Here is a 56722-nt window from a genome sequence, read left to right on the forward strand (position 1 = left end):
CCGCGACCGCGTGCCCGGTGGACCGCACGCCCGCCGCGTCGGCCGTCCGCCGATCGTGCGCCACCGCCCGGGTGGTGCCCGCCTCGACCAGGGTCAGCGCCCCACGACCGGTGCCCTCCGCGTCGAACGGCAGTCCCGACGCACCGAGCGGGTCGTCCACCAGGGTCACCGCCCGGTCGAACTGGGCCGTACCCGGCTCGGCGAACGACTGCCGCTCGGCGTACCGCTTGCCGTTGAAGCCGTACCAGGAGAGGTTCTGCAACAGGTCCGCCACGGCGGCCGGCTCGAACACCACCTCGTAGCGCCCCGGTGGCAGCTCGACCGGGTCGGCCGCCGCCCGGGCCTTGGCCGCCGCCTGCGCGCCAAGCTCGGCGCCGTCGAGGTCGGAGAGCCGGTCGGCGCTGCGCCGGGCCACCCCGTCGGCGCCATCGCTGCGGGCGATGCCGTCCATCGCCGCCTCCGCCGAGCGGCCGGACGCCGTGTGCCCGGCCGAGTTGGCGTACGCCGACGAGCGGTGCGCGGTACGGCAGTAACCGGCCGTGCTGAGGCCCCCGGCGGCGGCCACGAAAGCGCCCACCCGGTCGGCCCGCTGATCCGGCTCGGCGTGCGCGGTGGCCTCGTCGACCGCCAGCGCGTTCGGCGTGGGCGTGGGCGGGGCCAGCCCCGGCCAGCCCGGGTCGGGCGGGCAGAGCCGCGCCGCCACCAGGGTGCGCTCGACCAGCGCGCTCAGCCCGTCGGCGGTGACCACGCTGCCGCTCCCGGCGGCGGTCCGACCGTCGACGTGCACCCGCAGCCGGACTCCGACCGTCGACTCGGCGACGTTCTGGTGGATGGCCGAGTTGGCGAACCGGGTCAGCGCCAGATCCGCCCGCGTCACCACCACCTCGGCCTGCGCCCCCGACCCACCGAGGCGACGCGCCAGCTCGATGACCTGGCCGGCCAGCTCCGGCTCACTCCTCGCGCTCACGCTGGGCCGCCTTTCGTTCGCGACTGCGGGGCTCGCAAACCCGGCTCACTCCTCGCGCTCACGCTGGGCCGCCTTTCGTTCGCGACTGCGGGGCTCGCAAACCCGGCTCACTCCTCGCGCTCACGCTGATACCCCCACTCGGACGTTGCGGAAGCGGGCCGGCGCGGCCGGGTGGCCGGTGTGCCCGATCTGGCCGGGCTGGCCCTTGCCGCAGTTGGGTGTGCCCCAGGAAACCGTCTCGCTCGACAGCATGTCCATCGAGCGCCAGAAGAGCGGGCCGATCCCGGTGTACGTGGGATTGCGCAGCATCCGCCCGCGCCGCCCCTTCTTGATCTCCCAGCCGATCTCGCAGCCGAACTGGAAGTTGAGCCGCTTGTCGTCGATCGACCAGGACCGGTTGAGGTCCATCAGCACGCCGTCGTCGGTCGCCGCGATGATCTCCTCAAGGGTGTGCGGGCCGGGTTCCAGGCCGACGTTCGTCATCCGCACCATCGGCAGCCGGGCCCACCCGTCGGCGCGTACGCTGCCGCCGTAGTCGAGGCTCGCCATGGCGGCGGAGTCCCGGCCGGCGAGCACCCCCACCCAGCGGCCGTCCCGGACGGCGTCCCGCTTGACCGCCGGGGAGCCCTCGTCGTCGAAGCCGAAGCTGCCCAACGCGCCGGGGATCGTCGGGTCGATGGTGATGTTCATCAGCTCGGAGCCGTAGCGCAACGAGCCGAGCTGCGCCAGATCCAACCAGGACGTGCCGGCGAACGCCGCCTCCCAGCCGAGGATGCGGTCCAACTCGATGGCGTGCCCGACCGACTCGTGGATCTGCAGGGCCAACTGCTCGCCGCCGAGGATCAGATCGGTCTCGCCGGCCGGGCAGACCGGCGCGGTGAGCAGCGCCCGGGACTCCTCGGCGATCTGCGCGGCGTGCGCGGCCAGGTCCAGCGACTCGACCAGCTCCCAGCCGGTGGTCCCGTACTGTCCCCGGTAGCTGGGCCAGGACCGACGCTGCGTCTCCCCGTCGCCGATCGAGGTGGCGGAGATGCCGCCGCCGCACTCGCGGATGCGCTGGTCGATCCGGTGGCCCTCGCTGGAGACGAACCACTTCGCGGTGTCCCAGATCTGGTACAGGCCCTCGGCCAGGTCCGCGCCGTGGTCGGCCATCGTGCGGGTCGCGCCGACCAGCAGGTCGCCCTTGTCCGAGAGGGGCACCCCGAGCGGGTCGATCTCGCAGCCGGAGGCCCAGCTCGCGGTGACCGCCTGCGCCGGGACCAGGTCGACAGGCGGGCCGGGAACCCGCGCGCTGGCCATGGCGGTCCGCGTCGCGAGCCGGCCGGCGTCGCGGGCGGCGGCGTCCGAGAGATCGGGTACGGCGTGGAAGCCCCAACTCGCACCGACGAGTGCCCGGACGCCGAGCCCGATGCTCTCGTCCTGGGTCAGCTCCTCCACGTCACCGTTGCGCGCGGTCATCGACTCGTAGCGACGGTGCATCACCCGCGCGTCGGCGTACCGTGCGCCCGCGTCGAGGGCGGCCTGGACGGCGGCGCTGGCCGCGTCGAACTCGGTCATGCGACCGACCCTAGGCCAGCCGACCGACACCCGTCAGGGGACGAGATCCTCCGGCCGGATCGTGGCCCTCACCGGCTCCGCCAACTCCTACACCTCGGCGGCCCTCGTCGTCGACCGCTCCACGTAGTGGGCGCCCGCCAGCTGGTGGAGGTTCACGGTCAGGCTCTCCTGCTCGACGAGCAGATACCACCCGACCCCGGCTGCGGCGTACAGGTGCGGCTTCAGCACCCGGTCGATGGTGGCGGCGGTGTGCGGTGCGCTGACCTCACCGACCAGTAGGACCGCGTCCGCCGGCACGCAGGCCGCCGTGAGATTTTGCTCCGCCACCACCACGAGGTCGGGGTTGGGGTTCAGCCGCAGGTTGATCACCGGGAGCAGACTGCGGTTCGCCGCTGCGCAGCCGGGTTCCAAGGCGGCCGCCAGGCCACCGACGATCACCTGGTGTCGAACGGATGGCGATGGCCCGATGAGCAGGCCACCGTCGAGGAGTTCGATCCGCTGGGCCGTCTCGCCGAGGGCGAGGTAGTCCGATTCGGTCCACGGCAGCGCGCGGCCAAGAATGCCGACTGGAGTCACCGGCCCAGCGCAGCTCATTCCGGATCGCCGAGGTCGCACCCGAAGTGCGAGCACGAGGTGCAATGCCGGCTCGGACGGTGTGGTCGCCACGGTTGCGCCAACAAGATCGCGCAATATCCAGGATCTAGTGGTATCGGCGCATCGGCGATGCCACTAGATCCTGGTTCGAGTGCGATCTTGGGGTCCGTGGCGCCGCAAGCTCCCCTCCCGGTCAGTCTGGGGGTGCTCGTCGTCAAGATCCGCGCAGTATCAGGGACGTTGCTGTCTCTGGCGCGTCGGAGGCAGCAGCATCGGGGGAGTTGCGGAGATCTCGGCGCGGGGCGCGGGGCGCGGGGCGCGGGGCGCGGGGCGCGGGGCGCGAGGTGAGGGGGTGTTCAGGCCGATGCCGACTCGTTACGCTCGGGCCCGCTGACAGGTACGGACTTTGTAGCTTATTTTCACCCTCAGGACTTTCATGTAAGTTCTCTTCGTCACTGAGGGAGGCGGCCGTGGACAGTTCGGATGCCTACCTGCGGGTGCGTGACCTGCGGGTCCGGTTCGACACCGAGGATGGCGTGGTGCGCGCGGTCGACGGGGTGTCGTTCGCCGTCGAGCGGGGCCGCACCCTCGGCATCGTGGGCGAGTCCGGCTCCGGCAAGAGCGTCACCTCGCTGGCCATCCTCGGCCTGCACGACCCGAAGCGGGCCACGATCAGCGGAGAGATCTCCGTCGGTGGGCGGCAGTTGGTCGGCCTGCCGGACGAGGAGGTACGCCGGCTGCGCGGCCGGGACATGGCGATGATCTTCCAGGATCCACTGTCGGCGCTGCACCCGTACTACACGGTGGGCCGGCAGATCGCCGAGGCGTACCGGGTGCACCACCCGAAGGCCAACCGGCGCGAGGCCCGCCAGCGGGCGGTGGACATGCTGGACCGGGTCGGCATCCCGCAGCCGGCCCGCCGGTTCGACCAGTATCCGCACGAGTTCTCCGGCGGCATGCGCCAGCGGGCGATGATTGCGATGTCCCTGGTCAACGACCCGGCGCTGCTGATCGCCGACGAGCCGACCACCGCGCTGGACGTCACCGTGCAGGCGCAGATCCTGGACCTGCTCGCTGACCTCCAGGCCGAGTTCCACTCCGCGATCATCCTGATCACCCACGACCTCGGCGTGGTCGGCCAGGTCGCCGACGACGTGTTGGTCATGTACGGGGGGCGTGCCGTCGAGCGGGGCAGCGTCGAGCAGGTGCTCCGGGCGCCGCAGCATCCGTACACCTGGGGGTTGCTCTCCAGCGTGCCGTCGCTGCACGGCGACGCGGACGCGGACCTGGTGCCGATCCCCGGCAACCCGCCCAGCCTGATCAACCTGCCGCCCGGCTGCGCGTTCCACCCTCGCTGCCGGTACGCGGACCGGGTCGGCAGCCGGTCGCGCAGTGAGGTGCCGGAGCTGCGGGCGGCCGGGGCCGACAGCCACCTGGTCGCCTGCCACCTGAGCGCCGAGGAGCGCGCCACCTTCTACGCCGAGGACGTCGCACGAGTGGGGGTGGCTGGGTGAGGGCGAGGAGCGCAGCGCAGCGGAGTATCGCAGTCCCGAACGGAGGACTGTGGAGATGACCGACGAACCACTGCTGCGGGTACGTGGGCTGACCAAGCACTTCCCGGTACGCCAGGGGCTGCGCGCCACCGGCCAGGTGCGGGCGGTCGACGGGCTCGACTTCGACGTGCGCCCCGGCGAGACACTCGGGCTGGTGGGAGAGTCGGGCTGCGGCAAGACCACCACTGGTCGGATGCTGGTGCGGCTGTTGGAGCCGACGAGCGGCAGCATCGAGTTCGCCGGGCGGGACATCACCCACGCCGGCCGCCGGGAGTTGCGCCCGCTGCGTCAGGAACTCCAGATCATCTTCCAGGACCCGTACGCCTCGTTGAACCCCCGGCACACCGTCGGCCGGATCGTGGCGATGCCGTTGCAGGTCAACGGGATCAAGCCGCCGGGTGGCGTGAAGGCCCGGGTGCGGGAGCTGCTGGAGCTGGTCGGGTTGAACCCGGAGCACTACAACAGGTATCCGCACGAGTTCTCCGGCGGCCAGCGTCAACGCATCGGCATCGCCCGGGCGCTGGCCCTGCGGCCCAAGCTGATCGTCGCCGACGAGCCGGTGAGCGCGCTGGACGTCTCGATCCAGGCGCAGGTGGTCAACCTGCTGCGTGACCTGCAACGGGAGCTGGGCCTGGCGTTCGTGTTCATCGCGCACGACCTGGCCGTGATCCGGCACTTCAGCCAGCGGGTCGCGGTCATGTACCTGGGTCGGATCGTGGAGATCGGTGACCGGGCGGACATCTACGAGCGCCCGCAGCACCCGTACACCCGGGCGTTGCTCTCGGCGATCCCGGACGTCACCCAGCTCGGCCCGGCGGGTCGGATCCGGCTGACCGGTGACGTGCCGACCCCGCTCGACCCGCCGTCGGGCTGCCGGTTCCGCACCCGCTGCTGGAAGGCGCAGGACGTCTGCGCCACCGAGGAGCCCGCGCTGGTCCCGCGCGACGGCGGCCGGCAGGCCACCGCGTGTCACTTCCCCGAAGGGGAACCGGCCAGCACGAGCCCCGAGACCGCCGGGTCGATCACCGAGGTCGTCGAGGAGGTGCCGTCGTGAGCCTGTCCCCGGTGGAGGGTGTGGCACTGGCCGAGATCGAGTCCGATCCGCACGCGAGTACGCCCGCCGCCAAGGGTGTGGTCGGGCGTTCGCCCGGTCAGCTCGCCTGGCTGCGACTGCGTCGCGACCGGACGGCCGTGGTCAGCGGCGTACTCCTGGTCTTCTTCCTGCTGTTGGGGTTGGCCGCCCCGCTGATCGAGATGGCCTACGGCGTCGGGCCGCGGGAGCAGTTCCAGAACCTGCTGGACGGCTTCGGCATGCCACTGGGCTACGCCGGCGGCGTCACCGGGGACCACTGGTTCGGCCTGGAGCCGAACCTGGGCCGGGACATCTTCATCCGGTTGATCTACGGGTTGCGGACGTCGCTGTTCATCGCGTTCGCGGCGGCGCTGATCACCGCGACGATCGGGATCGTGCTCGGCGCGCTCGCCGGCTACCTCGGCGGCTGGCTCGATGCGGTGATCAACTGGATCACCGACCTGACCCTGGCCATGCCGTTCCTGATCATCGCACTGGCCCTCACCCCCACCATCACGCTGCGATTCTACGGTGAGCGGGGGCAGGTGTCGTCCGCCTTCGGGATCGGCGTGCTGATCGCCGTGTTCGCCATCTTCGGCTGGACCAGCACGGCCCGGCTGGTCCGCGGGCAGGTGATCGCGCTGCGCGAGCGGGAGTTCGTGGAGGCGGCCCGGGCCAGCGGGGCCGGGCTGGGGCACATGCTGTTCCGGCAACTGCTGCCGAACATCTGGGCGCCGATCCTGGTGTCGTTCTCGCTGGCGGTGCCGCAGTTCATCACCAGTGAGGCCGCGCTGTCGTTCATCGGTGTCGGCCTCAGTGACGAGACCCCGAGTTTCGGCCGGATGATCTACGACAGTCTGGACTTCCTCCAGACCGACCCGGCCTACGTGTTCTTTCCGGGCATCATGATCTTCGCGCTGGTGTTCGCCTTCAACCTCTTCGGCGACGCGTTGCGGGACGCGCTCGACCCGAAGTCGTCCCGGTAGGGGTGGGCTCATGTCACGGTTTCTGATCAAGCGGCTGTTCTCCGCCACGCTGACCCTGTTCGCGGTGAGCGTGCTGACCTTCCTGATGTTCTTCGCGCTGCCGCGCGACCCGGTCAGCAGCATCTGCTCGAAGAACTGCAACCCGGAGCGGCTGGAGCGGGTCCGCGACGACCTGGGCCTGAACGATCCGCTGGTCAGCCAGTACGCCGGTTACATGAAGGGGATCGTCACCGGCCGGGACCTGGGCAGCGCCCAGGGCGGCCGGTGTGACGCGCCCTGTCTGGGCTGGTCGTACGTCACCAACGAGGCCGTCTCGGACACCATCGGCCGGGTGCTGCCGGTGACGCTGAGCATCGTCATCCCGGCGGCGATCCTCTGGCTGCTGCTGGGGGTGGGGCTGGGGATGGTCTCCGCGTTGCGGCGCGGCACCTGGCTGGACCGCCTGGCCATCGGCTTCTCGCTGACCGGCGCGTCGTTGCAGCTCTACTTCGTGGGCGCGGTGCTGCTGCTGGTCTTCGTCTACAACCTGCGGCTGCTGCCGGTGCCCAGCTACACCTCCCTCTTCGACAACCCGGCGAAGTGGGCCAGCGGGCTGGTGCTCGCCTGGGTGGCGCTGGCCTTCCTCTTCTCGGCCATCTACGCCCGGCTGTCGCGGGCGCAGATGTTGGAGACGCTGTCGGAGGACTTCGTCCGGACCGCGCGGGCCAAGGGCCTGGCCAAACCCACGGTGTACGGGAGGCACGCGCTGCGCGCGGCGATCACCCCGGTGGTGACCATCGCGGGGCTGGACGTGGGCGGGGCGCTGGGCGGCACGGTGATCACCGAGACGACGTTCGGCATCCAGGGGTTGGGGCGTACGGCGGTGGACGCGGTGCGCTCGGGTGACCTGCCCACCATCATGGCCACGGTGTTGATCGCGGCCGTCTTCGTGGTTTTGGCGAACGTGCTCGTGGACCTGCTCTACGCGGCCATCGACCCCCGGGTGCGGCTGCGCTGAACCGGCCGCTGACCCGGCCGCTGTCCAGGGCGTGGCTGCTGGCGAAATTTATCGACAACTGTTACACAACTCGTAGGTTTTCTTCCTTACGATCCTCGGGACGTCGGCGGTTCTCGCCCCGGCGAAACGCACGGCACATGGGTGAAGGGGGTATTCATGAGACCACGCGTGGTGGCCGCCGCAGGCGGCGCGATCGCTCTGGTGGTGGCATTGGGTGCGTGCTCGAAGAACACGGGCGAGGGCACCACTGTGGACACCGACCGGCAGCAGACCGGGGTCATCGCGACCGACCCCAAGGACTCGCAGGGGCCGGCCGCCGAGGTGAGCGGTGCGGCGAAGGGCGGCACCTTCACCATCATCCGGGAGTCGCCGATCTCCCACCTGGACCCGCAGCGGACGTACTCGTTCGCCGGCCTGATGACCAACCCGCTCTTCGCGCGCTATCTGACCACCTGGAAGGACGACGGCAAGGGCGGCCTGGTCCTGGTGGGCGACCTGGCCGAGACGCCGGGCAAGAACGTCAACAACGACTGCAAGGTCTGGGAATTCACGGTCAAGGACGGGGTGAAGTTCGAGGACGGCCGCCCGATCACCGCCAAGGAGATCGCGTACGGCATCGCCCGGTCCTTCGACCCGGACCTCTCCGGCGGCCCCACCTACATCCAGGAGTGGCTGGCCGACACCCCGCAGTTCGACACCAAGTGGGACTTCAAGAAGAACAAGACGTCGCTGCCGCCCGGCCTGAGCACTCCGGACGCCAGGACGCTGCGCTTCGAGTTCGCCAAGCCGCGCTGTGACCTGCCGTTCGCGGTCTCGCTGCCGACCACCGCGCCGCTGCCCGCCGACAAGGACACCGGCGTCGACCTGGACAAGCAGCCGTTCTCGTCCGGCCCGTACAAGGTCGCCAAGAACCAGGTGGGCGTGCAGATCACCCTGGACCGCAACCCCAACTGGGACGCGAAGACCGACCCGGTCCGGCACCAGTACCCGGACCAGTTCGTCTGGAGCTTCGGCCCCACCGCGGACGCCGCCAACAACCGGGTGATCGCCGACAACGGCGCCGACCAGAGCGCGCTCGCCTTCAACACGGTGCCCGCCTCGCTTGTCGCCAAGGTGGCCGGGGACGCCGCGCTCAAGTCGCGGACGATCCTGTCGCCGACCCCGAGCGCCAACCAGCTCGTGATCAACAACCAGCGGGTGACCGACCTGAAGGTCCGTCAGGCACTCAACTACGCCATCGACCGCGAGGGCTTCATCAAGGCGATGGGCGGCCAGACCGTCGCCGCGCCGCTCACCACGCTGATGCCGTCGGCCACCATCGGCTACAAGGCGTACGACGCGTACCCGGCGGGCGCCACCGGCAACGTGGACAAGGCCAAGGAACTGCTCGGCGGAAAGACGCCGGAGCTGGTCCTCGGCGTCGCCGACAACTCGACCGAGCAGCAGCAGGGCGCACAGCTCAAGGCCAACCTGGAGCGCGCCGGCTTCAAGATCACGCTGCGGAACATCTCGGACGACGCGAAGCTCGACGAGATCAAGAAGAAGGACAACCCCTGGGACCTGTACATCGGTAACTGGGCGGCGGACTGGCCGAGCGGGGCGTCGATCCTGCCGGTGCTCTACGACGGCCGCACCATCAAGGCCGAGGGCAACAGCAACCAGTCCTACTTCAACGACCCGACGATCAACGCCGAGATGGACCGCATCCAGGCCATGCCCGCCGCCGACCAGGGTCCCGAGTGGGCCAAGCTCGACGAGCGGATCATGAAGGAGCACGCACCGGTGGTGCCGCTCTTCGTCGACGTGGCCTACAACGTGCACGGCTCCAAGGCCGGCGGAATCTTCATCTCCAGCGTCTTCGGCTACCCGTCGTTCGTGAACGCGTACGTCACGCCGTAAGGCACACCGCAAGCCAGCAGGGTCCCCTCTCGACAGCGTCGTCGGGAGGGGACCCTGCTGTTCGCGCTGGACAGGTGCCGCCGGACCGCCGGCCTTAGCGGGGCCGACGGTCGCGGGGGGTGAGCGGCCGACCGGCCGCGTCCTGGACGGCGACTGACACCGAGTTCCTGCCAGCCCACTGCGGGCCGGGCGGTGCGGCCTGCACCACGAAGCGCCTGGACCCGTCGGAGCCGCGCACCTCGAGAGGCACCAGTTCGGCGGTGCGGAAGCGGGCCTGGACATCCCCGCCGTCCGCGGCCACCTCGGCTCGGGCGGCCGCGGCGGGGAGCATGCCGAAGATGATCGGGGCGGCGGCGCCGCGGAGCGTACGGACGCTGAGTTCGTAGTTCTGCAGAACTCCGGACTCGGTGCAGGTGCGTGCCACTGTCGCGCCGTCCTGACGCAGGTAGAGACACTCGCCCCAGGTGTTTTCCCGAACCTGGACCACCGACCAGTACACGCCGCCGGTCGTGCCTTCGGTGAGTAACCGAGGACCGGTGACGCCGGGCCGCCGCCCGTCCCAGCCCTCCCAGGTGAGGCCACCGACAACGGCCAGACCACCGAACACCACCACGGCAGCCACCACGGTACGAAGACGGCTAGTAGACAGGCAGATCACCGCCTTGCGCGTCGTGCAGCCGCAGCGACACGACCTCGACCCGATCGCCCGCATCGGGTACGTACACGGCGTAGACCCGGTAGGCGTCGTGACCCGACGCGATGGTGGTCGCCTCGCGTGGCGTCCCGTCGCCGAGGGTGATCTGGATCGACGCGGCGGCGGCCGGCACGATGCCGTAGAGGATCGCCTCCGGCAGTCGCCGGCCCAGACGTTCCGAATGGACCTGCTCGACCCGCCCACCGGCCAGCCAGCCGTCGCCGTCTGCCACCCGGGGCCAGGCGCAGTCCTTACCCGCCTCCCGCCAGTTGACGTACGGGTCGGAGAACGTCTCCCGCTCAAGTTTGCCGCAACGGACATCGAACGAGCCGGTGACCCGGAGCCGGTAGTTGTCGCCCTCGTCGAGGGTGAAGAAGGCAACGTTGCTCTTCCACCGGTCACCGATGGCGACATACGTCCAGCCGGAGCCCGCCAGCAGGACGAGAAGGACGATGAGACCCCGGCGTACGACCCGGCGCGGTGCGGCGGTCATCTGGCGCTCCTCGGTGGGCGTGACGCACTCACGGTAGCGCCGACGCGCCAGCGCCTCGGGGCGACGGGAATGCCTGCCCCGTCAGCTCGCGGTGCCCGGCCAGACCGTCACCCGAATCTTCCACCCACCGCTCATCGGCTCGACGAACTCGACGGCTGCGACATGCAGGTCGCCCTGCGTGCGAACGCAGTATCGGCTCCCTTTGACATATCGGGAGTTGCTCGTCGCGAAGCTGTTGAGCAGCGAGAGGCAGTGCTGCCGTTGCGGTGCGCCGGGCTGGCCCCAGGCCGCCAGACCGGACCAGGCCGGGTAGCTCGTCATCACGTTGCCGGCGTCGTAGATGTCGATGCTCGGGTCCGGGACCGTGGCGACCTTCGGCGGGTCCGCGTCGAGGTCGACGCCGTTGTTGGTGAACAGCAACTCGTACGGACCCGCGCCCGCGCCCTCCACCGGAGCGGCACGCGATGGCGTCGCCTGGGCACCGGCCGTTCCCGCCGAACTGGGCGCGGTGGAAGGCGTGGCGATGGTCCCGGTGGACGTCTGCTGACCGCCGTCCGCGCCGAAGCCGCCGATCTGGTGCCGCGCTGATCATCGCACGGGCGTGCCACCCGTCGATGCCTGTGGCCAACGCCTTCGACATGACGGACATCGACAGTCGTAGGATGCCCACCGTGGGATATTCGGTGTGGCCGTCAGGCCGTCTGCACCTACCGGAGTCGGACGACGCCGCCGCGGTCGCCGCCGCCAAAGCCGCCATGGCCGAACAGGCTGGTTGGTACAGACCCGATGAGTCCGCCTCGGACGACACGCTTGTCGACATAGGGTGCGAGGCCAGAGCCTCGATCGTCCGCGACGGCGACTGGATCGAATTCGATCATGACGACGAGGGTGACCCCAAGTGGTCGTACCAGGCCATTGCCTTCTACGTCGCGATCGCGCCGTTCGTTCGCTCCGGAACGGTCCACATCGAAGGCGAGGACGGCGCCCGCTGGTCCTACACCTACGCCGACGGGCAGGTCACCCAACAGGGGTGGAACGGTTGGGATGGATCCGTGGAACCGTTTGGCCAGTACGTCGAAACCCCACCCCCCGACCGCGGGTGACGTGGCCGCCAGCCGTCATGTTCCAGCCGTGCTCAGCTCCGTGGGGAGCCTGGTCGACCTGGCCGAAGACATCGCCAGCGTGCCTCGGCTCGACCGCCCTGATGAAGCAGGCCTCAGGGTGGTGCGGTGTTCTCCACCGGTGAGCGCGACTCGATCCGAGAGCGGTTACTCGACCTGGCCGACGAAGACCCGGCCGTCGTCGGGGCCGCCGTCACCGGTTCCCACGCCCTCGACGGCGGCGACCGGTGGTCGGACATCGACCTGGTGTTCGGCATCGAAGGACCGTTGCCATTCGCGATGCGCCGCTGGACCGACCTGCTCTACCGGGACTTCGCGGCGGTGCACCACTGGGACCTACCGTCCGGCTCGGTGGTATACCGGGTGTTCCTGCTTCCCGACCTGCTCGAAGTGGACATCGGGTTCGCCCCGGCCGCGGAGTTCGGCCCGCACGGCCCGGCCTGGCGTACCGTCTTCGGGCATTCCGCACCGCCGAAGGACGGCCAGCCCTCCTGCCCGCGAAACCTGGTCGGGCTGGGCTGGCACCACGCCCTGCACGCGTGGACGTGCATCCAACGACACCGTTGGTGGCAGGCCGAGCAGTGGATCGCCGCCCTACGCGGCCAGATCCTCGCCCTGGCCTGCCTGCGACTCGGTCACCCCGCGAGCCATGCGAAGAACGCCCACCTGCTTCCCCCGGAGGTGACCGCGCCGCTGAACGCCACCCTGGTACGCGCGCTCGACGAAGCCGAACTCACCCGTGCCCTCAGCGCGGCGACGGCGGCGCTGGTCGCGGAACTCGCGCTCGCCGACGGGGCTCTTGCGGCCCGACTCGCCGCCACCCTCGGCGACCTGCGCGACGATGCCAACCGGGTCGTGGATCCCCAGATCGACTGTTAGCGTCGCGGCATGTTCGCCACCGAGCGGGTCCGACTGCGCCCGCCCACGCCCGACGACGCGGCGGACATGTTCCGCCTCTACGGTGATCCCGAGTTGCACCTGATCACGGACGGCGAGCCGTTCCTGCCGCGCCACGTCGGCCAAATCCGGGCTCGGCTGGAGAAACAGGTCGACGAGCCACCCGACGGCGAGGCCGCGGTGCCGTTGCTGGCCGAAACCGTGGCCGACGGCACGTTCCTCGGTGGCGGCGCGCTGTGGGGGATCAACGCGTTCAACCAGTACGCCCACCTCGGCATCTCGCTGCTACCCGAGGCACGCGGCCAGGGGTACGGGACCGAAGTGATCAGGCTGCTCTGCCGGTACGGCTTCCGCAACCGCAACCTACGCCGGCTGGAACTGGAGACGGTGGCCAGCAACACGGCCATGCGGCGTACCGCGCAGACCTGCGGCTTCACGCACGAAGGCACCCAGCGGGAGCGCGAGTACGACGGCGACGGCTTCGTGGACATGGTGATCTACGGTCTGCTCCGGCGCGACTGGACGCCGTAGCCAGCCGACGCCGTCCAGTCGGGATCAGGCGGCCCAGGCGTCCGGGACGTCGGACGTGGATCAGGGCTGGGCTGCGCCCTCTGTGGTGTTGTGCTGCGGACGAAGCGCGGTCAGCAGACCGTCGAGTTGACCCCAGGCCCGCGCACTGGAGATGTGGTCGATGTAGTCGCGGGACTCGATGATGAGCCCGTCGCGGATGCGCAGCACGAAGACACACGGCACCGTGAACGCCTCGCCTGTCTCGACGACCCGCCCCTGGTAGGCGAACTCGGCGACGATCACCTCCGGGTCGGCGGTGTCATGAATCGTCACGTCGACCGGCTTACGGTCCAGCGTCCGGGCGACCGGAGGTGGCGCGGTGAAGTGCTCGTGCAGCTCACTGCGACTGCGCAGCGGAGGCGCGTTGAGCGGGTGGAACGGATGCGTGACGTGGGTCTGTTCGCCGTACAGGTCGGCCAGGTCCTCGTACGGACCGTCGCAGACACCATTGACCAGCCGAAGGAAGGTTTCGCGTGGGCTAGTCATGCTGGGCTTCTTTCGAATCGGAAGCTGTGACGTGGGGCATCCCGAGGACTGCGTCCGGATATGGCCGGCACCCCATCGACGGCACCCTACGACCTCAGCCCCTGCTTGACTGCCCCGAAGCGCTCTCGTCCGGCGAGGTGTTGTAACGGTCGAGCGTCGCCTTGGACGTGGAAGCAGCTTGGAAGGTCAGCTCCCACGGCCCGGTGTTGACGTCCATGTCCTTGCCGAAGCCGACCCATTTTCCGGCCATCCGTCGGCCGGTGGGCTCCCCCAGCAGTTGGATTGCGCCGTGGTACCGGGCTCCCCGGTAGTAGCCGGCGGGATCGGTCTGCTCCACCCAGGTCCCGGTCACCACGGCGCCGTCCACCGTGAGATCCATCGCCAGCGACGATGCCGCCGAGCCGGGCAGGCTGCGCACATTCAGTCGGTCCCCGTGCTGGAGCACGACCACGAAGTGCTGCCCGGCGAACGATTCTCCCCGGCCACTCGAGTGGAATTGGTAGCGGCTGAGCCAGACGCCCTCGTACGACCCGTGGACCGCGAGTGGCTTGGGCGTTGGCGTGGCCAGGTTGGACATGGGCGAGGTCAGGTCGTGGCCACCGCCCGACTCGCAGCGCTGGACCGGTTTCTTGTTGGCGTCGTTGGGTTCGCCGACGCGGCGGCTGGCGGATTGGAGCGCGTGGGCGAAGCCGGCCTGACCCAGGCGCATCCCGGTTCCCACCGCGCGAAGGGTGCTTTTCGCGGCGATCATGCCCGCCACAATATCGGTGTGTGACCACCGTGTGGCAATGAGTACGCGTCAGGTGTTGCGCCGTACTGCCGCCGTAGGCGACACCTCGACAGCATGCGGTCCGCGCGGATCCGTGTTGGCTCGATGTACCGTCCGTAGCAATGGTCCTCGGATCCGGCCTGCACGGTCCGGATAGTTGATTGGGGCGTCGTCGTGTCGCATGTCGATCCGCGCTTCGGTGCCCACCTTCGCGCGCTGCGCACCAATCAGGGGATGTCCCTACGGGCACTGGGGCAGCTCGCTCATCGGGGCAAGAGCCACCTGCACGACCTGGAGACCGGCGCGAAGGCCCCCACCCCGGAGACGGCCAGGCACCTCGACGACGTGCTGCGAGCCGGTGGGACACTCGTCCGCCTGGTGGACGAGCCTGTCGACCACGACACCGAGGCCGGGGAATTGCTGGCTCGGGTGCGGGTCAGCGATGTCAGTGGCGAGACGCTCGCTCGGATCGAGGCGGGTGTGGACGACCTGGCAAGCGCGTACGCGACGACGCTGCCGGTCGATCTGCTGCCGCTGGTGCGACGGCAGTTGGCCTACGTGGGGCGTCTGCTCGACGGTCGTGGGACGTTGGCGCAGCGGCGGCGGCTCGTGGTCGCCGGTGGTTGGCTGACGGTGCTGCGGGCGACGGTGCACATTGATCTGCTGCAACAGCCCGCAGCAGGCGCTCATCTGCGCACGGCGATGGCTCTTGCCGAGCATGCTGAGCATCCGGAGATCCAGGCGTGGTGTCTGGAGACGCAGGCGTGGGACTGGCTCACCCAGGGCGACTACCGGCGGGCGATGGACCTGTCGCGGCAGGCGCAGCGGGTGGCTCCTCGGGGTGGTTCGGCGTACATCCAGGCGACCGCCCAAGAGGCGCGGGTGTGGGCGCGGTTGGCTGATGTACGGCGGACGCGTGAGGCGCTGGACCGGCTGGAGCGGTTGACCGCGAACCTGCCGCTTCCGGAGCGGGCGGAGCACCACTACCGGTACGACCCGACGAAGGCGTTGGCGTACACGGCAACCACGCTGTCATGGGCGGGTGACCCGGCCGCCGAGCAGATGGCCCGGACCGCCCTGTCGGAATTGGACCCCCGCGGCGATGGCGGTGAGCGGCCACGGCGCTCTGCTTCCGCCCGTCTGGATCTCGCGATGGCGCTGTTGGCCACCGGTCAGCCGGACGAGGCCAGTGTCGTCGCCGCTGACGCGGTCCGGTCGGGGCGGGTGGTGTGCTCGAACTGGTGGCGGGCGAGGGAAGTGCTCCGGAAGGTCGAGCACACCGGGACGGCGGAGGCAGCAGCACTCCGCGAGGTGTACGAGGCGTACCGACCGGTGACTCGATAGCGGACGACAGGCGCGACCAGCGGACACCCGCAAGCTTTCTGTGACCGCCTGTTCACCGGATGCTGTCCGTGAGGGCAGGATCGGTACGAACAGGTCGCCAAAGTGAGACCACCTGCCCCTGCCAGCGGAGGTGGAAATGAGCGGCAAGGACGACACCGGTACGCCCAACACGGGCGAGCGGATCGACGCCGACGAACGGGAAGAGGCCAAACGCCGGTTGCTCGCGCAGGCCGAGGCGGAGCGGATCCCGGTGGAGGAGACGACCCGGGCGGTGCCGGATCGGCGGTGGCGTGGTGAGCCGTGATCCGGTGCCGATTGGCCGGCGGGTCGCGTACCTGCGGGTGCGGCGGAGGTTGTCGCAGCAGTCGTTCGCGGATCGGCTGGGGAAGTCGAAGAGCTGGGTGGACAAGGTCGAGCGTGGGGTCCGGTCCCTGGAACGGGTGTCGACCATCCGGGATGTCGCGGCGGTGCTGCGGGTCGACGTCGCGGCGCTGATCGGTCGTGATGTGCAGCCCGCCGGGGTGGCCGAGCATCGCGAGGGCGTCGCGCGGATACGGGCGGCGCTGTCCGCGTACCCGATGGCTTTTGGTCGCCCGACGGACCGGGAGGTGCTGTCGGCCGATCGGTTGGCGCGGGAGGTGCGGCAGGTGTGGATGACCTACCAGCACGCCCGGTATCCGCGTCTGGTCGAGTTGCTGCCCACGGTGGTGACTGAGGTGCACCGCGCCCACGTGCAGGACCCGGAGGTCGGGCGGGCGGCGCTGGTGGAGGTGTGTCGGGTGACGGCGGCGCTGCTGGTCAAGCTGGGCGAGGGGAGCCTGGCGTGGTTGGCCGCCGACCGGGCGATGTCCGCAGCCGCCGGTGACCGGGTGTTGTTGGGCTGCGCGGCGGTGCAGCTCGGTCAGGTGCTGCGGGCATCGGCGCGGGCAGGACCGGTGATGCTCGCCGCCGCTTCCCAGATCGCCGATGGCACGCCGGATGAGATGTCGCTGCGGGGTTCACTGCTCGTGCAGGCCGCGCTGATCGCGGCCCGGGCGGGTGACGACCGGGCGGCCGGTGACCTGCTGGACGAGGCCGCCGAGCTGGCCGCTCAGGTGGGCGACGGAAACGATCATTGCTGGACGGCGTTCGGGCCGACGGCCGTCGAGCTGGCCCGGGTCGCCGCCGCCGTGGAGTTGGGCGACGGGCCGCAGGCGGTCGCCCGGCACGAGGAGGCGACCGGGCGCGACGGGTGGCGGTGGCTGCCGATCGAGCACCGGGCGGCGCACCTGATCGATGCGGCGCGCGCCTACCTGCAGACGGAGGACCCCACCAACGCGGCCCGGGTCCTGGTGTGGGCCGACAGCATCGCGCCCGCCGAGATCCGGCACCGGCCAGCCGCCCGCGACGTGGTCGCCCAGGTCGCCCGCGCCCCGGACGCCCCAGCCACGATCACCCAGCTCGCCATCAACCTCGGGGTGCTGTGAGCATTCCTGTCCCGCCGCGGCCAGCCGGCGGTCAGCGGCCGCCGGCCGAGCGCGCACCCAGTCGTGGTGCTGAGAGGTCTCGGTGTTGGCCGGTGGGACTTCATCGGTCGGCGTCGTAGGCCTGCCGTGCCTGCTCCACCTCTGCGAGGTGGGCGTCGGCCCAGGTGGTCAGGTGCGCGAAGAGCGGACCGAGGCTGGCACCCAGCTCGGTGATCTCGTATTCGACCCGGGGTGGCATCTCGGCGTAGTAGGTGCGTGCCACCAGCCCATCGCGCGGACCTGGAGCGGCCGGAGAGCCTGCGGCCGGCGCTCGCCGGCGCCGAGGCGTTGTTCCTGCTCGTGGAGGGCGCCGGGGCGCATCTCGACGTGCCCGAGATCCTGCGGGTCACCACGGACGCCGGCGTGAAACGCATCGTGCTGCAATCCTCGCAGGCGGTCGGCACCAGGCCCGGGACCGCGTCCCACGCGCCGCTGCACGCCATCGAAGAGCAGGTACGCCGCTCCGGCCTGGACTGGACGATCCTGCGCCCGGGCGGCTTCGCCTCCAACGCCCTCGGTTGGGCCGACCAGGTTCGCAATGGACGGACGGTGGCCGCACCCTTCGGCGAGGTCGGTCTGCCGGTGATCGACCCGGACGACATCGCCGAGGTGGCGGCCGTCGTCCTCCGCGACGACGCCCACGCCGGTCGCACATATGAGCTGACCGGTCCTGCGCTGAGCACACCGCGTGAACGGGTTGCCGATCTCGCTACCGCGCTCGGCGAACCGATCAGCTTCGTCGAGCAGACGCCCGACGAGGCCCGCGAACAGCTGCTGCGGTTCATGCCACCACCGGTGGTCGAGGGAACGCTGGCGATCATCGGCGCGCCGACCGCACGAGAGCAGCGGATCAGCCCGGACGTGTCCGAGGTCCTGGGCCGACCGCCCCGCCCCTTCGCCGCGTGGGCCGAGCGCGACGTCGACGCCTTTCGCTGACACGGCAGGCCATCGAACCGTCCCTTCGCTCGGACTGATGACCGGCCAGCCGTGCGCGGCTGGCCGGTCATCGGCAGGGCTGTGAGCGGCTGATCAGGGGACGATCACCACGCCGCCGCGCACGCCGCCTCGGGCCAGCCGGTCGTGGGCCGCCGCCGCGTCGGCGAAGGGGTAGACGTCGGCGACCCGGAGCGGGAGGTCGCCGCTGGTGACGAGTTTGACCAACTCACCCAGCCGGGATCCGTCCGGTAGCACCTCCAGTGCGAGGGTCCGGATCCCCCGCACCGGCTCCGGGCGAAGTGGAGGTGATGCCGCCACGTAGCCGCCGCCGTCCCGGACGAGGTCCAGCAGCGTGGGGCCGATCACCGCCAGGTCGATGACCGCGTCGAACGTCCCCGTCGGATCGTCGGCGCGCGACAGGAACGTCGCGCCCAGCGACTCGACGAACTCGCGGTCGTCGGCCCCGGCGAGTCCCGTGGCGTGCAGGCCGGCCACCCGGGCCAGCGCCAGCACGAACCCACCGACCTGCCCGGCGGCGCCGGTGACGAGCACGGTCGAACCCGCGGGGAGCGCGAGCAGGTCGATGGCCTGGGCGGCGGCCAGGCCGTTGGTCGGCAGCGTCGCCGATTCGGTGGCGGGGACGCCGGTGGGGGCGGAGGTCAGCCCGGTGGCGTCGAGGACGACGTACTCGGCGTGGGTGCCGACCGTGGTGCGTAGCCAGTGCGAGAAGCCGACGACCTCGTCGCCGATCCCGAACTCCTGGACCGATGGGCCGACCGCGTCGATGCTGCCGGCAACGTCCCAGCCCGGCGTGTACGGCAGACCGGTCGGCAACGGGGCCGGGAACCGGCCGGAGCGGAGCATCAGATCGACCGGATGTACGACCGACGCCGCGACCCGCACCCGGACCTGCCCCGGACCGGGCTCGGGCACCGGCACGTCGATCACCTGCAGGACCTCCGGCCCTCCGAACTGTGCATAGCTGACTGCGCGCATCGCCGACTCCTTCGTGGGACCTCGTGATCACCACAACCGTACGAATCGACGGCACTGTCAGTAAGTAGGTACCGTAAAGTGCCTAGGGAACCCGAGGAGGGAAGATGACGACGTTGACTGCGGCGCAACGCCGCGAGCAGGCCAAACGTGACTACGACGCGTTCCTGGAACAATGCCCGACCCGCGAGCTGCTGAGCAGGCTCACTGACAAGTGGGTCGCCCTGGTGATCCCAGCGCTCGCCAACGGCCCGCAGCGGCATGGCGAACTCGCCCGCCGCATCGCTGGCGTCAGCCAGAAGATGCTCACCCAGACCCTGCGCACGCTGGAACGCGACGGCCTGGTCACCCGCACGGTCACCGCCTCGATGCCGGTCCGCGTCGACTACGCGCTCACCCCGCTCGGCCATGAGCTGTTCCCGGTCGTGGTCGGGATCAAGGACTGGGCGGAGACACACATGGACCGCGTCTTCGAAGCCCGGACCCAGTTCGACGCTCGCCCCTGACCTCTCGTTGCGGCATGACGGCCGGGACGAGTGACAGCCCGGCGGCGCGTCGGCGCAGCAAGGCTCACCGGAATGTCGCGGGTGACGGCTAGGGTCCGCGTCGTGGACGACACCTCGATGGCCCGGCAGACCGCCCACGCCTACGTCGATCTGATGGAGCGCCGCGACTGGTCCGGACTGGCCGCTCTGCTCACCGATGATGTGGTCTACGAGATGCCGCAGACCAGGGAGCGCATTCGCGGCCGGGACGCGTTCCTGCGGTTCAACACCGACTATCCCGGCGATTGGCACCTCCGGCCGCGACGGGTCGTCGCCGATGGCCGCTTCGCCGCCCTGTTGCTCGACGTCCGCGTCGGCGACGAGCAGCAGGACGCGTGCGTCTGGCTCGAGATGTCCGAGCACGGGCTGGTTAACAAGATCATCGACTACTGGCCCGACCCGTACGATCCGCCGCCGGGCCGGGAACACCTCGTGGAGCGTTGGTGACCGTGGCCGGTGGCCCGGCGCGGGGAGGGTCAGGAGCGACCGATGGAGCGGTCGAGGAAGTCGTGGATCATCGGCGCGGCGACATCGATCTTGTCTTCCAGCAGGAAGTGGCCGGTGTCGAGCAGGTGGAATTCGGCCGCCGGCAGGTCCTTGCGGTAGGGGTGGGCACCAGCGGCCGGGAAGACCGGGTCGTTCTGGCCCCAGACGACAAGCGTCGGCGGCTGGTGGTCGCGGAAGAAGGCATGGAATTCCGGATACAACGAGACGTTGCTGCCGTAGTCGTAGAACAGATCCAGCTGGATGTCCGCGTTGCCGGGGCGAGCGAGCTGCGTGTCGTCGTGGGCCCACCGGTCGGGGTCGAGCCGACTGAGGTCCTGCACCCCCGCCGTGTACTGCTGCTTGACCGTGTCGGAGTTGAGGATGAACGCGATGGCCTGACGGCGCTCGTCGGTCTTCTCCGCCCAGTAGGCCTTGATCGGATCCCAGAACTCGCTCAGGCCCTCTTCGTACGCGTTGCCGTTCTGCACGATGAGCGCGCTGATCCGCTCAGGTCCCTTGAGGGCCATCCGGAACCCCGTCGGCGCCCCGTAGTCGAAACAGTAGAGCGCATAGCGATCCACGCCGAGCTGGCCGAGGAGGCCGTCCATCAGATCGGCGAAGTTGGCGAAGGTGTAGTCGAACGTCGACCGGTCCGGGCTGGCGCTGTGGCCGAAACCTGGGAAGTCCGGCGCGATCACCCGGTACCGGTCGGCGAGCAGGGGAATCAGGTGGCGGAACTGCGAGGACGCCGTGGGAAATCCGTGCAGCAGCAGGACCGCAGGACCGTCGGCCGGGCCGGCCTCGCGGTAGAAGATGTCGATTCCGTTCACGGTCGCCGTACGAAAGTGCGTGACCGGGAACTCGCCTTCCTGTACGGCGGCGACCGAGGGTTTCTGCGCAATGCCCACCATTGTTGAGTCCTTTCGGAATGAGGGAAAGCAGTGTTACCCTCGGCAATCCCAATGCCGGGTCCCGCTTCGTCAGCATGGCATGCGACAGGACCCCCGACGTGCCGAAATCAGTTATCGAATACCGCTCACAGCAGATGGGTGCGGAGGAAGTCGAGTTCCAGCGGGAGCAGCCGCTCGGCGGTGCCGTTCGCGGCCATGTGGGTGGCTCCGGTCAACGGCAGGACGGCGTGCGGGCGGCCGGTGCTCAGCAGGGCCGCGGAGAGCCGGAGCGTGTGGGCGGCCACCACGTTGTCGTCGGCCAGGCCGTGCACCAGCAGCAACGGGCGGGCCTGGTCGGGGCCGGTGACCGGCTCGGCGGCCAACTCGACGAGTGAGTGGTGCGCGTAGACGTCCATGCCGTCCTCGGGCAACCCCAGATAACGCTCGGTGTACGCGGTGTCGTACAGCGTCCAGTCGGTAACCGGCGCGCCCGCGATCCCGCACCGGAACAGCTCCGGGTGGCGCAGCACCGCCAACCCGGCCAGCCACCCGCCGAACGACCAACCACGAATCCCCACCCGTCCCATGTCCAGGTCGGGGTGCTTACCGGCGAGCGCGGTCAGGGCGTCGATCTGGTCGGTCAGGGTCACGTCGGCCATCCGCCGGTGGATCGCCTTCTCGAACGACGGGGCCACCCCCGGCGTACCCCGGTTGTCGATGGTGACCACCGCGAACCCGGCATCGGCCCACCACTGCCGCTCCAACCACGCGGCTCGTGCCGCCACGACCTCCTGGTGCCCCGGCCCGCCGTAGATGTCCAGCAGCACCGGCAGCCGCCGGCCCGTCACGTGGTTGTCCGGGTAGAGCACCGCGGCCGGCAGCCGCCGATCGGTCACCCGTTCCAGCAACGGCAGCGGAGCGTACGGAGGGTTGGCGGCCAGCGACCGCAGCTCGGCCAGCTCCTGGTCGCCGCGCCGGACCGTCCACCGCACCCCCGCGTGGTCCAGTGACGCGACCCCGACGGCAAGCACGTCACCGCCCACGGCGGCGGTGTACCAACCCGGGTCGGTGGTGATCCGGCGCGCGTCCACCCCACCGCCGATGGTGGTGCGGACCCGGAACAGGTGCCGCTCGCTCGGCTCACCGTCGCTGGCCTCGACCAGCAGGTCGGCCGGCCCGGAACTGGCCGGCAGCCGACCCACGACCCGCCGCACGTACAGCGCCGGCGGGGTGAGCAGGGTGCCGTCCGCGAACAGGCACCGCGCGTCGTACCCGTCGTGGGCCAACTCCCCGCCGACGAGCACCCGGCCGTCCGGCAGGTGCGCCGGGGTCCCGGTGATCGGTTCGACCCAGCGCGGATCGGCCAGCTCGGCGTGCACCTGCGTCTCACCCGTCCGGGGATCCACCGCGAGCACCAGCCCGTGCTGCTGCGACCGTCGCAACACGGTGATCAGTGGGCTGCCCTCGACCCAGCTGACCGCGGTCAGGTACGGGTAGGTCTCCCGGTCCCAGTGCACGTCGACCCAGCCGTCGTCGAGGTCCAGCAGGTGCAGGCTGACCTCCGCGTTCGGCCCACCGGCCCGGGGGTACGCCACGGCGGTCGGCGCGCTGGCCGGCTCGGCCGGGTCGTGCAGGTGCCAGCGATCCAGGCGGGACTCGTCGACCCGGGCGGCGAGCACCATGCGCCCGTCCGGCGCCCACCAGTACCCCCGGAACCGGCCGAACTCCTCCGCCGCGATGTGCTCGGCCAACCCCCAGCTCACCCCGGCGTCCTCGCCGGCCAGCAGGGTGTCGGTGCCGTCTGCCTCGATCACCCGCAGCTCGCCGCGACGCACACCCTCGCCCGCGTCGGTCACGTACGCCAGCCGCTGCCCGGTCGGGTCGGGACGCGGATCCAGCACCGGACCGACGGTGGCCACCTCCACCACGTCACCGTGCACCAGATCGGCCCGGAACAACCGCCCGGCCAGGGCGAACACCGCGATCCGCCCGGCGGCGTCCAGCGCGTACGAGCCGATGCCCGCGGCGCTGAGCCGTAGGCGCTCACGAAGCGCGCGTTCGCCGGGGGAGAGGGACCGCACGTCCCCGCCCTCGCCCAGCAGGGTCGCCGGGTCGGCGATCAGGCACTCCTCGGCGGTGGCCACGTCCAGCAACCAGAGCGCGTCCGCCGGGTCCTCCGGCCCGGCCGAGCGCAGGAAGATCACCCGGGAGCCGTCGTCGGCCACGGAGACAGCGCGCGGCGCGCCGTGGCTGAACCGGCGGGTGCGGGCGGCCAGCTCCGGAAAGTCCACAGACCAAATCGTAGAGCGGTACGGGAGGTGATGTGGCCGACCTGGGCGGACGCGTCGACGCCGGTGGGACCTGGCCGCCGGTTAGAGTGACCGTCGTGACGATGCTGCCCGACCGCCGCCTGCTGCTGGTCCACGCGCACCCCGACGACGAGTCGATCGGCACCGGCTCGACGATGGCCCACTACGCCGCCGACGGCGCGCACGTCACGCTTGTGACCTGCACCCTCGGCGAGGAGGGCGAGATTCACGTGCCCGCGCTGGCCCAGCTCGCCGCCGCCGAGGCCGATCAGCTCGGCGGGTACCGCATCGCCGAGCTTGCCGCCGCGTGCGCCGCGCTCGGCGTCGGCGACCACCGCTTCCTGGGCGGCGCCGGCCGCTACCGCGACTCGGGGATGATGGGGCTCGCCACCAACGAACACCCCCGCGCCTTCTGGCAGGCCGACCTCGACGAGGCCGCCGGGCATCTCGTGGAGATCATGCGAGAGGTACGGCCGCAGGTGCTGATCACGTACGACCCGAACGGCTTCTACGGCCACCCCGACCACATCCAGGCCCACCGGGTCGCGATGCGCGCTGTCGAGCTGGCCACCGCCGAGGGTTGCGCCCCGCTGAAGGTCTACTGGACCGCGATGCCGCTCAGCGTCCTGGAAGCCGGCATGGCGCACTTCGCCGGGTCCTCCGACAACCCGTTCGGCGGCATCGCCGACATCGCCGATCTTCCCTTCGGCACCCCGGACGCCCAGATCGCCGCCCGGATCGACGGCACCGACCAGCACGTCGCCAAGGAAGACGCGATGCGGGCGCACGCCACCCAGATCCCGGCCACCTCCTGGCTCTACTCGATCGCCGGCAACTTCGGCGGCGAGTTCATGGGCGTGGAGTTCTTCACCCTCGCGGTCGGCGAGAAGGGACCGGGCTCCGGGCCGTACGCCTGGGAGGACGACCTCTTCGCCGGGCTCCCCGAGGAGACCGCGCCGGACCGGTCTCCGGTCGGGACCGCGCCGGACCGGTCTCCGGTCGGGACCGCGCCGGACCGGTCCTCGGTCGCGGCGGCGGGTTCTCGGTGACCCTGCCGGCGTCGATGACGGTTCTGGACGACCAGGATGCCCCGCCCCCGGCGGGACCACCGCCGCGACTGTTCGACCTGGGCCTACGGCTGGCCGGCGCGGTCGTCGTGGTGGTCGCCGGAGTGCTGAGCGGGGTGCTGGAGTTGCTGCTCTCCACGGTCCGCGTCGGCGGGCAGTTGATCGGCGTGTCGGCGCTCCTCGCCGTCGGTGCCAACCTCGTGCTGAGCTGGTTCGCGCACGAGGCGGTCGGCCGCAGGTGGGCGGTGGCGCTGCCGGCGGTGCCCTGGTTCGCGCTGATGGCGGTGGCCGCCATCCGAACCGACGAGGGTGACCTGTTGCTGGCCGGCGACAACTGGGTCGGCCTGGCCATGATCGTGGCCGGTGCGATGACCTTCGCGGTGATGGGCTTCCGGCAGATCCTCGCTCCGCCGTCCACGGTCGGGCTGATGACGCCACCCAGGTAAGGGTGGTAGATATTCCAGCCAGGGATGTGAGCCCCGCGACGGGGCGTACGGCAGGAGGTTCGGTGGTGGACAGACGGTGGCGTGACATCGCGGTGCTCGTGGCAGCACTGTTCGCGGTCAACGTGGTCGCCCGGCTGATCATCCGGTTCGGCTTCGAGCAGGACGACACGGCCGCCGACCGGGTGTCGTTGGCGATGTTCGCGGTGATCGGGGTGACCCTGGCCGTGGTCGCCTTCCGCTGGGGTCGTCGCCGGCCGCTGGCGGACTGGGCGGCCGACATGGCCCTCGTGGTGCTGGCGGCGATGGTGCTGACCGTGTTGGTCGGGCCTCTGCTGATCGGCCACAATCCGTTCGCTGGCGGCGCGCCGACGTTCTTCGCCCAGCTCTGGCTGTACCTGCTCGCCTCCGTCGCCGGGGTGCTGATCGGCTACCTGGTGCTCACCGCGCTGGGGCGTGACTACCGCTCGTGGCAGCTCAAGCGGTACGCCGAGGTCAAAGCCGCCAAACCCCGCCGCGTCGTCCGCCGCTGACGAGCGCGCACGCCACGACCGGGTGTGCGTGGCTGGGTGGGCCGGGTGTGCGTGGCTGGGTGGGCCGGGTGTGCGTGGCTGGGTGGGGCGGGTGTGCGTGGCTGGGTGGGGCGGGTGTGCGTGGCTGGGTGGGCCGGGTGTGCGTGGCTGGGTGGGCCGGGCGTGCGTGGCTGAGTCGGCGGGCGTGCGTGGCTGAGTCGGCGGGCGTGCGTGGCTGGATGGGGCGGGTGTGCGTGGCTGGGCGGGTGTGCGTGGCTGGCGCGCCCAGGGTGCGTGGCTGGGCGAGCATGGGCTTGGCCTAGGCGGGCCTGAGCTGCCCGGACTCGCGGCTTGATCGACTCGGCTTCCGTGAAGTCGGGCTGTCCCGAGGGGGCGGATGCCCCGATTTCTTGTTGGTCAACTCGGGTTTCGTGAAGTCGGGCCGTCCTGGGCAGGCGGACGCCACGACTTCCTGGAAGTCGAGTCGATCACGGAGCCGCGCTCGCTACGTGCTCGGCTCGCTACGTGCTCGGCTCGCTACGTGCTCGGCTCGCTACGTGCTCGGCTCGCTACGTGCTCGGCTCGCCACGTGCTCGGCTCGCTATGTGCCTGGGTTTGACCCTGTGCGCCGGTCCTCGTCAGTGTGGGGCGACTCGGGTCAGGTAGGTGTGGTGTGTGCTGAAGCCGAGTCGCCGGTAGAGCGCCACCGCCGCTACGTTGTGCTGCTCGACCTGGAGGAAGGCGTACGTCGCGCCACTGGACACCCCCCAGGAGGCCAACTCGTGGATCACCCGGACAGCCAGCCCTTGACGGCGGGCGGCCGGTAGAACCTCGATGAGGCTGAGGCCCAGCCAGCGCCCCTGGCCGGTCACCGTGCCTCGGCCGACCGCCACCAGCGTGCCGTCTACGTACACGTGGGCGAAACGGACCAGGTCCACGGCGGTGAGCACGTGCCGGGCGGCGTCCGGCAGGCCGCCCTTGCGGCCGGCGGCGACGGCCAGCCACGCCGCGCTCGGCGCGCTGGCCAGCTCAACGACCGCACTGCTCCACGCGCCGGTCTGTCCGACTGCGCCGGTCTGTCCGACTGCGCCGGTCTGTCCGACTGCGCTGGGCTGCTCGGTGGTGGATCGGGCAGCCGATGCGCTGCCGGGCGGGCGTAGCGGGAGCGGCGTGGTCTGCACCAGGACCGGCGGGCGGGCGGCCCAGCCGCGGGCGTCCAGTTCGGCGCCGACCGGGGCGGCGAGGGGCAGCGGCGTGTTGATGATCGGCGGCTGGCCCTGTTCGGCGTACCAGCGTTCGACGGCGTCCACGGCGGCGGGCAGCGGCCGGTCGGGGTCGCCGATCGGCAGCGCCGAGTTGGCCCGCCCGCTCCAGCCGTCCGCCGAGCGGAGCAGCCAGTCGCCGAGCTGGCCCCGCGTCGGTGCCGGCCAGGCCTCGTCGGCGGCCCGCTCCAACGCCACGACCGCCGCGGCGGTTGGCCGGCGGGTGGGCGGCACCCGCTTGGCGCGGTGGACCTGCGCCACCGGGACGCGCAGATGGCCCTGTGCGGTGGAGAGCGTGAGATGAGTCTCGCTCAGCTCGACCAGCTCGCCGAGGGCGTCGGAGAAGAGCGGTCGGCCCTCGCGAATCCCCACAATCCGGCGGACTACGATTCGGTATCCCACATCCTGCTGTCGGAGCACGATCGACCCCCTCCCCGGCGAGATACTAGGCTCTTACCGTCGCGGGTGATCGCGGCGTGTCTTGCGGAGGAGAAGACCGGTGACCTACATCATCGCCGAGCCGTGCGTGGATGTGCTCGACAAGGCATGCATCGAGGAATGCCCGGTCGACTGCATTTACGAGGGCAATCGGATGCTCTACATCCACCCCGACGAGTGCGTCGACTGTGGTGCCTGTGAGCCGGTCTGCCCGGTGGAGGCGATCTTCTACGAGGACGACGTCCCGGAGCAGTGGAAGGACTACACCGGCGCCAACTACGAGTTCTTCGAGGAGCTGGGCTCGCCCGGCGGTGCCTCGAAGATCGGCAAGGTGGAGAAGGACGCCACCTTCGTCGCCGCGCAACCACCGCGCGGCGAGGGCCACTGAACCGGCCCGCGCCGGTCTCGTCGCGGCTGCCCGAGTTCACCTGGGACACCCTGGATGCCGCGGCCACGCTGGCCGCGGCCCATCCAGAAGGCCTGATCAACCTCTCGATGGGTACGCCTGTCGACCCGGTGCCCGAGGTGATCCGCCAGGCGTTGGCTGACGCGTCCGATGCCCCCGGCTACCCGCTGACCGCCGGTACCCCGGCGTTGCGGGCCGCGATCGCGGCGTGGGTGTCCCGAGCCTGTGGCGCTGGGGTCGACGGTCTGGGTGTGCTGCCGACCATCGGCTCGAAGGAGCTGGTCGCCTGGCTGCCCACGCTGCTCGGCATCGGCCCGGGTGACGTGGTGGTGGTGCCGTCGATCGCGTACCCCACCTACGAGGACGGCGCCCGGTTGGCCGGCGCGACAGTCGTCCGCACCGACTCGCTCACCTCGGTCGGGCCGACCCCGCGGGTCCGGCTGGTCTGGGTCAACTCGCCCGGCAACCCGACCGGTCGGGTGCTGCCCGCGGCGCACCTGCGCAAGGTGGTCGACTGGGCTCGGGAACGCGGCGCGGTGGTCGCCAGCGACGAGTGCTACCTGCCGCTCGGCTGGTCGGCCGAGCCGGTTTCGGTCCTGTCGCCGCAGGTCAGCGGTGGCAGCTATACCGGGCTTCTCGCCCTGCACTCGTTGTCCAAGCGATCCAATCTCGCCGGCTACCGGGCCGGGTTCGTCGCCGGTGATCCAGCGCTCGTCGCCGAGCTGCTGAAGGTGCGCAAGCACGCGGGGATGATCGTGCCCGCGCCGGTGCAGGCGGCCATGGTGGCCGCGCTGGACGACGAGCGGCACGCCGAGGTGCAGCGGGAGCGCTATCGCGCACGGCGGGAGAAGCTGGCCGCCGGGTTTACCGGCGCCGGGTTCACCGTCGAGCACTCCGAGGCAGGTCTCTACCTCTGGCTCACCCGAGGTGAGGACTGCTGGCAGACCGTCGACTGGCTGGCGCGGCGCGGCATCCTGGTCGCCGCCGGCGTCTTCTACGGTCCCGGCGGCCAGCAGCACGTACGGGCGGCGCTGACCGAGTCCGACGAGCACATCGCCGGCGTCGCGGCCCGCCTCGCCCAGGTCTGACCGTACGTCCGGGCGACCTCGCCGGGATTTGCGATCTTGCGAATCGTCACGGGTGGCGCGATGGCCGCCGAGGACTGGCCGGCGTCCGGGCCGGTCCCGGACGATATCCTCGGCCCGACCTGGTCGGGGCCGTGTCGGCCCCACACCGAGCAGGAACGTCGAGGTGCGCGGATGGTGGACAGCCCCGGTGTGCGGGCGGCGGTGGTCGGCACCGGCCTGATCGGTGGTTCGGTACTGCTCCGACTGCACGCCGCAGGCGTCGACGTGACCGGGTGGGATCCCGACGAGGACACCCGGCGGGAGACCCGCCGGATGGGCGTACCCGCTCCGGACCGGTTGGTCGAGGCGGTGGCCGACCGGGACGTGGTCTTCCTCTGCGGGCCGCTGCCGACGCTGCCGGCGACGCTCGTCGAGGTGGCCGCGATGACCGGTGAGCGTTGTGTGCTGACCGACGTGGGCAGTACCAAGGCGGAGGTGGCGGCGGTCGCCACCACGCACGGGCTGACGCACCGGTTCGTGCCCGGCCACCCGATGGCCGGCACCGACCGGGCGGGCTTGACGGCGGCGGGACCGGAGCTGCTCAGCGGCGCCGCCTGGGTGCTCTGTCCCACCGCTGGGCCGGCCACGACCGCGTTCCGTTGGCTGGCCGAGCTGCTGGTGGACCTCTTCGCGGCCCAGGTGGTGCCGATGTCCGCGACGGAGCACGACTCGGTCGCCGCGCTCGCCTCACACGTGCCGCACCTGCTGGCCGGCGCGCTGGCCGGTGCGGTGCAGCGCGCCCCGCTGCGCGACGCGATACTCGCGCTCGCCGCCGGCAGCTTCTCCGACGGCACCCGGGTCGCCGGCACCCCCGCCGGTCGGACCGCCAACATGCTGCTCGGCAACCGGGAGCGGGTGCTGCGCGAGCTGGCCGAGGTCACCGTGTTCCTGGACGACCTGACCGCCGCGCTGCGCGCCAACGACGCACCGGCGCTCATGGCCCGCTACGACGAGGCACGTGCCGCCCGTGCGGCGTTGCGCGATCGCCGGTTCGACGCGTACGACAGGCAGTTCCCGATCGGCGGTGACCACGCCGCGGAAGTGTCCTGGCTGTGCGAGCTGGGGGTGGCCGGCGGTCACCTGACGGGTCTGCACGTCGGCGTCGACACCGTCTCCTACACGGCGCGGCGGCCCGTTGCTGACTAGGCTGAGAGGCATGGCGGCGGACGGTCCGGTGGTGCAGGTGCGCGGCGAGGCGTACCGGGAGGTGCCGCCTGAGCTGGCCCGGTTCGCGGTCACCGCGACCGCGCGGGACCGGGATCGGGAGGCGACCCTGACCCGGCTGGCCGAGCGTGCCGCTGCTGTCCGGGTGCTGCTGGACGGCTCCGGGCCAGCGGTGGCGCGGCGGGAGACCGGCGATCTGCGGGTGCGGCCGGAGACCCGTCGCTCGGGCGAGCGGGTGGTCGCCTGGCACGGCAGCGTGACCACCACGGTCACCGTCACCGACTTCACCGCCCTCGGCGAGTTGATGCTCCGGTTGGCTGACCAGGACCAGGTCGAGGTGGCCGGGCCGTGGTGGGAGCTTCGCCCGGACAGCCCCGCGCACCGCGAGGCCCGACACGCCGCGATCCGCGACGCGCTGGTACGCGCCCGGGAGTACGCCGAGGCGCTCGGTGCCCAGGTCACCTCGTTGCTCGAGTTGGCCGACGCCGGGCCGGCGGACCGGCCGATGTTCGCCCGCGCGGCGTTCGCCGGAGCTGGCGGCGCGGGTGGCGGCCCGCCGGAGCTCGAGTTGGACCCGCAGCCGCAGACCGTCCAGGCGGCCGTGCAGGCGCGGTTCACGATCAGCGCGCCGGTCCTCGACTGATGCCACCGGCTCACGTGCTGTCGGTCGACGAGTTGGTGCAGCGCGCGCGGGCGCTGGCCGAGGCCGGTCCGCGGCAACTGCTGGGCATCGCCGGCGCGCCGGGCGCGGGGAAGTCGACGCTGGCCGAGCAGGTCGTGGCCGCGGTCGGGTCGGCCGCCAGACTGGTGCCGATGGACGGCTTCCACCTGGCGCAGTCCCAGCTGGTCCGGCTGGGCCGCGCGGACCGCAAGGGCGCGGCGGACACCTTCGACGCCAACGGGTTCGTCTCGTTGCTGCGCCGACTGCGTCGGTTGGAGCCCACCTCGGTGTACGCGCCGCAGTTTCGCCGTGAGTTGGAGGAGCCGGTGGCCGGGGCGATCGAGGTGCCGCCGTCGGTCCGGCTGGTGGTGACCGAGGGCAACTACCTGCTGCTGCCGGATTTTCCGTGGCAGGAGGTGCGCGCGCTGCTGCACGAGACGTGGTTCCTCGACCTGGACGCCGACCTGCGCCAGCGGCGGTTGATCGCCCGACACGAGGCGTTCGGACGGTCGCCGGAGCAGGCCCGCGAGTGGGCGCTGGGCAGTGACGAGGCCAACGCGGCCCTGATCACTCCGTCCGCCGACCGCGCCGACCTGGTGGTCCGCCTGCCGGAGTCGCCAGCGCTCTGATCGGCCCGGCCGGGAGCGGCGTGGTCCGCCGGCCCGAGTCGGCGGACCGACCAGGCCAGCCTCACAGTCAGTCCAGCTCGCGTACCGGCCGGGCGGGGTTGCCGACGGCCACCACGTTGGCGGGCAGGTCCCGGGTCACCACCGCACCGGCGCCGACGACGGTGTTGGCGCCGATCGACACCCCGGCCAGCACGATGGCGCCGCCGCCGAGCCAGACGTTGTCGTCGAGGGTGATCGGCTTGGCGGCCTCCCACTTGTCGCGGCGTGGCCCGGGCTCCACGGGGTGGGTCGGCGTGAGCAGCTGCACGTTCGGTCCGATCTGGACGTCGGCGCCGATGGTGATCGGCGCGACGTCGAGGAAGACGGCGTGGTAGTTGACGAAGCTGCGGGGCCCGATCCGGATCTGCCAGCCGTAGTCGCAGTAGAACGGTGGGCGGATCCAGGTGTCTTCGCCCAGGTCGCCGAGCAGCTCACGCAGTGCCCCCAGCCGCGCCTGCGGATCCGCCGCGGGGCTGGTGTTGAAGCGTTCCATCAGCCGGGCGGCCCGGTCCAGGTCGGCGATGATCTCGGGGTCGTCGGCGAGGTACGGCTCACCGGCGAGCATGCGGTCCTTCATGGAGGTCATCCGGTCGATGATGCCCGTCCGCTCTGCCATGGGTTGGCAGGTCCGTCATATTTTCGACGCCTTTTTTGCATACCGGGTATGCAATACTGTCGGCGGTCTATGGATGTCTCACTGTTGTAGACGCTCCAACTAGGAGGTTTCGTTGCATCGACGCAGCAGAACGACCATCGCCGTCACCGCCGTCGCGGCTCTCGTGCTGGGCACGCCGGCGACCGCGATGGCCAGCCCACCCACCACCGCCCCCGACGCCGCCCCGCGTACCGCGACCGGCATCGCGAAGACGGTCACCCTGCTCACCGGTGACCGGGTCACCGTCTCCGCGTCCGGGTCCGCCGCCGTCCGTCCCGGCCCCGACCGTGCGCATCTGCGCTTCCTCACCAGCCGCGAGCGCGGTCAGCTCACGGTGCTGCCGGAGGACGCCCTGCCGCTGATCCGCGCCGGCCGGGTCGACCGGCGACTGTTCGACGTGACCGGCCTGATCGCCGCCGGTTACGACGACGCCCGCCGCGACAACCTGCCGCTGCTGGTGTCGTACGGCTCGACCGGTACCGCCCGGCGTGCCCCGGCCGCTCTGCCCGGCACGCGGGTGGCCCGCGACCTACCGGCGATTCACGGCGCCGCCCTGGCCACCGACAAGTCCGCACTCGGCGCGGTCTGGGCGACTCTCGCCACCGGCCCCGCTGGGGCCCGCCTCGACGCGGCGGGGGGCGTCGAGCGGATCTGGCTGGACGGTCGTCGCCGGCCGAGCCTCGACCACAGCGTGCCGCAGATCGGTGCGCCCACCGCCTGGGCGGCCGGGTTCACCGGCGCGGGAGTGTCAGTCGCGGTGCTGGACACCGGCGTCGACGCGACCCACCCGGACCTCGCCGGCAAGGTGGCCGAGGCGCGCAACTTCACCGAGGCCGCCGACGCCCGGGACACGGTTGGCCACGGCACCCACGTGGCCTCGACCATCGCGGGCACCGGTGCGGCCTCCGGCGGCAAGTACCGGGGTGTGGCGCCGGACGCGACGCTGCTGGACGGCAAGGTCTGCGAGGACGCGGGCTGCCCCGACTCGGCGATCCTCGCCGGCATGCAGTGGGCAGCGGTGGAGAAGAAGGCCGCAGTGGTCAACCTGAGCCTCGGTGGCTGGGACACCCCGGAGGTCGACCCGCTGGAGGAGGCGGTGCAGACCCTGACGGCGCAGACCGGCACGCTGTTCGTCATCGCCGCCGGCAACGACGGCGCAGACGGCTCGGTCGGCTCCCCGGCCTCCGCCGACGCCGCGCTCGCCGTGGGCGCGGTGGACCGCGACGACGAGTTGGCCGACTTCTCCAGCCGGGGCCCCCGGGTCGGTGACGAAGCGCTGAAGCCGGACATCACCGCGCCCGGCGTCGACATCGTCGCCGCGCGGTCCGCCAACGGTGTCATCGGCGATCCGGTGGGGGACCGCTACGTCACGATCTCCGGCACCTCGATGGCCACTCCGCACGTGGCCGGGTCGGCCGCGCTGCTGGCCCAGCAGCACCCGGGATGGCGGGCCGACCGGCTCAAGGCCACCCTGATGGCCGCCGCCAAGCCGCATCCGGACCAGACCGCCTACCAGCAGGGCGCCGGGCGGGTCGACGTGGCGCACGCGATCACTCAGCAGATCACCAGCGACCCGGTGAGCGTGTCGTTCGGGCGTGCGCTCTGGCCGCACGGTGACGACGCCCCGATCACCCGCACGGTGACCTGGCGCAACGACGGTCCGGCCCCGGTCACCGTGGACCTGAGCGTCGAGGGCGCCGGCCCGGGCGGTCGCGCGCTGCCGACCGGCCTGTTCGCCCTGGGTGCCAGCCAGCTAACGGTGCCGGCTGGTGGCACCGCCGCCACGACCGTCACCGCGGACACCCGGCTCGGCGACGCCGACGGCTACTGGACCGGGCGGATCGTGGCCCGGTCCGGTGCGGCGGTCGCGGTCACCCCGCTGGCCGTGCACCGGGAGATGGAGAGCTACACGCTCACCGTGGAGCACCTGAACCGCGCCGGCGTGCGCACCCCGGACCACTGGACCAGTCTGCTCGGGATGGACACCTTCGGCTCGTGGGACCTCGTCAGCACGGACGGGCTGGCCACCGTGCGGCTGCCCAAGGGGCACTACGCCCTGAGCGGCCTCGTCAACGAGCCCGGACCGGAGGATGAGCCGCGCGGAATGTCCGTGTTGGTGCAGCCAGTACTGACCGTCGAACGGGACACCCGGATCGTCGTGGACGCCCGCCAGGCCAAGCCGGTACGGATGACCATTCCGGACCACAACGCCGTCCCGGAGCTGATCGACCTCGGCGGCAACTTCACGGCCGACGACGGCAGCGCGTACACCGTCGGGCTCTGGACTGACACGTTCACCGACCTGACCAGCGGTCACATCGGCAAGTCGGTCTCCGCCGACCGGTTCGTCGCCACCGTCAGCAGCCAGTGGATCAAGCCGGACACGGCTGACAGCCCGTACCTGTACGCGCTGGCCGAAGCGATCCCGGGCCGCATGCCCACCGGGTTCGTCCGCGACTACGCCCGACGGGACCTGGCCACCGTCGTGCACCGGTTCCGCGGTGGTGGCCCGGGCATCGAGGCCGAGCGGGTGGTGTACCCCGTGCTGGAGTACAACGTCGGCGGCGCCGCCCTGGGCCTGCCCACCACAGTGCCCGGCCAGCGGGTCGAGTACTACAACACAAAGGGCGTGAAGTGGGAATCCGGGATCTACTTCGGAACGCGGGACGAGGACGGCTGGTTGAACGCGAATGCCGCGCTCCTCTCGACCCCCACCGCGTACCGGGCCGGGCGGACGGTGACGGAGACCTGGAACCAGGCTCCGTACGGACCGTCCTTCCCGAACCCGAGCTGGCCGCGCCAGAGCATCACCCGGGTGGGTGACACCCTCCTGGTCGACGTGCCACTGTTCAGCGACGCGGCCGGGCACCCGGGCGGCTCGTTGAGCGACAGTGAGCACACCAAGCTCTGGCGCAACGGCACGCTTGTCGACGAGAACGAGTACGCCGGCTACGGAGAGTTCACCGTGCCGCCGGGTGGGGCGGACTACCGCCTCGTCGCGTCCTCGAAGCGAAGCTTCACCGACCTGAGCACCGAGGTGGAATCCAGCTGGACCTTCCGGTCGCGGCACGTCACCGGTGACACGCCGGCCCGGCTTCCCCTGTCGGTGGTGCGCCTCGCGCCGCCGTTGCGGGTCGACAACAGCGCTCCGGCCGGTCGGGACTTCGTCGTCCCGGTGCGCGTGCAGCGGCAGCCCGGCGCGCCGGCCGCCCGGGTGGAGAAGATCGCCGTCGACGTCTCCTACGACGGCGGGAAGACCTGGGGTAAGGCGAGGCTGGTCCGTACCTCCGCCAACGGATGGTCGGCCACGTTGCGGCACCCGGCCGGCACCGGCCACGTGTCGCTGCGGGCCACCGCCCGGGACACCGCGGGCAACACGGTGACCCAGAAGATCATTCAGGCGTACCGGTTGCGTTGAGGCGTACCCCGCCGGGTCCGCGGCCGAGTGCCGCGGACCCGGCGGGTCCGTCAGTTGTTGACGTGCAGGGCGGCGTTCAGCTCGATGCCCCGGCCGGTGCGGGGCCGGGCCTCCAGCCCGCCGGTCACCGAGTTGCGCCAGAACAGCAGGCCGTCAACGCCGGACAGCTCACGGGCCTTGACCACCCGGCCGTCGGGGAGCGTGATCTTCGACGCGGCGGTGATATAGCAGCCGGCCTCGACCACACAGTCGTCGCCGAGCGAGATCCCGACGCCGGCGTTCGCGCCGACCAGGCTCCGCTCACCGATGCTGATCTTGTCGGTGCCGCCGCCGGAGAGGGTGCCCATGATGGAGGCCCCACCGCCGATGTCGGAGCCGTCGCCGACCAGCACGCCCTGCACGATCCGCCCCTCGACCATGGAGGTGCCGACGGTGCCGGCGTTGAAGTTCACGAAGCCCTCGTGCATCACGGTGGTGCCGGCGGCCAGGTGCGCGCCCAGGCGGACCCGGTCGGCGTCGGCGATCCGCACCCCGGCGGGCACCACGTAGTCGGTCATCCGGGGGAACTTGTCGACCCCGTACACCGACAGGTGGCGGCCGGCGGCCCGCTCGATCACCCGCAGCTCGTCCAACCGCTCCGGTGGGCACGGCCCGGCGGACGTCCAGGCCACGTTGGCCAGCTTGGCGAAGATGCCGTCGAGGTTGAGCTGGTTGGGCCGCACCAGGCGGTGCGAGAGCAGGTGCAACCGGAGGTACGCGTCGGGGGCGTCCTTGATCGGGTCGTCGAGCGAGCCGATCACGGTGACCACCTGGACGGTACGCAGACCGGGCAGTGCCCGGTCGCCGAGCGCCGCCGGCGGCAGGTCGAGCACGTCCGACTTGTCCTCTCCGGCGACCAGCGGCAGCTCACCGAGGCCCAGCTTGCCGGTCGGGTACCAGGTGTCGAGCACCTGCTCATCGGCCGTGACCGTGGCCAGGCCAATGCCCCAGGCGGAATCTGCGGACGTCACTGTTACACCTCTCGGTCGCGGCCGGGTCGGCCTCAGCTCACTCCTCGCGCGGACAGACCTGAAGGTACCGTGCGAACCATGGAGAACCCGCTGACCCCCGAGGTCCTCGCCGATCCGGTACAGCTGACCCGCGCGCTTGTCGACATAGAGTCCGTGTCCCTCAACGAGAAGGCGATCGCCGACTGTGTGGAGGAGGTGCTGCGGGGCGTACCGCACCTGACCACCCACCGGCACGGCAACACCGTGATGGCGCGTACCGACCTCGGTCGGGCGCAGCGCGTGGTGTTGGCCGGGCACCTCGACACGGTGCCGCTGAACAACAACTTCCCGTCGACCATGCGCGGCGACCTGATGTACGGCTGCGGCACCTCGGACATGAAGTCTGGCACCGCGTACGCGCTGCACCTGGCGGTGACCCTGCCCGAGCCGCGCTACGACGTGACGTACTTCTTCTACGAGGCCGAGGAGATCGAGTCGCGGTACAACGGGCTCAACCTGGTGGCCCAGGCGTACCCGGAGTGGCTGGAGGCGGACTTCGCGGTGCTGCTGGAGCCGACGTACGGCATCGTCGAGGCGGGTTGCCAGGGCACCATGCGTTCGGTGGTCACCACCACCGGGGTACGCGCCCACTCGGCGCGGTCCTGGCACGGGGTGAACGCCATCCACGCCGCCGGTGAGGTGCTGCGACGCCTCCAGACGTACGACGCGCGCCGGGTCACGATTGACGGCTGCGACTATCGCGAGGGCATGAACGCGGTGCGGATCAGCGGTGGCGTCGCCGGCAACGTGGTCCCGGACCGCTGTGAGATCGAGGTCAACTACCGGTTCGCCCCCGACCGCACCCCGGCCGAGGCGGAGGCGCACCTGCGGGAGGTGTTCGCCGGCTTCGAGGTGGTGGTGACCGACACCGCGCCGGGCGCCGCACCCGGGCTGGAGGCGGCCCCGGCGAAGGAGTTCCTGGCGGCTGTGGGCGCGGCGCCGATCGGCAAGCTGGGCTGGACGGACGTGGCCCGGTTCGCGGCCATGGGGATCCCGGCGCTGAACTTCGGCCCCGGGGACCCGAACCTCGCGCACCACCCCGACGAGCACGTCGAGATCAGCAAGATCCGCGACGGCGCGGCAACCCTGCACCGCTGGCTGGCCCCAGCCTGATCGGTGACCAGGAGGTTTGCGTCAGCCGGGCCCGTTGTCGGCGACGCAAACCTCTTGATCGGCTCCTGCGGGCGCGGCGGCGCTGGGGGAGACCAGGGGCGGGTCCTGCAGGCGGGTGCGGCGGCGTTCGGCCACCACGTCTCGGATCCGTCGCTGCATCTGGCGACGGATCCGGATCATCTCGCTGTTACTGATCACGCTGTCTCCTCCCCCGAAGGCGCGCGCCGGGCATACCCGGTATGTGAATAGTAAGACGTGCGGGGGAGCGGATTAGTTGCCCATGATTCCGAACTATTTCTCGGCGTCCCCGCCCCGCACACCTGCGAGGTGCCGCTCCACTACGGTTGCCCCATGAGCCAGAGCAACAACGGGCGGGAGGCCGGTCGCGGTCCGGGGCAGGAGCGACACCGCGGTGCGGTCACGCTCCGCAGGGGGTCGATCCCGAGCAGTACCGCTGATCAACGGTTGTTGGATTCGCGTGGGCGGGGCGACTGGAAGACCAAGGACGCCTGGCGCGCGCTGCGCATCCTCTCCGAGTTCGTCGAAGGTTTCGACACCCTCGCCGATCTGCCGCCCGCGGTCAGCGTGTTCGGCTCCGCCCGCAGCGGCCCGGACAGCGCCGAGTGCCGACTGGCCGAGCAGGTGGGCGGCGCGCTGGCCCGAGCCGGCTACGCGGTGATCACCGGGGGTGGGCCGGGAGTGATGGAGGCCGCCAACCGCGGCGCCAGCGAGGCCGGTGGCCTCTCCGTCGGGCTCGGCATCGAGCTGCCGTTCGAGCAGGGCCTCAACGAGTGGGTCGATCTGGCGATCGACTTCCGCTACTTCTTCGCCCGCAAGACCATGTTCGTCAAGTACGCACAGGCGTTCGTCGTGCTGCCCGGTGGGTTCGGCACCATGGACGAGCTGTTCGAGGCGCTCACCCTGGTGCAGACCGGCAAGGTCACCCGGTTCCCGGTGGTGCTCATGGGAGTCGACTACTGGCAGGGCCTGCTCGACTGGATGCGCGACACGATGGCCGCCGGCGGCAAGATCGGGCCGGTCGACCTGGACCTGATCTGTCTCACCGACGACGTCGGCGCCGCGGTGCGGTACATCGTCGAGGCGGAGGCCGCGCTCTCCGTCGAGCAGGAGGCGGTCCGCGACGAGGCGGTCGCGCGCACCGGCGCGGACCAGCAGGCCGCCGCCGCGCAGGCGGCCGACCAGCCACGGGACAGGTGATGGCCGCGATCTGCGTCTTCTGCGCGTCCTCCCGCACGCTGGACCAGCGCTGGTTGGACCTGGCCGCCGAGACCGGCGCGGAGCTGGCCCGGCGCGGCCACACACTGGTCAGCGGCGGCGGCTGCGTCGGCATGATGGGCGCGCTGGCGGACGGCGCCCGCTCCGCCGGCGGACGCACCCTTGGGGTGATCCCGCAGTCGCTTGTCGATCTGGAGGTCGCCGACCTGGCCTCGGACGAGCTGCTGGTGACCGACTCGATGGCCGGCCGCAAGACCCTGATGATCGACAAGTCGGACGCGTTCCTCACCCTGCCCGGCGGCCTGGGCACCCTGGACGAGCTGTTCGAGGTCTGGACGACCGCGACCCTCGCCCTGCACGCCAAGCCGATGGTGCTGATCGACACCGACGGGTTCTACCGCCCCCTGCTGGACTGGCTGGACAGCCTGACCAACCAGAACTTCCTCAGATCAGCAGGCCGCAACCTGCTGACGGTGACCACCACAGTCCCCGAAGCCCTGGACGCCCTAGAGTCCCGCCTGACCTGACCCACCCCGCCCCCACCCTCGCCCCCACCCCGTGCCGCCCCGCCCCGCCCCGCCCCACCTCAGCCCAGCCCAGCCCTGGTGATCATGGAGTTGGCGGTGCTGTTGTCGGCGTGTCGCGCCGCTAACCGTCGTGATCGACGGGGGTGGATGGGGTGGGGTTGGGGGTGGCGTGGGGGATTGGGTGGGTGTCGTATGGGTCTGATGGGATGAGCTGATGCAGGCGTACCGGTTGGTGCGGCGGTCCGGGGGACCGCCGCGGGGGGACGGGACGACGCCGGACGGCGCTTCCGTGCCCGCCCGCGGCGGCACGTCCGGTGGCGCGTCGGCTGAGCCCGATCGCGGGTCCGAGCTGTCAATCGACGGCGGCGGTTGGCGGGCCGATCCGGTGCAGGCCGAGGTGGTCGGGCACACCAACGGGCCGATGCTCGTGCTCGGCGGCCCCGGCACCGGCAAGACCAGCACGCTTGTCGAGGCGGTCGCCGCCCGGGTGAGCGAGGGGGTCGACCCCGAACGGATCCTGGTGCTGACCTTCGGCCGCCGAGGGGCCACCGCCCTGCGTCAACGCATCGAGGCCCGGGTCGCGCAGGACGGCCACCGCGTGCTGCGCGAGCCGCTGGTGCGCACCTTCCCGGCGTACGCCTTCGGGTTGCTGCGCCGAGCCGCCGCCGAACGAGGCGAGCCGTCGCCCCGCCTGCTGACCGGCCCGGAGCAGGATCTGATCATCCGCGAGCTGCTGGACGTGGTGGGCGAGGAACCCGAGGACGACCCGGTCGGCTGGCCGACCGACCTGCGCCCTGCCCTGCGGACCCGGGCCTTCGCCGGTCAGCTGCGCGACCTGCTCATGCGCGCCGCCGAGCGCGGCGTGGGTCCGATCGACCTGGCCCGGCTGGGTGAGAAGCTCGGCCGCGCCGACTGGCCGGCCGCCGCCCGCTTTCTCCGGGAGTACGTCGCCGTGCTCGCGCTGCGCGACGTCAGCAACCGGGGCTCGATCGCATACGACCCGGCGGAGCTGGTCCGGGCGGCCACCGGGCTGCTGCGCGACGACGAGGAGTTGCTGGCCGCCGAGCGCCGTCGGCTCGCGTACGTGTACCTCGACGAGCTGGCCGACACCGACCCCGCCCAACTGGAGTTGCTCTCGGTGATCGCCGGCGGTGGCAAGTCGCTCGTCGCGTTCGCCGACCCCGACTCCTCCACGTACGCCTTCCGCGGCGCCGACCCGGCCGGGGTGACCACGTTCGCGCACCGCTTCCGGACCGCTTCCGGAGCGCCCGCCGCGCAGGTGCTGCTGACCACGTCGTACCGGGCCGGGCCTGGTCTGCTCGCCGCCCTGGCCCGGCTGGGCCGCCGGCTGCGTGGCCCGGCCGCACACCGCCGGCTGCACCCACTGCCGGACGCGCCACCCGGGACCGTCGAGGTGCACACCTTCCGGTCGGCGACGAGCGAGGCCGCCTGGCTGGCCCACGCGCTGCGCTCGGCCCACCTGCTCGAAGGCGTGCCCTGGTCGCGGATGGCGGTGCTGGTGCGGTCCACCGCGTTGCAGCTGCCCACCCTGCGACGGGCGCTGCACGCCGCCGGCGTACCCACCGTGGTGCACGGTGAGGATCTGCCCCTGCACCTGCAACCGGCGGTCGCCCCGCTGCTGCTCCTGCTGCGCTGCGCGCTGGAGCCGGAGCGACTGGACGAGGAGTCGGCGGTCGCGCTGCTGCACTCGTCGCTGGGCGGGGCCGACCCGCTGGCCGAGCGGCGGCTGCGGCAGGGCCTGCGAGCCCTCGCGTTGGCCGGCGGTGACCGCCGCCCGTCCGGGGAGCTGATCGTCGAGGCGTTGCAGGACCCGGAGGAGTTGGCCGGCATCGAGCGGCGCTGGGCGGAGCCGGCGCAGGCGGTGGCCGGGCTGCTGGCCATCGCACGCGAAGCCGCCGCCCGGCCGGGCGCGACCGCCGAGGACGTGCTCTGGGCCGTGTGGGAGGCCAGCGGTCTCGCCGAGCGCTGGGCGGGCGCGATCAACCAGGGGCGGCCGGCGGCCGGCGAGGGGGACCTGGCCCGGCGGCGGCGGGCCGAGGCGGCCGACCGGGACCTCGACGCCGTCCTGGTCCTCTTCGACGCGGCGGCCCGGTTCACCGACCGGCTGCCGGGTGCCCGCACCGAGGTCTTCCTCGACCACGTGCTCGCCCAGGACCTGCCGGCCGACACCATCGCGCCGACCGCCGACCGGGGTGCGGCGGTACGCCTGCTCACCGCGCACGCCGCCAAGGGCCTGGAATGGGACCTGGTCGCGGTGGCCGGCGTACAGGAGGGCATCTGGCCGGACCTACGACTGCGCGGCAGCCTGCTCGGCTCCGAGCGGCTGGTCGACGTGCTGGCCGGCCGCTCTGTCGACGGCGCCACCAGGGCGAACGTTGTGGGCCAGACCTCGGCGTTGCTGGACGAGGAACGCCGGCTCTTCCACGTCGCCATCAGCCGGGCCCGGCACCGGCTGCTGGTCAGCGCCGTGGCCTCGGCCGCCGTCGGCGGTGACGACCACCAGGAGCAGCCGAGCCGGTTCCTGCACGAGCTGGGTCCCACCCCGCCGAGTGCCGGGCCGTCCAGCCCGCCGAGTGCCGGGCCGTCCAGCCCGCCGAGTGCCGGGCCGGCCGACCCGCCCCCGCCACCGGGTCCGCGCGCCGGCTCGCGGGACCCCGCCCCCAGCCCAGCTGAGGCCACGCCCGCCGCCGATGGAGTGCCGACCGGCGCGCCCGGCGTCGTAACGAGCGGCGCGACTGCCGGCACGACCACTGGCGCGGCCGGTGCGACGAGCGGCGCGACTGCCGGCACGACCACTGGCGCGGCCGGTGCGACGAACGGCACGACCGGCGATGACGGTGAGCCGGACCGTCCCGGGGCACTGCCGGTGACCCGTCCACCTCGGGCGCTGACACTGCCGGCGCTGGTCGCCGAACTGCGTACCGCCATCACCGACCCGGCCGCCCCGGCGGGTCGGCGGCGCGCGGCGGCGGCCCAGTTGGCCCGGCTGGCCGCCGCCGGGGTTCCCGGCGCGCACCCGGACGACTGGTGGGGGTTGCGCGCGCTCTCCGACGACCGGCCGCTCGTCGAGGACGGGGAGCCGGTGCGGGTCACCCCGTCGGCCATGGAGAGCGCCCTGCGATGCAGCCTGCGGTGGTTGCTGGAACGGCACGGCGGCAGTGGCCCGACCAGCACCGCGCAGGGGGTGGGCAATCTGGTGCACGCCGCCGCGATGCTCGCCGAGGACGCCAGCGCAGACCGGGGTGCGCTGCTCGACTACGTGGCCGCCCGGTTCGACGCCATCGAGTTGGCGGCCCGGTGGATGGCTGGGCCGGAGCGGGAACGCGCCGAGGCGATGGTCGACAAGCTGCTGCGCTGGCTGGCCACCAATCCGCGTCGGTTGCTCGCCATCGAGCACGAGTTCGCGGTCCGGTTGGACGACCCGCACCGGCCCGTCGACCTGACCGGCCGGGTCGACCGGCTGGAGGTCGACGAGTCCGGACGGCTCGTGGTGATCGACCTGAAGACCGGCAAGTCCACCGCCGTCACCGGCACCGACCTGGCCGAGCACCCGCAGCTCGGCGCGTACCAGGCGGCGGTGGAGGCGGGGGCGTTCGCCGAGTTCGGTGACGAGTCCGGCGGCGCGGCGCTCGTGCAACTCGGCACCTCCGCGAAGGACGCCCGGGAACAGAACCAGCCGGCGGCCGGCGAGGGACCGGCGGCCGGTTGGGCGACCGCGCTGGTCCGGAGGACCGCCGATACGATGGCAGCCGCCACGTTCGCCGCGGTGGCCAACTCGAAGTGCCGGGTCTGCCCGGTCCGCACCAGTTGCCCGGTGTCCGGGCAGGGGCGTCAGGTCGTCGAGCCGCCGACCGTTCGACGCAACCGTGAGGGCGAGGAGTGAGCGGGTGTCGCATCCTGAGACAGCACCGTGAGCCAACCCACCCTGTTCGGCGCGGGTCCCACGCCGGCGCCCCGACTGGCGGACTCCGGCCCCCGGTACACGCCCGTGGAGTTGGCCAAGCTGCTGCGGTTGCCGGCGCCCACCCGGGAGCAGGCCGCGATCATCGCCGCCCCGGTGGAGCCGCTGCTGGTGGTCGCGGGAGCCGGGTCGGGCAAGACCGAGACGATGGCCGCGCGGGTGGTCTGGCTGGTGGCCAACGCGTACGTGCGCCCGGAGCAGATCCTCGGGCTGACCTTCACCCGTAAGGCGGCCGGTGAGCTTGCCCACCGGGTCCGCACCCGGCTGGACCAACTGATCCGCCGACTCGGCCGGCAGGGCCGCGACCCGCTGGACGACCCGCTCGCCGGTGAACCCACCGTCTCGACGTACCACTCCTATGCGGGGCGGATCGTCACCGAGCACGGGCTGCGGTCCGGCTACGAGCCGTCGACCCGGCTGCTCACCGAGGCGTCCCGCTGGCAGTTGGTCGACCTGCTGGTGCGCAACTACGACGGCGACATGTCCGAGGTGGACCGGATGCCGAGCACCATCACCGACGCGGTGCTGGCGCTCGCCGGGGAGTTGGACGAGCACCTGGTCGCGCCGGACCAGTTGGCGGCCTGGACCGGTCGGTTCTTCGCCGAGGTGCAGTCCCGGCCGGGCCGGGTGTACGCCGACGTACGCAAGGCGCTCACCCTGCAACAGACCCGGCTGCGCCTGCTGCCGCTGGTGCGGGCGTACGCCCGGCGCAAGGAGAACTTCGAGGCGATGGACTTCGCCGACCAGCTCGCCCGGGCGGCCCGGGTGGCCCGCGATCACCCGGGGGTCGGCGAGATCGAGCGGGACCGCTTCCGGGCGGTGCTGCTCGACGAGTACCAGGACACCAGTCACGCCCAGGTGGTGCTGCTCAACGCGCTGTTCGGTGGCGGGCATCCGGTGACCGCGGTGGGCGACCCCTGCCAGTCCATCTACGGCTGGCGGGGCGCCAGCGCCGGCACACTGGACCGGTTCCCCACCGAGTTCGCCCGCGCCGACGGTGAGCCGGCCCCGGCGCTCGGGCTCACCACGAGCTGGCGTAACCGCCCGGAGATCCTCCGGGTGGCGAACGCGTTGTCGGCTCCGCTGCGGGCGGCGGGTGCCCGGGTGCCGGAGCTGCGCTCGGCGTTGACCGTCCGGGAGCCGATCCCGCACCGCAGCCCCGGCGGTGCGGCCGGCGGCACGGTGCACTGCGCGTTGCTGCCCACGTACGCCGACGAGGCGGACTGGATCGCCGACAGCGTGCTGGCCGCGTGGCGGGGGGCGGCCCGGATGCCGGGCGCGGCCCCCGAACACATCCCGGTGGCGCAGCGCCCGACCACCGCCGTGCTGGTCCGGGTTCGCAGTCAGATTCCGGCGATCGAGTCGGCCCTGCGCGAGCGTGGCCTCCCGGTCGAGGTGGTGGGGCTCGGTGGCCTGCTGGACACCCCCGAGGTACGCGACGTGGTCTGCACGCTGCGGGTGCTGGCCGACCCGACCGACGGGGCCGCTCTGCTGCGGTTGCTCACCGGTGCCCGCTGGCGGATCGGGCCGCGTGACCTGGTGGCGTTGCACCGGCGGGCCCGCGCCATCGCCAACGCCCGCCGCCAGTTGGCCGCCGACGACGACGCGGAGATCAGCCCCGATCTGCTGGACGAGGCGACCCTGGTGGAGGCGCTGGCCGATCTCGGTCCGGCGCAGGCGTACTCGGCGGAGGGCTTCGCGCGGCTGCGCGCGTACGGCATGGAGCTGGCGCTGTTGCGGTACCGGCTGGACCAGGCGCTGCCGGATCTGATCGCGGACATCGAGCGGACCATCGGCCTGGACGTGGAGGTCGCGGTGCGGGCCGGCCGGGACGGTGCCGGCGACGCCGGTCTGGCCCGGGGTCACCTGGACGCGCTGGGTGACGTGGCGGCCCGCTTCAGCGGGGAGACGCCCGGCGCGACACTGTCCGGGTTCCTGTCCTACCTGGCCGCCGCCGAGGACGAGGAGCGCGGTCTGGCGCCGGGTGAGGTGGAGGTCGTGGAGGGTGCGGTGCAGGTGGTCACCGCGCACGCCGCCAAGGGCCTGGAGTGGGACGTGGTGGCGGTGGCCGGCCTGTGTCGTGGGTCGTGGCCGGGGCCGGTGCGCAACTCCGATCACTGGCTGGGCGGACTGGGGGTGCTGCCGTTCCCCCTGCGCGGCGACGCCGACGGGTTGCCCGAGCTGGCGCTCGACGAGGCCGTCGACCAGCGGGCCGTGGCACGGGCGGTGAACGACTTCACCGACGCCTGGCGGGCACACGACGAGCGGGAGGAACGCCGCCTGACGTACGTGGCGGTCACCCGGCCGCGCCGGCTGCTGCTGTGCTCCGGTTACTGGTGGGGGGAGGGGACGAAGCGACCGCGCGGTCCGTCGGTCTTCCTCCGCGAGATGTACGACGCCTGCCTCGACGGTGGGCCGGGGCACCTGATCGACGCCTGGGCGACGGAGCCGACCCCGGATGCCACGAACCCCACCGCCGAGGTGGTGGTCCGGGCGGAGTGGCCCGCCGACCCGCTGGGTGGCCGCCGACCGGAGTTGGCCGAGGCTGCCGGGCTGGTGCGCCGCCTGATGGGCGACGGGCCGGCGGCGGCGCTCCCCGGACCGGTCGGGTCGGTGCTCACCGGGCCGGTCGGGTCGGTGCTCACCGGGCCGGTCGGGCCGGCGCGTGTGGTCGGGCCGGTGACGCCGATCGGGCCGGAGGCCGAGGCGGTTGGGCCGGTGACGCCGATCGGGTCGGCGACCGAGGCGGTTGGGCCGGTCGAGCCGGTCGACCCGGAGGTGGCGCGCTGGCAGCGCGAGGCGGATCTGCTGCTGGCCGAGCGGGCCGAGCTGACCCGGCTCTCCGGTGCGGTCGAGGTGGCCCTGCCCGGGCAGTTGAGCGTCACCCAGCTGGTGGCGTTGCGGCGCGACCCGGCGGCCCTGGCCCGTACGCTGCGCCGCCCGGTGCCGGCCGAGCCCAACCCGTACGCCCGCCGAGGCACCGCCTTTCACGCCTGGTTGGAGCAGCGCTTCGGTGCTGACCGCCTGCTGGACCTGGACGAGCTGCCCGGTGCGGCCGACGCGGATGCCGCGCCCGACGAGGCGCTGGTGGAGCTTCAGGAGCGGTTCCTGGCCAGCGAGTGGGCCGACCGGTCACCGGTGGAGGTGGAGGTCCCCTTCGCGACGGTGATCGGTGGGGTCGTGGTGCGGGGGCGGATGGACGCGGTCTTCGCCCGGCCGGGTGGGCGGTTCGACGTGGTCGACTGGAAGACCGGCGCGCAGCCCTCGGGGCCGGCGGCGGAGGTGGCCGCGGTGCAGTTGGCCGTGTACCGGTTGGCCTGGGCGGAGCTGGCTGGGGTGCCGGTGGACCGGGTGGGCGCGGCGTTCCACTACGTCCGGCACGGGGTGACGGTGCGGCCCGCCGACCTGCTGGATGTGACCGGGCTCACGGCCATGATCGCCCAGCTGCCCGAAGATTCTGCCCAAGGTTGACCGCTCGCGGGAAAACCATGATAGGTTGACCGGGTTGCAGTTTTGGTTACCAGAGACTCTGTGTGCGCCTGGCGGGAATTGTGGCCCCAGGCGCTCTTTGTTGTGTCCGGAGTTCTCCGGGCGGGGCGACCAGCAGCGACAGGCGATTCGCGCATCCCCGCGCGGAGCGCTCCTCTTCGGGCACGCAACAAGTGCGAGTCCGACGTTCCGTCAAGGAGACGAAACACATGGCTATTGGCACCGTGAAGTGGTTCAACGCTGACAAGGGCTTCGGCTTCATCACCCCGGACGGCGGCGGCGCTGACGTCTTCGCCCACTTCTCGGCGATCCAGTCCTCCGGCTACCGGAGCCTGGATGAGAACCAGCGGGTCGAGTTCGAGGTGACCCAGGGCCAGAAGGGCCCGCAGGCGGAGAACATCCGCCCGCTCTGATCTTCGGATCGGTCAGCATTACCTGTCGCGCCCTCCGGGTGTGACGGTGACGGGACCGGCCCGCCTCGCCGCCGCCTGCACCCACAGGCGGCGGCCCGGCGGCGGGCCGGCCCGTACTCCAATCGGTTCGTGCTTGTGAGTCCTGGCTGCCTTGCGCCGCCGGTTGACAGCGCCGACTTCGGCGCCCTCCCTCGACACGTTCCGCGTCGAGGAAGGCTTTCGCATGACCACTGTTATTCCTTCTTTCGCTCATACCGGTCTGGCACCGGCGCTGCTCACCGCGTTGATCGCGCAGGGCATCACCGAGCCGTTCCCGATCCAGACGGCGACGCTGCCCGACTCGCTCGCCGGCCGGGACGTCCTGGGCCGGGGTCGTACCGGCTCCGGCAAGACCCTCGCCTTCGGGCTGCCGCTGCTGTCGCGCACCGCTGGCCGTAAGGCCCGCCCGGGTCGTCCGCTGGCCCTGGTGCTGGTGCCGACCCGTGAGTTGGCCCAGCAGGTCACCACCGCGTTGGCCCCGTACGCCCGCGCCGTCGGGCTGCGCTGCACCACAGTCGTCGGCGGGCTGTCGTTGGGACGGCAGGCGGATGCTCTGCGGGCCGGCGCCGAGGTGGTCGTCGCCACCCCCGGCCGGCTGCACGATCTGATCAACCGGGGCGACGCCCGGCTCGACCAGGTCGAGATCACCGTGCTGGACGAGGCCGACCAGATGGCCGACATGGGCTTCCTGCCGCAGGTCACCAAGCTGCTGGAGCAGGTCGCGCCGCAGGGGCAGCGGATGCTCTTCTCCGCCACTCTGGACGGCGGTGTGGACCGGCTGGTCCGCCGCTTCCTCAGCAACCCGGTGACCCACTCGGTGGACCCGGGCACAGCCACGGTCACCGCGATGACCCACCACGTGCTGCACGTCGACGCGCTGGACAAGCCCGACGCGCTGACCCGGATCGCCGCCCGTGAGGGCCGCACCATCCTGTTCATGGGCACCAAGCACCGCGCCGACCGGCTGGCCCGCCAGTTGCTCTCCAAGGGGGTACGCGCGGCCGCGCTGCACGGCGGCAAGTCCCAGCCGCAGCGCACCCGCATCCTGGAGCAGTTCCGCAACGGTCAGGTGACCGCTCTGGTGGCCACCGACGTGGCGGCCCGGGGCATTCACGTCGACGGCCTGGACATGGTGGTCAACGTGGACCCGCCGACCGAGGCGAAGGACTACCTGCACCGGGGCGGGCGTACCGCCCGGGCCGGCGAGTCTGGTTCCGTGGTCACCCTGGTCCTGCCCGAGCAGCGCCGGGACGTGTCGCGACTGATGGCCGTTGCCGGCATCCGACCCGAGTCGGTTCAGGTGCGTCCGGGTGACGGGGCGTTGGCCCGGGTGACCGGTGCCCGCGAGCCGTCCGGCGTGCCGGTGACCATCGTCGCCCCGCCGGCGCCCGCAGCTCGGGTCCGCACCGGTGGCGGAGCGGTCGCCGAGGGCACCGCCCGCCCGGCGCACCGCGCGTCGGGTCGGTCGCGCCGCCCGCGCCGCCCGCGTACCGTCTGATCTCTTCCCGCGCTTCGACCGACCCGCCCCGCTTCGGCGAGGCGGGTCGGTCTGTCTGCGGCGAGTGGCGCGGCGGGACCCGCGCGGCCGGGTGCGGGCGGCCAGGCCGGGTGCGGGAGGCCGGGCCCGGTGCGGGCGGCCAGGCCGGGTGCGGGCGGCCGGCACCTCCTGACAGCCTTTGCTCTGCTCCAACCCACGCAACGGCCGGTGTCCGGATACCGGACGAGTGGTGTTGCGTCCGTTGAAGCAGAGCAAAGGCCGCGAGCAGGACCTCCGCTCCCCTCGGCCGGCCGACCACACGGTCGGCCGGCCGACCACACCGCTCAGTCGGTAATCAGCTTCGGCTGGGTCGGCTGGCCGATTGTGCCCTGGCTGTCCGTGGTCGAAGCTGGCCAGCGGGGGCAGTCGGGCGGGGGGCCCGGCGCGGGAGGGGTGACCATGGCGGGCGAGGCCGGCTCGGGTGCGGTGCGCGAATTGATCCTGGTGGTCGCGCTCGCGCTCGCCGGTCTGTTGCTCGCCATGGTTGCGGCCTTCGCGCCCTGGCACGCCACCTCGGCGGGTAGCGCTCCCGGCAGCCTGGTGGAGCTGCGCAGCCCCGACGACCCGGGCCTCGGCCCGGTGGTCGCACACGTGGGCTGACCAGTGGCCAATGGGCCGACGCGGGCCAGCGGTGTGGTCGGGTTCGGCGGGGCACCGACCCGACCACACCGCCTCCGCCGCTTCAGGTGGTGGAGGCGCGGTCGGTCGAGGTGTGGGTGAGCAGATTAGCCAGGGTGGTGCTGTCGACCACCGTGGCGATCGCCCCGTGCACCGCCAGCCAGACGTCGGTCAGCCCGGCGGCCACCCCGTGGTAGCCGGCGCGCTCGGCCGGCAGGCCGCGCACCGTGGTGAGCGAACCGCCGACCGCGCGCAACACGTCACCGACGGTGATCTCGTCGGCTGGGCGGGTCAGGGCGTACCCGCCGTCGGCGCCGCGGTGACTGTGCAGCAGACCCGCTCGGCGTAGGTCGAGCAGGATGCCCTGGAGAAAGCTGAGCGGGATGTCCTGCACCTCGGCCAGGCTGGCCGCCTTGACCAACTCGCCGCCGCCGCCACCGGCGGCGACGGCGAGCATCGCCCGGAGCGCGTAGTCGCTGCGCGCGGAGACGTACACCGCTCAGTTGCCCGCCTGGTCGAGCACGCCCCAGCGCCGCCGGATCGCCTTGTCCGCCGCGCCGAACGCGGCATCCACGACCAGGCCGACGACCAGAATCACGATCATCGTGGAGAGCAGCCAGGGCGCGTCGGACAACTCGCGGGAGTAGGTGAGCTGGGCACCGAGCGACGTCTGTGAGATGCCGACCACGAGCAGTTCACCGGCCATCAGGCTGCGCCAGGAGAAGGCCCACCCCTGCTTGAGACCGGCGACGATCGCCGGCAGGGCGGCCGGCGCGATGACGTACCGGTAGAGGTTGAGCCCTCGGGCACCCAGATTGCGGCCGGCGCGCTTCAGCAGTGGCGGTACGTAGTCCACGCCGGAGATCACCCCGTTGGCGATGGACGGCGCGGCACCGAGCACCACCACGAAGAAGATCGCCTTCTCGCTCAGCTCGAACAGCAGGATGGCCAGCGGGAACCAGGCGATCGACGGCATGGTCTGCAACGCGGTGATCATCGAGCCGATGGCGGCCCGGAGCACCTTGGAACGGGCCACCGCCAGGCCCAGCAGCAGGCCGACGGCGACCGAGAAGACGTACCCGAGGGCGGCCCGGCGGAGCGTGGTGACCAGGCCCTCCCAGAGCTGCGGACCCTGGGCCTGCTCCACCAGCTCGCGGCCCACCTCCAGCGGACCGGGCAGCGAGTACGGCGGCTTCCAGCCCGACCAGACCACGAGCTGCCAGGCCAGGATGGCGATGGCCAGCGCCGCCAACTTGGGCCAGGTGGCCGCCCAGAAGCGGGCGCCCCGGGAGACCTCGTTGTCCCGGCCCGCGATCTCCAGCGCGTCGAGACCGGTGATCTCCGCGTCGCTACGCGCCGAATTGGTGAGGGTGTCATTGGCCATGGCGGCCCACCTCCGTACGGAGCCGCTCGGTGACCTCGGCGGCGATGGCGGCGACCTCGGGGGAGTCGATCCGACGAGGGCGCGGGATGTTCACCTCGGTGGAGTAGATGATCCGACCGGGACGGCTGGAGAGCAGGATGATCCGGTCGGCCAGCCGGGCGGCCTCGCGGACGTTGTGCGTCACGAAGAGCACCGACAGCTTGCGCTCGGACCAGATCCGTTCCAGCTCGTCGTGCAGGATGTCCCGGGTCATCGCGTCCAGTGCGCCGAACGGCTCGTCCATCAGCAGCACCGGGGTGTCCAGTGCCAGCGTGCGGGCCAGCGCGACGCGCTGCCGCATCCCGCCGGAGAGCTCGTGTGGGCGCTTGCGGCCGAAGTCGGCCAGGTGCACCGTTCGCAGCAGCTCGGCCACCCGCTCGCGGCGTTGCGCCCGGGGGAGCCGGCGCAGCTTCAGCGGCACCTCCACGTTGGCGTCGACGGTCAGCCACGGAAAGAGCGCCGGCTCCTGGAACATCAGGCCCGGGTTGACCCCACCGGCCAGGGTGATCTGCCCACCGCTGACCCGGTCCAGCCCGGCCACCAGGTTGAGCAGGGTGCTCTTGCCGCAGCCGGACGCGCCGACCAGACAGACGAACTCGCCGGGCGCGACGTCCAACGACACCCCGTCGAGGGCCAGGACGGCGTTCGGCCCGCGTCCGTACACCTTGGTTACGCCGGAGAGCGCGACCGCGGTGGTCGCGCTCTGCGGCGTCGTCGTGGTCGACGTCATGGCTGGGTGACCTCGGGCTTGCCGGCCGCCTTGAGAGCGTTGTTGAGGTACTTGAGGTCGTACAGGCCCTTGAGGTCGACCGGTTCGGTCAGCTTGACCTCGACGGCGTGGTCGAGGCCCGCCTTCAAAGACGTGGGGATCGGGTCGTTGGTGAACTCCAACGTCGGCCACGCCTGCTTGATCAGCTTCAGGTCCAGCGGCTTGCCGGTGATCTTGCCGATCGCGTCGGAGATGGCCTGTTGGGCCTCCTCGGGCTTGCTGTTGACGAACTCGTTCGCGGCAACCTGGCCATCGACCAGCTTCTGCACCACGTCCGGATGCGCCTTGAGGAACTTCGTGCTGACCAGCAGGTTGGTGATGACGAACTTTTTGTCCGGCCACAGGTCGCGCTCGTCGACGAGCACCTTGCCGCCGGCGTTGACCAGTCGGGAGACGAACGGCTCGGGCACCCAGGCGCCGTCGATCGCGCCACTGTTGAACGTCTCGACCGTCTGGGCGTTCTCCTGCGGCACGATCTTGACGTCGCCGCCACCCTCCTTGGTGGTGGTCAGACCCTGCTGCTTGAGCCAGTAGCGGATCGCCACGTCCTGGGTGTTGCCCAGCTGCGGGGTGGAGATCTTCTTGCCCTTCAGGTCCTGCACGCCCGTGATGCCGGGCTTGACCACGAGCGCCACGCCGCCGGAGGCCGCGCCGGAGATGACCCGGACGGCCTCACCCTTGGACTTGGAGAAGGCGTTCACCGTCGGGTTCGGACCGATGTAGGTGGCATCCAACGCGCCGGAGAAGATGGCCTCGATGGCGGCCGGGCCGGCGTTGAAGGTCTTCGGGTCCAACGTGACGTCGGTGCCGAGCTTCTCGGCGAAGATGCCCTTCTCCACGCCGACGACCGCCGGTGCGTGGGTGATGTTGGGGAAGTAGCCGAGACGTAGGGTCACCGGGCCGCCAGAGGCGCCACCGGAGCCGTCGCTGTCGTTGCCGCACGCGGCGGCGCTGCCCACAGTCGCCGCCCCGAGGGCGGCAAGGGTGGCCAGGGTGACCAACCGGCGCAAGGGGTGCCGTCTCATCGTCCATCCAATCCGCAGTATTCCTACTTAGTTGGTAGGAAGAGTGGGCCAGCGGGTGGTCAGCGTCAAGGCCCATCCACATGCCGGGAAGGTGCGTCTCGCCTATGTCGGTATTTCCTACCAGCTTGCTAGGGTACGACGCTCGGCAACTGTCAGAGAGGCGACTGTGCGATGACCTTCCACTGGTTCCTGCCCACCTCCGGCGACGGCGACCAGGTCGGTGCCGCCACCGTCACGGCGGGTGCCGCCCGGCACGACCGCGCCGCCACGGTGGCGTACCTGGCCGAGGTCGGCCGGGCCGCCGAGGCGCACGGCTTCACCGCCGTCCTCACGCCCGTGGGCGCCGGCTGCCCCGACCCGTGGATCGTCTGCGCGGCGATCGCCCAGCACACCGAGCGGCTCGGCATGCTGGTCGCGGTCCGGGCCGGCTTCGCGCTGCCCACCCTGATCGCCCAGCAGGCCGAGGCGTTCCAGGCCGTCTCCGGTAATCGGCTGTCGCTCAACATCGTGACCGGCGGCGACCCGGCCGAGCAGCGGGCGTACGGCGACTTCCTCGGGCACGACGACCGCTACGCGCGTACCGGTGAGTTCATCGAGGTGCTCCGCCGCGCCTGGGCCGGACGGCCCTTCGACTACACCGGCACGCACTACCAGGTCGAGGGCGGCGGCCTGGCCACCCCACTGGCCGAGCCTCCGCCGGTCTACTTCGGCGGCGCGTCCCCGGCCGCCGAGACGGTGGCCGCCCGACAGGCCGACGTCTACCTGATGTGGGGTGAGCCGCAGGCGTCGATCGCGGCCCGGGTCACCCGCGTCCGGGCGCTCGCCGCCGAACACGGCCGCACCCTGCGCACGGGACTGCGGCTGCACGTCATCGCCCGGCCCACCAGCGCCGAGGCCTGGGCAGAGGCCGACCGGCTGCTGGCCGGGATGAGCCGGGAGCGGATCGTCGCCGCCCAGGCCAGATTCCGCCGGATGGACTCCGTCGGACAGGCCCGGATGGCCGCGCTCAACGCCGGCCGCACCGACGGGCTCACCGTCGCACCGAACCTGTGGGCAGGTGTCGGCCTCGTCCGCGAGGGCGCCGGCACCGCGCTGGTGGGCAGCTACGCCGAGGTCGCGGCCCGGATCGACGAGTACGCCGCGCTCGGCGTCGACGAGTTCATCCTCTCCGGCTGGCCGCACCGGGAGGAGGCCGAGCGGGTCGGCGCCGAGGTGCTGCCCCTCGTCAGCGCCTCGGTTTCGGCGGCTCCGCTGAGGTCGCGGGTGGTGGGGGTGTCGACGCGCTAGGGTCGACTCCGTGCCTGCGCGGAGATCCAGAATTCCAGCGACGAAGTATCCGGTCGAGCGGTTCACCCTCGACAACGGCCTGCGGGTGGTGCTCACCCCTGATCGCAGCGCCCCGGTGATCGGGGTGGCGGTGGTCTACGACGTCGGCATCCGCTCGGAACCGGAGGGGCGCACCGGCTTCGCCCACCTCTTCGAGCACCTGATGTTCCAGGGCTCGGAAAATCTGGAGAAGCTGGCCCACTTCCGGCATGTGCAGGGGGCGGGTGGGACGTTCAACGGCTCCACCCACCTGGACTACACCGACTACTTCGAGACGCTGCCGAGCAACGCGCTGGAACGCGCGCTGTTCCTGGAGGCGGACCGGATGCGCGGCCCCCGACTGACCGAGGAGAACCTGCGTAACCAGGTCGACGTGGTCAAGGAGGAGATCCGGGTCAACGTGCTCAACCGACCGTACGGCGGTTTCCCCTGGTTGACCCTGCCCCCGGTCATGTTCGACACCTTCCCGAACGCGCACGACGGCTACGGCTCCTTCGACGACCTGGAGTCGGCGACCGTCGCCGACGCCGCGGACTTCTTCCGCCGCTACTACGCCAGCGGCAACGCCGTCCTCGCGGTCAGCGGCGACATCGACGTGGCCGAGGCGACCGAGCTGGTCAACCGGCACTTCGGCGACGTGCCGGCCCGCCCGGCGCCGGTTCGGCCCGACTTCACCGAGCCCGACCTGACCGCCGAGCGGCGCACCTCGTACACCGATGCCCTGGCGCCGCTGCCGGCGGTCGCCGGGGCTTGGCGGGTACCCGACCCGATCACCGATTTCGCCGGCTACCTGCCCTTCGTGGTGCTGGCCGAGGTGCTCACCGACGGTGACGCGTCGCGGCTCGTCGAACGCCTGGTGCAACGGGACCGCACGGTTACCAGCCTCGGCGGATACCTCGGCTTCATGGGCGATCCCTTCGACGTCCGTGATCCCACCGCGTTGCTGTTGCAGGCGCACCTGCCGCCCGGGGGCGACGTGGACAAGGTGCTGCGCACCATCGACGAGGAGTTGGACCGGCTGGCCACCGACGGGCTGACCGACGGTGAGCTGGCCCGCACCCAGGCCCGGATGGCGACCCACCTGCTGCGCGACACCGACGCGGTGCTCGGCCGGGCGCTGCGGATGGCCGTGCTGGAGCAGCAACGCGGCGAACCGGGCCTGCTCAACGAGCTGCCCCGGCTGGTCGGCGAGGTCACCGAGGAGCAGGTCCGGGCCGCCGCGGCCACCGTGCGCCCGGAACGCCGCGCCGCGATCGAGGTCATCGCCGGAGGTGCTCGGTGAGCGCGAGGAGTGAGCCGGTTTTGCGAGCCCCGCAGTCGCGAACGAAGGTGACTCGGTGAGCGCGAGGAGTGAGCCGGTTTTGCGAGCCCCGCAGTCGCGAACGAAGGTGGCACAGTGAGCACGACAACAATTCCTGCCGGACCGCGTACGCTGCCTCCGCTCGGCCCGACCCGCAAGCTCAAGGTGCCCAAGCAGGCCGAGCGCACGCTGCGCAACGGCCTCACGGTGATCGCCGTACGCCGGCCCGCCGTGCCGCTCGTCGAGCTGCGGCTCTGGGTGCCGTTCGGCCGGGTCCACCTGGCCCGCGGCGCGATGCTCTCGCAGACCATGCTGTCCGGCACCGAGTCGATGACGAGTGTGCAGATCGCCGCCGAGTTGCAGAAGGTGGGCGGCGGACTCTCCGCGGGTGTCGACCCGGACCGGCTGATGCTCTCCGGCGCGGGCCTGGTCACCGGCCTGGACCGGATGCTGGAACTGCTGGCCGAGGTGCTGACCAGCGCCAGCTACCCCGGCGACGAGGTGGCCACCGAACGGGACCGGCTCGTCGACCGGATCCAGGTGGCGCAGAGCCAACCGTCGCACCTGGCCCGGGAGGCGCTGCTGAAGCGGATCTACGGCCGGCACCCGTACGCGACGCAGACCCCGGAGCCCGGCCAGATCCGCGCCGTTCGGCCGGCGGCGCTGCGCACCCTGCACGCGGAGCGGGTCCACCCGGCCGGCGCGCAGTTGGTGCTGGTCGGCGATGTGCAGCCGGAGAAGGCCCTGGACGCGGCCGAGCGGGCGCTCGGCGGCTGGGCCGGCGCCGGGCGGGTCGCGGAGTTGCCGGCGACGCCGCCGCTGGAGCCGGGGCCGCTGTTGCTCGTCGACCGACCCGGATCGGTGCAGTCCTCGTTGCGGATCGCGCTTCCGGCGGTGTCCCGCACCGATCCGGACCACGCTCCGCTGCAACTGGCCAACCTGATCTTCGGCGGCTACTTCTCCTCCCGTTGGGTGGAGAACATCCGCGAGGACAAGGGCTACACGTACGGCCCGCACTCGGGGATCGAGCACTCCGTGGCCGGGTCGGTGCTTGTCGCCGCCGCCGAGGTGGCCACCGAGGTCACCGGTCCGGCGTTGCTCGAGACGACGTACGAGCTGGGTCGGCTGGCGTCGCTGCCGCCGAAGCCCGAGGAGTTGGAGCAGGCCCGTCAGTACGCCCTGGGCACCCTTCAGCTCGGCATGTCCACCCAGGCGGGGTTGGCCGCGTTGACGAGCGCGTACGCCGGCAACGGCCTGCGCCTGGACTTCCTCGCCGAGTACTCGGCCAGGTTGGCGAAGGCGAGCATCGACGATGTCGCGCGGGCGGCGGCCCGGTACCTGGCACCTGCCCGGGCTGCGGTCGTGGTGCTCGGCGACGCCGAGCGGGTCACG

At 71.7% G+C, this 56722-nt stretch carries 54 protein-coding genes (2 of these 54 running past the window's edge); 34 read left to right on the plus strand and 20 right to left on the minus strand.

Annotated elements, in window-relative coordinates:
• The 3 genes from ACFYPM_RS08665 to ACFYPM_RS08675 all read right to left on the minus strand — a co-directional run.
• Window positions 1–967, minus strand: partial view of a TldD/PmbA family protein gene (locus tag ACFYPM_RS08665; protein ID WP_387192709.1) — the 5' portion only. The gene continues 440 nt to the left of window position 1, outside the view; the window shows 967 of its 1407 coding nt (coding positions 1–967); its start codon is at window positions 965–967; the stop codon falls past the left edge of the window.
• Window positions 968–1087: 120 nt separating this feature from the next.
• Window positions 1088–2524: a TldD/PmbA family protein gene (locus tag ACFYPM_RS08670; protein WP_387192712.1), complete on the minus strand. Its 1437-nt coding sequence runs from the start codon at window positions 2522–2524 to the stop codon at window positions 1088–1090.
• 87 nt (window positions 2525–2611) lie between these two features.
• Window positions 2612–3100, minus strand: coding sequence for a Uma2 family endonuclease (locus ACFYPM_RS08675; RefSeq protein WP_387192715.1), 489 nt, complete (start codon window positions 3098–3100; stop codon window positions 2612–2614).
• 488 nt (window positions 3101–3588) lie between these two features.
• Between ACFYPM_RS08675 and ACFYPM_RS08680 the strand changes: the two genes are divergently transcribed.
• From ACFYPM_RS08680 to ACFYPM_RS08700, 5 genes are all read left to right on the plus strand, one after another.
• Window positions 3589–4632: an ABC transporter ATP-binding protein gene (locus ACFYPM_RS08680; protein ID WP_387192718.1), complete on the plus strand. Its 1044-nt coding sequence runs from the start codon at window positions 3589–3591 to the stop codon at window positions 4630–4632.
• A 55-nt stretch (window positions 4633–4687) separates the two neighbouring features.
• Entirely contained in the window at window positions 4688–5725 is a 1038-nt protein-coding gene (locus ACFYPM_RS08685) for an ABC transporter ATP-binding protein (RefSeq protein WP_387192721.1), read from the plus strand.
• Entirely contained in the window at window positions 5722–6729 is a 1008-nt protein-coding gene (locus tag ACFYPM_RS08690) for an ABC transporter permease (RefSeq protein ID WP_387192724.1), read from the plus strand. The genes ACFYPM_RS08685 and ACFYPM_RS08690 overlap by 4 nt, the downstream gene beginning before the upstream one ends.
• Before the next feature lie 10 nt (window positions 6730–6739).
• Window positions 6740–7726, plus strand: a complete 987-nt coding sequence (locus ACFYPM_RS08695; RefSeq protein WP_387192727.1) for an ABC transporter permease — start codon at window positions 6740–6742, stop codon at window positions 7724–7726.
• A gap of 156 nt (window positions 7727–7882) precedes the next feature.
• The gene (locus ACFYPM_RS08700; protein WP_387192729.1) at window positions 7883–9625 is read left to right on the plus strand and encodes an ABC transporter substrate-binding protein; all 1743 of its coding nucleotides are present in this window, start codon (window positions 7883–7885) and stop codon (window positions 9623–9625) included.
• Window positions 9626–9719: 94 nt separating this feature from the next.
• Here ACFYPM_RS08700 and ACFYPM_RS08705 read toward each other — a convergent pair whose 3' ends face one another.
• The 3 genes from ACFYPM_RS08705 to ACFYPM_RS08715 form a co-directional block, all read right to left on the minus strand.
• Window positions 9720–10247 (minus strand): hypothetical protein, encoded by a 528-nt coding sequence (locus ACFYPM_RS08705; protein WP_387192732.1) that lies wholly within the window; start codon window positions 10245–10247, stop codon window positions 9720–9722.
• 16 nt (window positions 10248–10263) lie between these two features.
• The gene (locus tag ACFYPM_RS08710) at window positions 10264–10812 is read right to left on the minus strand and encodes a hypothetical protein (RefSeq protein ID WP_387192735.1); all 549 of its coding nucleotides are present in this window, start codon (window positions 10810–10812) and stop codon (window positions 10264–10266) included.
• An 81-nt stretch (window positions 10813–10893) separates the two neighbouring features.
• The gene (locus tag ACFYPM_RS08715; RefSeq protein WP_387192738.1) at window positions 10894–11262 is read right to left on the minus strand and encodes a hypothetical protein; all 369 of its coding nucleotides are present in this window, start codon (window positions 11260–11262) and stop codon (window positions 10894–10896) included.
• Between the two features lie 221 nt (window positions 11263–11483).
• Between ACFYPM_RS08715 and ACFYPM_RS08720 the strand changes: the two genes are divergently transcribed.
• From ACFYPM_RS08720 to ACFYPM_RS08730, 3 genes are all read left to right on the plus strand, one after another.
• Window positions 11484–11915 (plus strand): hypothetical protein, encoded by a 432-nt coding sequence (locus ACFYPM_RS08720; protein ID WP_387192742.1) that lies wholly within the window; start codon window positions 11484–11486, stop codon window positions 11913–11915.
• A gap of 126 nt (window positions 11916–12041) precedes the next feature.
• The gene (locus tag ACFYPM_RS08725) at window positions 12042–12812 is read left to right on the plus strand and encodes a hypothetical protein (protein WP_387192745.1); all 771 of its coding nucleotides are present in this window, start codon (window positions 12042–12044) and stop codon (window positions 12810–12812) included.
• Between the two features lie 9 nt (window positions 12813–12821).
• Window positions 12822–13361 (plus strand): GNAT family N-acetyltransferase, encoded by a 540-nt coding sequence (locus tag ACFYPM_RS08730; protein WP_387192748.1) that lies wholly within the window; start codon window positions 12822–12824, stop codon window positions 13359–13361.
• A 60-nt stretch (window positions 13362–13421) separates the two neighbouring features.
• Here the strand turns inward: ACFYPM_RS08730 and ACFYPM_RS08735 are convergent, their stop codons facing one another.
• Together ACFYPM_RS08735 and ACFYPM_RS08740 are read right to left on the minus strand one after the other, a co-directional pair.
• Window positions 13422–13886 carry a nuclear transport factor 2 family protein gene (locus tag ACFYPM_RS08735; RefSeq protein ID WP_387192751.1) on the minus strand — a complete coding sequence of 155 codons (465 nt, stop codon included), beginning with the start codon at window positions 13884–13886 and terminating at the stop codon, window positions 13422–13424.
• A 94-nt stretch (window positions 13887–13980) separates the two neighbouring features.
• Window positions 13981–14646: an XRE family transcriptional regulator gene (locus ACFYPM_RS08740; RefSeq protein ID WP_387192753.1), complete on the minus strand. Its 666-nt coding sequence runs from the start codon at window positions 14644–14646 to the stop codon at window positions 13981–13983.
• A gap of 162 nt (window positions 14647–14808) precedes the next feature.
• On the opposite strand from ACFYPM_RS08740, the gene ACFYPM_RS08745 reads away from it, so the two are divergent.
• From ACFYPM_RS08745 to ACFYPM_RS08755, 3 genes are all read left to right on the plus strand, one after another.
• Window positions 14809–15999, plus strand: coding sequence for a helix-turn-helix domain-containing protein (locus tag ACFYPM_RS08745; RefSeq protein WP_387193407.1), 1191 nt, complete (start codon window positions 14809–14811; stop codon window positions 15997–15999).
• A 136-nt stretch (window positions 16000–16135) separates the two neighbouring features.
• Window positions 16136–16303 carry a hypothetical protein gene (locus ACFYPM_RS08750; RefSeq protein WP_387192756.1) on the plus strand — a complete coding sequence of 56 codons (168 nt, stop codon included), beginning with the start codon at window positions 16136–16138 and terminating at the stop codon, window positions 16301–16303.
• Complete coding sequence (locus ACFYPM_RS08755; protein ID WP_387192759.1) at window positions 16293–17465, plus strand: helix-turn-helix domain-containing protein; 1173 nt, start codon at window positions 16293–16295, stop codon at window positions 17463–17465. The genes ACFYPM_RS08750 and ACFYPM_RS08755 overlap by 11 nt, the downstream gene beginning before the upstream one ends.
• A 100-nt stretch (window positions 17466–17565) precedes the next feature.
• On the opposite strand, the gene ACFYPM_RS08760 is transcribed toward ACFYPM_RS08755, so the two are convergent.
• Window positions 17566–17727: a winged helix-turn-helix transcriptional regulator gene (locus ACFYPM_RS08760; protein ID WP_387192762.1), complete on the minus strand. Its 162-nt coding sequence runs from the start codon at window positions 17725–17727 to the stop codon at window positions 17566–17568.
• Between ACFYPM_RS08760 and ACFYPM_RS08765 the strand changes: the two genes are divergently transcribed.
• Complete coding sequence (locus ACFYPM_RS08765; protein ID WP_387192765.1) at window positions 17721–18440, plus strand: NAD(P)H-binding protein; 720 nt, start codon at window positions 17721–17723, stop codon at window positions 18438–18440. The genes ACFYPM_RS08760 and ACFYPM_RS08765 overlap by 7 nt on opposite strands.
• Window positions 18441–18533: 93 nt before the next feature.
• Here the strand turns inward: ACFYPM_RS08765 and ACFYPM_RS08770 are convergent, their stop codons facing one another.
• Window positions 18534–19436, minus strand: a complete 903-nt coding sequence (locus ACFYPM_RS08770; RefSeq protein WP_387192767.1) for an NADP-dependent oxidoreductase — start codon at window positions 19434–19436, stop codon at window positions 18534–18536.
• Window positions 19437–19540: 104 nt separating this feature from the next.
• Between ACFYPM_RS08770 and ACFYPM_RS08775 the strand changes: the two genes are divergently transcribed.
• On the plus strand, window positions 19541–19939 hold the full coding sequence (locus ACFYPM_RS08775) for a winged helix-turn-helix transcriptional regulator (protein WP_387192770.1): 399 nt from the start codon (window positions 19541–19543) through the stop codon (window positions 19937–19939).
• Between the two features lie 72 nt (window positions 19940–20011).
• Complete coding sequence (locus ACFYPM_RS08780; RefSeq protein WP_387192773.1) at window positions 20012–20425, plus strand: nuclear transport factor 2 family protein; 414 nt, start codon at window positions 20012–20014, stop codon at window positions 20423–20425.
• Between the two features lie 29 nt (window positions 20426–20454).
• Here the strand turns inward: ACFYPM_RS08780 and ACFYPM_RS08785 are convergent, their stop codons facing one another.
• On the minus strand, window positions 20455–21375 hold the full coding sequence (locus ACFYPM_RS08785; protein WP_387192776.1) for an alpha/beta fold hydrolase: 921 nt from the start codon (window positions 21373–21375) through the stop codon (window positions 20455–20457).
• A gap of 125 nt (window positions 21376–21500) precedes the next feature.
• Window positions 21501–23645 carry a prolyl oligopeptidase family serine peptidase gene (locus ACFYPM_RS08790; protein WP_387192778.1) on the minus strand — a complete coding sequence of 715 codons (2145 nt, stop codon included), beginning with the start codon at window positions 23643–23645 and terminating at the stop codon, window positions 21501–21503.
• 86 nt (window positions 23646–23731) lie between these two features.
• Here ACFYPM_RS08790 and mshB point away from each other — a divergent pair, with 86 nt between their 5' ends.
• From mshB to ACFYPM_RS08805, 3 genes are all read left to right on the plus strand, one after another.
• Entirely contained in the window at window positions 23732–24712 is a 981-nt protein-coding gene (gene mshB / locus ACFYPM_RS08795) for an N-acetyl-1-D-myo-inositol-2-amino-2-deoxy-alpha-D-glucopyranoside deacetylase (protein WP_387193410.1), read from the plus strand.
• A gap of 14 nt (window positions 24713–24726) precedes the next feature.
• The gene (locus ACFYPM_RS08800; RefSeq protein WP_387192781.1) at window positions 24727–25176 is read left to right on the plus strand and encodes a hypothetical protein; all 450 of its coding nucleotides are present in this window, start codon (window positions 24727–24729) and stop codon (window positions 25174–25176) included.
• Window positions 25177–25241: 65 nt separating this feature from the next.
• Window positions 25242–25706: a hypothetical protein gene (locus tag ACFYPM_RS08805; RefSeq protein WP_387193414.1), complete on the plus strand. Its 465-nt coding sequence runs from the start codon at window positions 25242–25244 to the stop codon at window positions 25704–25706.
• 617 nt (window positions 25707–26323) lie between these two features.
• Here ACFYPM_RS08805 and ACFYPM_RS08810 read toward each other — a convergent pair.
• Window positions 26324–27367, minus strand: a complete 1044-nt coding sequence (locus ACFYPM_RS08810; protein WP_387192784.1) for a GNAT family N-acetyltransferase — start codon at window positions 27365–27367, stop codon at window positions 26324–26326.
• A gap of 79 nt (window positions 27368–27446) precedes the next feature.
• Between ACFYPM_RS08810 and fdxA the strand changes: the two genes are divergently transcribed.
• The 5 genes from fdxA (at window position 27447) to ACFYPM_RS08835 (ending at window position 31372) form a co-directional block, all read left to right on the plus strand.
• Complete coding sequence (gene fdxA / locus ACFYPM_RS08815) at window positions 27447–27773, plus strand: ferredoxin (protein ID WP_091422126.1); 327 nt, start codon at window positions 27447–27449, stop codon at window positions 27771–27773.
• Entirely contained in the window at window positions 27770–28879 is a 1110-nt protein-coding gene (dapC, locus tag ACFYPM_RS08820; protein WP_387193417.1) for a succinyldiaminopimelate transaminase, read from the plus strand. The genes fdxA and dapC overlap by 4 nt, the downstream gene beginning before the upstream one ends.
• A 171-nt stretch (window positions 28880–29050) precedes the next feature.
• The gene (locus tag ACFYPM_RS08825) at window positions 29051–30064 is read left to right on the plus strand and encodes a prephenate dehydrogenase (RefSeq protein ID WP_387192787.1); all 1014 of its coding nucleotides are present in this window, start codon (window positions 29051–29053) and stop codon (window positions 30062–30064) included.
• Window positions 30065–30074: 10 nt separating this feature from the next.
• Entirely contained in the window at window positions 30075–30725 is a 651-nt protein-coding gene (locus ACFYPM_RS08830; protein ID WP_387192790.1) for an SIMPL domain-containing protein, read from the plus strand.
• Window positions 30725–31372: a nucleoside/nucleotide kinase family protein gene (locus tag ACFYPM_RS08835; RefSeq protein WP_387192794.1), complete on the plus strand. Its 648-nt coding sequence runs from the start codon at window positions 30725–30727 to the stop codon at window positions 31370–31372. The genes ACFYPM_RS08830 and ACFYPM_RS08835 overlap by 1 nt, the downstream gene beginning before the upstream one ends.
• A 67-nt stretch (window positions 31373–31439) precedes the next feature.
• Here the strand turns inward: ACFYPM_RS08835 and ACFYPM_RS08840 are convergent, their stop codons facing one another.
• A complete protein-coding gene (locus tag ACFYPM_RS08840) occupies window positions 31440–31997 on the minus strand; it encodes a sugar O-acetyltransferase (protein WP_387192797.1) in 558 nt (185 codons plus the stop codon).
• 142 nt (window positions 31998–32139) lie between these two features.
• On the opposite strand from ACFYPM_RS08840, the gene ACFYPM_RS08845 reads away from it, so the two are divergent.
• Window positions 32140–35484, plus strand: coding sequence for a S8 family serine peptidase (locus tag ACFYPM_RS08845; RefSeq protein WP_387192800.1), 3345 nt, complete (start codon window positions 32140–32142; stop codon window positions 35482–35484).
• A 50-nt stretch (window positions 35485–35534) separates the two neighbouring features.
• Here ACFYPM_RS08845 and dapD read toward each other — a convergent pair whose 3' ends face one another.
• Window positions 35535–36494: a 2,3,4,5-tetrahydropyridine-2,6-dicarboxylate N-succinyltransferase gene (gene dapD / locus ACFYPM_RS08850; RefSeq protein WP_387192802.1), complete on the minus strand. Its 960-nt coding sequence runs from the start codon at window positions 36492–36494 to the stop codon at window positions 35535–35537.
• Between the two features lie 78 nt (window positions 36495–36572).
• On the opposite strand from dapD, the gene dapE reads away from it, so the two are divergent.
• Window positions 36573–37646 (plus strand): succinyl-diaminopimelate desuccinylase, encoded by a 1074-nt coding sequence (gene dapE, locus ACFYPM_RS08855; RefSeq protein ID WP_387192805.1) that lies wholly within the window; start codon window positions 36573–36575, stop codon window positions 37644–37646.
• Window positions 37647–37667: 21 nt separating this feature from the next.
• On the opposite strand, the gene ACFYPM_RS08860 is transcribed toward dapE, so the two are convergent.
• Complete coding sequence (locus ACFYPM_RS08860) at window positions 37668–37844, minus strand: hypothetical protein (RefSeq protein WP_387192807.1); 177 nt, start codon at window positions 37842–37844, stop codon at window positions 37668–37670.
• A 153-nt stretch (window positions 37845–37997) separates the two neighbouring features.
• Between ACFYPM_RS08860 and ACFYPM_RS08865 the strand changes: the two genes are divergently transcribed.
• The 7 genes from ACFYPM_RS08865 (at window position 37998) to ACFYPM_RS08895 (ending at window position 49469) form a co-directional block, all read left to right on the plus strand.
• Entirely contained in the window at window positions 37998–38864 is an 867-nt protein-coding gene (locus ACFYPM_RS08865; RefSeq protein WP_387192810.1) for a TIGR00730 family Rossman fold protein, read from the plus strand.
• Window positions 38864–39409, plus strand: coding sequence for a TIGR00730 family Rossman fold protein (locus ACFYPM_RS08870; RefSeq protein ID WP_357377582.1), 546 nt, complete (start codon window positions 38864–38866; stop codon window positions 39407–39409). Before ACFYPM_RS08865 ends, ACFYPM_RS08870 begins: the two co-directional genes overlap by 1 nt.
• Before the next feature lie 214 nt (window positions 39410–39623).
• Window positions 39624–43313 carry an ATP-dependent helicase gene (locus tag ACFYPM_RS08875; protein WP_387192814.1) on the plus strand — a complete coding sequence of 1230 codons (3690 nt, stop codon included), beginning with the start codon at window positions 39624–39626 and terminating at the stop codon, window positions 43311–43313.
• A gap of 27 nt (window positions 43314–43340) precedes the next feature.
• Entirely contained in the window at window positions 43341–46862 is a 3522-nt protein-coding gene (locus ACFYPM_RS08880; RefSeq protein ID WP_387192817.1) for an ATP-dependent helicase, read from the plus strand.
• 227 nt (window positions 46863–47089) lie between these two features.
• Window positions 47090–47293, plus strand: a complete 204-nt coding sequence (locus ACFYPM_RS08885; protein ID WP_007464836.1) for a cold-shock protein — start codon at window positions 47090–47092, stop codon at window positions 47291–47293.
• Between the two features lie 223 nt (window positions 47294–47516).
• On the plus strand, window positions 47517–48830 hold the full coding sequence (locus ACFYPM_RS08890; protein ID WP_387192820.1) for a DEAD/DEAH box helicase: 1314 nt from the start codon (window positions 47517–47519) through the stop codon (window positions 48828–48830).
• Between the two features lie 438 nt (window positions 48831–49268).
• Window positions 49269–49469 (plus strand): hypothetical protein, encoded by a 201-nt coding sequence (locus ACFYPM_RS08895; protein WP_387192823.1) that lies wholly within the window; start codon window positions 49269–49271, stop codon window positions 49467–49469.
• An 82-nt stretch (window positions 49470–49551) separates the two neighbouring features.
• On the opposite strand, the gene ACFYPM_RS08900 is transcribed toward ACFYPM_RS08895, so the two are convergent.
• From ACFYPM_RS08900 to ACFYPM_RS08915, 4 genes are read right to left on the minus strand one after another with little or no spacing between them, the layout of a single operon-like run.
• Window positions 49552–49983 (minus strand): RrF2 family transcriptional regulator, encoded by a 432-nt coding sequence (locus ACFYPM_RS08900; RefSeq protein ID WP_387192826.1) that lies wholly within the window; start codon window positions 49981–49983, stop codon window positions 49552–49554.
• 3 nt (window positions 49984–49986) lie between these two features.
• A complete protein-coding gene (locus ACFYPM_RS08905; protein WP_387192829.1) occupies window positions 49987–50871 on the minus strand; it encodes an ABC transporter permease in 885 nt (294 codons plus the stop codon).
• Window positions 50861–51640 (minus strand): ABC transporter ATP-binding protein, encoded by a 780-nt coding sequence (locus ACFYPM_RS08910; RefSeq protein ID WP_357246763.1) that lies wholly within the window; start codon window positions 51638–51640, stop codon window positions 50861–50863. Before ACFYPM_RS08910 ends, ACFYPM_RS08905 begins: the two co-directional genes overlap by 11 nt.
• Window positions 51637–52704 carry an ABC transporter substrate-binding protein gene (locus ACFYPM_RS08915; protein WP_387192832.1) on the minus strand — a complete coding sequence of 356 codons (1068 nt, stop codon included), beginning with the start codon at window positions 52702–52704 and terminating at the stop codon, window positions 51637–51639. Before ACFYPM_RS08915 ends, ACFYPM_RS08910 begins: the two co-directional genes overlap by 4 nt.
• A gap of 171 nt (window positions 52705–52875) precedes the next feature.
• Here ACFYPM_RS08915 and ACFYPM_RS08920 point away from each other — a divergent pair, with 171 nt between their 5' ends.
• From ACFYPM_RS08920 to ACFYPM_RS08930, 3 genes are all read left to right on the plus strand, one after another.
• Window positions 52876–53991: an LLM class flavin-dependent oxidoreductase gene (locus tag ACFYPM_RS08920; RefSeq protein ID WP_387192835.1), complete on the plus strand. Its 1116-nt coding sequence runs from the start codon at window positions 52876–52878 to the stop codon at window positions 53989–53991.
• A gap of 10 nt (window positions 53992–54001) precedes the next feature.
• Window positions 54002–55312, plus strand: coding sequence for a M16 family metallopeptidase (locus ACFYPM_RS08925; RefSeq protein WP_387192838.1), 1311 nt, complete (start codon window positions 54002–54004; stop codon window positions 55310–55312).
• Between the two features lie 114 nt (window positions 55313–55426).
• Window positions 55427–56722, plus strand: partial view of a M16 family metallopeptidase gene (locus tag ACFYPM_RS08930; RefSeq protein WP_387192840.1) — the 5' portion only. It continues 48 nt past the right edge of the window; 1296 of the gene's 1344 nt are visible here — the first part of the coding sequence; the start codon lies at window positions 55427–55429; the stop codon falls past the right edge of the window.

The organism is Micromonospora sp. NPDC005203, from assembly GCF_042872705.1.
Classification (GTDB): domain Bacteria; phylum Actinomycetota; class Actinomycetes; order Mycobacteriales; family Micromonosporaceae; genus Micromonospora.

Excerpts from the sequence above, each read along its gene's own strand:
- ACFYPM_RS08700 (WP_387192729.1), top strand. The coding sequence starts at position 7,883 with ATGAGACCACGCGTGGTGGCCGCCGCAGGCGGCGCGATCGCTCTGGTG.
- ACFYPM_RS08905 (WP_387192829.1), bottom strand. The coding sequence starts at position 50,871 with ATGGCCAATGACACCCTCACCAATTCGGCGCGTAGCGACGCGGAGATC.
- ACFYPM_RS08890 (WP_387192820.1), top strand. The coding sequence starts at position 47,517 with ATGACCACTGTTATTCCTTCTTTCGCTCATACCGGTCTGGCACCGGCG.
- ACFYPM_RS08770 (WP_387192767.1), bottom strand. The coding sequence starts at position 19,436 with ATGCGCGCAGTCAGCTATGCACAGTTCGGAGGGCCGGAGGTCCTGCAG.
- ACFYPM_RS08780 (WP_387192773.1), top strand. The coding sequence starts at position 20,012 with ATGTCGCGGGTGACGGCTAGGGTCCGCGTCGTGGACGACACCTCGATG.
- ACFYPM_RS08685 (WP_387192721.1), top strand. The coding sequence starts at position 4,688 with ATGACCGACGAACCACTGCTGCGGGTACGTGGGCTGACCAAGCACTTC.
- ACFYPM_RS08735 (WP_387192751.1), bottom strand. The coding sequence starts at position 13,886 with ATGACTAGCCCACGCGAAACCTTCCTTCGGCTGGTCAATGGTGTCTGC.
- ACFYPM_RS08750 (WP_387192756.1), top strand. The coding sequence starts at position 16,136 with ATGAGCGGCAAGGACGACACCGGTACGCCCAACACGGGCGAGCGGATC.
- ACFYPM_RS08865 (WP_387192810.1), top strand. The coding sequence starts at position 37,998 with ATGAGCCAGAGCAACAACGGGCGGGAGGCCGGTCGCGGTCCGGGGCAG.
- ACFYPM_RS08695 (WP_387192727.1), top strand. The coding sequence starts at position 6,740 with ATGTCACGGTTTCTGATCAAGCGGCTGTTCTCCGCCACGCTGACCCTG.
- ACFYPM_RS08910 (WP_357246763.1), bottom strand. The coding sequence starts at position 51,640 with ATGACGTCGACCACGACGACGCCGCAGAGCGCGACCACCGCGGTCGCG.
- ACFYPM_RS08835 (WP_387192794.1), top strand. The coding sequence starts at position 30,725 with ATGCCACCGGCTCACGTGCTGTCGGTCGACGAGTTGGTGCAGCGCGCG.
- ACFYPM_RS08870 (WP_357377582.1), top strand. The coding sequence starts at position 38,864 with ATGGCCGCGATCTGCGTCTTCTGCGCGTCCTCCCGCACGCTGGACCAG.
- ACFYPM_RS08915 (WP_387192832.1), bottom strand. The coding sequence starts at position 52,704 with ATGAGACGGCACCCCTTGCGCCGGTTGGTCACCCTGGCCACCCTTGCC.
- ACFYPM_RS08670 (WP_387192712.1), bottom strand. The coding sequence starts at position 2,524 with ATGACCGAGTTCGACGCGGCCAGCGCCGCCGTCCAGGCCGCCCTCGAC.
- ACFYPM_RS08875 (WP_387192814.1), top strand. The coding sequence starts at position 39,624 with ATGCAGGCGTACCGGTTGGTGCGGCGGTCCGGGGGACCGCCGCGGGGG.
- ACFYPM_RS08885 (WP_007464836.1), top strand. The coding sequence starts at position 47,090 with ATGGCTATTGGCACCGTGAAGTGGTTCAACGCTGACAAGGGCTTCGGC.
- ACFYPM_RS08840 (WP_387192797.1), bottom strand. The coding sequence starts at position 31,997 with ATGACCTCCATGAAGGACCGCATGCTCGCCGGTGAGCCGTACCTCGCC.
- ACFYPM_RS08730 (WP_387192748.1), top strand. The coding sequence starts at position 12,822 with ATGTTCGCCACCGAGCGGGTCCGACTGCGCCCGCCCACGCCCGACGAC.
- dapE (WP_387192805.1), top strand. The coding sequence starts at position 36,573 with ATGGAGAACCCGCTGACCCCCGAGGTCCTCGCCGATCCGGTACAGCTG.
- ACFYPM_RS08775 (WP_387192770.1), top strand. The coding sequence starts at position 19,541 with ATGACGACGTTGACTGCGGCGCAACGCCGCGAGCAGGCCAAACGTGAC.
- ACFYPM_RS08895 (WP_387192823.1), top strand. The coding sequence starts at position 49,269 with ATGGCGGGCGAGGCCGGCTCGGGTGCGGTGCGCGAATTGATCCTGGTG.
- ACFYPM_RS08920 (WP_387192835.1), top strand. The coding sequence starts at position 52,876 with ATGACCTTCCACTGGTTCCTGCCCACCTCCGGCGACGGCGACCAGGTC.
- ACFYPM_RS08800 (WP_387192781.1), top strand. The coding sequence starts at position 24,727 with ATGACGGTTCTGGACGACCAGGATGCCCCGCCCCCGGCGGGACCACCG.
- ACFYPM_RS08785 (WP_387192776.1), bottom strand. The coding sequence starts at position 21,375 with ATGGTGGGCATTGCGCAGAAACCCTCGGTCGCCGCCGTACAGGAAGGC.
- ACFYPM_RS08825 (WP_387192787.1), top strand. The coding sequence starts at position 29,051 with ATGGTGGACAGCCCCGGTGTGCGGGCGGCGGTGGTCGGCACCGGCCTG.
- ACFYPM_RS08710 (WP_387192735.1), bottom strand. The coding sequence starts at position 10,812 with ATGACCGCCGCACCGCGCCGGGTCGTACGCCGGGGTCTCATCGTCCTT.
- ACFYPM_RS08830 (WP_387192790.1), top strand. The coding sequence starts at position 30,075 with ATGGCGGCGGACGGTCCGGTGGTGCAGGTGCGCGGCGAGGCGTACCGG.